Source organism: Niveispirillum sp., from assembly GCF_052437035.1.
GTDB lineage: Bacteria > Pseudomonadota > Alphaproteobacteria > Azospirillales > Azospirillaceae > Niveispirillum.
The window spans coordinates 114,203-171,873 of sequence record NZ_JBQVOH010000009.1 but is presented as its reverse complement, the minus strand read 5'-3'; the positions used below and the strand labels follow the sequence as shown (position 1 = coordinate 171,873).

At 64.3% G+C, this 57,671-nt stretch carries 46 protein-coding genes (2 of these 46 running past the window's edge); 21 read left to right on the top strand and 25 right to left on the bottom strand.

The window, feature by feature from the left end:
• The 9 genes from ACT6Q8_RS20400 to ACT6Q8_RS20360 form a co-directional block, all read right to left on the bottom strand.
• Window positions 1–528, bottom strand: partial view of a recombinase family protein gene (locus tag ACT6Q8_RS20400; RefSeq protein WP_444733973.1) — the 5' portion only. The gene continues 60 nt to the left of window position 1, outside the view; only the first 528 of its 588 coding nucleotides appear in the window; it begins with the start codon at window positions 526–528; its stop codon lies beyond the left edge, outside the window.
• 25 nt (window positions 529–553) lie between these two features.
• Window positions 554–2,143 (bottom strand): MGH1-like glycoside hydrolase domain-containing protein, encoded by a 1,590-nt coding sequence (locus ACT6Q8_RS20395; RefSeq protein ID WP_444733972.1) that lies wholly within the window; start codon window positions 2,141–2,143, stop codon window positions 554–556.
• Window positions 2,140–3,750 carry a glycoside hydrolase family 43 protein gene (locus ACT6Q8_RS20390; protein WP_444733971.1) on the bottom strand — a complete coding sequence of 537 codons (1,611 nt, stop codon included), beginning with the start codon at window positions 3,748–3,750 and terminating at the stop codon, window positions 2,140–2,142. Before ACT6Q8_RS20390 ends, ACT6Q8_RS20395 begins: the two co-directional genes overlap by 4 nt.
• A gap of 2 nt (window positions 3,751–3,752) precedes the next feature.
• A complete protein-coding gene (rhaT, locus tag ACT6Q8_RS20385) occupies window positions 3,753–4,817 on the bottom strand; it encodes an L-rhamnose/proton symporter RhaT (protein WP_444733970.1) in 1,065 nt (354 codons plus the stop codon).
• A gap of 145 nt (window positions 4,818–4,962) precedes the next feature.
• Window positions 4,963–5,706: an SDR family NAD(P)-dependent oxidoreductase gene (locus tag ACT6Q8_RS20380; protein ID WP_444733969.1), complete on the bottom strand. Its 744-nt coding sequence runs from the start codon at window positions 5,704–5,706 to the stop codon at window positions 4,963–4,965.
• Between the two features lie 17 nt (window positions 5,707–5,723).
• Window positions 5,724–7,310, bottom strand: coding sequence for a rhamnogalacturonidase (locus ACT6Q8_RS20375; RefSeq protein ID WP_444733968.1), 1,587 nt, complete (start codon window positions 7,308–7,310; stop codon window positions 5,724–5,726).
• A 59-nt stretch (window positions 7,311–7,369) separates the two neighbouring features.
• A complete protein-coding gene (locus ACT6Q8_RS20370) occupies window positions 7,370–10,435 on the bottom strand; it encodes a TonB-dependent receptor domain-containing protein (RefSeq protein WP_444733967.1) in 3,066 nt (1,021 codons plus the stop codon).
• 465 nt (window positions 10,436–10,900) lie between these two features.
• Window positions 10,901–11,683, bottom strand: a complete 783-nt coding sequence (locus ACT6Q8_RS20365; RefSeq protein WP_444733966.1) for an acid phosphatase — start codon at window positions 11,681–11,683, stop codon at window positions 10,901–10,903.
• A 35-nt stretch (window positions 11,684–11,718) separates the two neighbouring features.
• Window positions 11,719–14,172 (bottom strand): ATP-binding protein, encoded by a 2,454-nt coding sequence (locus ACT6Q8_RS20360; RefSeq protein ID WP_444733965.1) that lies wholly within the window; start codon window positions 14,170–14,172, stop codon window positions 11,719–11,721.
• A gap of 204 nt (window positions 14,173–14,376) precedes the next feature.
• Here ACT6Q8_RS20360 and ACT6Q8_RS20355 point away from each other — a divergent pair, with 204 nt between their 5' ends.
• From ACT6Q8_RS20355 to ACT6Q8_RS20345, 3 genes are read left to right on the top strand one after another with little or no spacing between them, the layout of a single operon-like run.
• Complete coding sequence (locus ACT6Q8_RS20355; protein ID WP_054169002.1) at window positions 14,377–15,204, top strand: alpha/beta fold hydrolase; 828 nt, start codon at window positions 14,377–14,379, stop codon at window positions 15,202–15,204.
• A 60-nt stretch (window positions 15,205–15,264) separates the two neighbouring features.
• A complete protein-coding gene (locus ACT6Q8_RS20350; RefSeq protein WP_444733964.1) occupies window positions 15,265–16,611 on the top strand; it encodes an ATP-binding protein in 1,347 nt (448 codons plus the stop codon).
• Window positions 16,608–18,122: a peptide ABC transporter substrate-binding protein gene (locus ACT6Q8_RS20345; RefSeq protein ID WP_444733963.1), complete on the top strand. Its 1,515-nt coding sequence runs from the start codon at window positions 16,608–16,610 to the stop codon at window positions 18,120–18,122. The genes ACT6Q8_RS20350 and ACT6Q8_RS20345 overlap by 4 nt, the downstream gene beginning before the upstream one ends.
• 165 nt (window positions 18,123–18,287) lie before the next feature.
• On the opposite strand, the gene ACT6Q8_RS20340 is transcribed toward ACT6Q8_RS20345, so the two are convergent.
• On the bottom strand, window positions 18,288–21,785 hold the full coding sequence (locus tag ACT6Q8_RS20340) for an indolepyruvate ferredoxin oxidoreductase family protein (protein WP_444733962.1): 3,498 nt from the start codon (window positions 21,783–21,785) through the stop codon (window positions 18,288–18,290).
• A gap of 358 nt (window positions 21,786–22,143) precedes the next feature.
• Between ACT6Q8_RS20340 and ACT6Q8_RS20335 the strand changes: the two genes are divergently transcribed.
• The 3 genes from ACT6Q8_RS20335 (at window position 22,144) to ACT6Q8_RS20325 (ending at window position 25,796) form a co-directional block, all read left to right on the top strand.
• Window positions 22,144–23,394, top strand: coding sequence for a pentapeptide repeat-containing protein (locus ACT6Q8_RS20335; RefSeq protein WP_444733961.1), 1,251 nt, complete (start codon window positions 22,144–22,146; stop codon window positions 23,392–23,394).
• Between the two features lie 80 nt (window positions 23,395–23,474).
• Complete coding sequence (locus tag ACT6Q8_RS20330) at window positions 23,475–23,963, top strand: RNA pyrophosphohydrolase (protein ID WP_444733960.1); 489 nt, start codon at window positions 23,475–23,477, stop codon at window positions 23,961–23,963.
• 9 nt (window positions 23,964–23,972) lie between these two features.
• On the top strand, window positions 23,973–25,796 hold the full coding sequence (locus ACT6Q8_RS20325) for a tetratricopeptide repeat protein (RefSeq protein ID WP_444733959.1): 1,824 nt from the start codon (window positions 23,973–23,975) through the stop codon (window positions 25,794–25,796).
• Window positions 25,797–25,801: 5 nt separating this feature from the next.
• Here ACT6Q8_RS20325 and ACT6Q8_RS20320 read toward each other — a convergent pair whose 3' ends face one another.
• The 3 genes from ACT6Q8_RS20320 to ACT6Q8_RS20310 all read right to left on the bottom strand — a co-directional run bounded on the left by ACT6Q8_RS20320 (window position 25,802) and on the right by ACT6Q8_RS20310 (window position 30,803).
• A complete protein-coding gene (locus ACT6Q8_RS20320) occupies window positions 25,802–26,107 on the bottom strand; it encodes a hypothetical protein (protein ID WP_444733958.1) in 306 nt (101 codons plus the stop codon).
• A 181-nt stretch (window positions 26,108–26,288) separates the two neighbouring features.
• Window positions 26,289–29,216: a TonB-dependent receptor domain-containing protein gene (locus ACT6Q8_RS20315; RefSeq protein WP_444733957.1), complete on the bottom strand. Its 2,928-nt coding sequence runs from the start codon at window positions 29,214–29,216 to the stop codon at window positions 26,289–26,291.
• Window positions 29,217–29,540: 324 nt separating this feature from the next.
• A complete protein-coding gene (locus ACT6Q8_RS20310; protein ID WP_054169011.1) occupies window positions 29,541–30,803 on the bottom strand; it encodes a YihY family inner membrane protein in 1,263 nt (420 codons plus the stop codon).
• Window positions 30,804–30,911: 108 nt separating this feature from the next.
• Between ACT6Q8_RS20310 and fabI the strand changes: the two genes are divergently transcribed.
• The 7 genes from fabI (at window position 30,912) to ACT6Q8_RS20275 (ending at window position 35,838) form a co-directional block, all read left to right on the top strand.
• On the top strand, window positions 30,912–31,766 hold the full coding sequence (fabI, locus tag ACT6Q8_RS20305; protein WP_444733956.1) for an enoyl-ACP reductase FabI: 855 nt from the start codon (window positions 30,912–30,914) through the stop codon (window positions 31,764–31,766).
• Between the two features lie 7 nt (window positions 31,767–31,773).
• Window positions 31,774–32,859 carry a chorismate synthase gene (gene aroC, locus ACT6Q8_RS20300; protein WP_054169012.1) on the top strand — a complete coding sequence of 362 codons (1,086 nt, stop codon included), beginning with the start codon at window positions 31,774–31,776 and terminating at the stop codon, window positions 32,857–32,859.
• 76 nt (window positions 32,860–32,935) lie between these two features.
• Window positions 32,936–33,364, top strand: a complete 429-nt coding sequence (locus ACT6Q8_RS20295) for a cupin domain-containing protein (RefSeq protein WP_054169013.1) — start codon at window positions 32,936–32,938, stop codon at window positions 33,362–33,364.
• 70 nt (window positions 33,365–33,434) lie between these two features.
• Entirely contained in the window at window positions 33,435–34,292 is an 858-nt protein-coding gene (locus ACT6Q8_RS20290) for a phytanoyl-CoA dioxygenase family protein (RefSeq protein ID WP_444733955.1), read from the top strand.
• Window positions 34,293–34,365: 73 nt separating this feature from the next.
• Window positions 34,366–34,713, top strand: coding sequence for an ArsR/SmtB family transcription factor (locus ACT6Q8_RS20285; RefSeq protein ID WP_054169015.1), 348 nt, complete (start codon window positions 34,366–34,368; stop codon window positions 34,711–34,713).
• A gap of 14 nt (window positions 34,714–34,727) precedes the next feature.
• Window positions 34,728–35,261, top strand: a complete 534-nt coding sequence (locus ACT6Q8_RS20280; RefSeq protein WP_054169016.1) for an SRPBCC domain-containing protein — start codon at window positions 34,728–34,730, stop codon at window positions 35,259–35,261.
• Window positions 35,262–35,295: 34 nt separating this feature from the next.
• Window positions 35,296–35,838: a hypothetical protein gene (locus tag ACT6Q8_RS20275; protein ID WP_444733954.1), complete on the top strand. Its 543-nt coding sequence runs from the start codon at window positions 35,296–35,298 to the stop codon at window positions 35,836–35,838.
• A gap of 7 nt (window positions 35,839–35,845) precedes the next feature.
• Here ACT6Q8_RS20275 and ACT6Q8_RS20270 read toward each other — a convergent pair whose 3' ends face one another.
• From ACT6Q8_RS20270 to ACT6Q8_RS20235, 8 genes are all read right to left on the bottom strand, one after another.
• Complete coding sequence (locus ACT6Q8_RS20270) at window positions 35,846–36,886, bottom strand: peptidoglycan -binding protein (protein WP_444733953.1); 1,041 nt, start codon at window positions 36,884–36,886, stop codon at window positions 35,846–35,848.
• Window positions 36,887–36,889: 3 nt separating this feature from the next.
• Window positions 36,890–38,074, bottom strand: coding sequence for a flagellar motor protein MotA (locus ACT6Q8_RS20265; protein ID WP_444733952.1), 1,185 nt, complete (start codon window positions 38,072–38,074; stop codon window positions 36,890–36,892).
• Window positions 38,071–38,679 carry a hypothetical protein gene (locus ACT6Q8_RS20260; RefSeq protein WP_444733951.1) on the bottom strand — a complete coding sequence of 203 codons (609 nt, stop codon included), beginning with the start codon at window positions 38,677–38,679 and terminating at the stop codon, window positions 38,071–38,073. Before ACT6Q8_RS20260 ends, ACT6Q8_RS20265 begins: the two co-directional genes overlap by 4 nt.
• A 104-nt stretch (window positions 38,680–38,783) precedes the next feature.
• Window positions 38,784–39,788 carry a hypothetical protein gene (locus tag ACT6Q8_RS20255; protein ID WP_444733950.1) on the bottom strand — a complete coding sequence of 335 codons (1,005 nt, stop codon included), beginning with the start codon at window positions 39,786–39,788 and terminating at the stop codon, window positions 38,784–38,786.
• Window positions 39,789–39,933: 145 nt separating this feature from the next.
• Entirely contained in the window at window positions 39,934–41,295 is a 1,362-nt protein-coding gene (locus ACT6Q8_RS20250) for a hypothetical protein (RefSeq protein WP_444733949.1), read from the bottom strand.
• 115 nt (window positions 41,296–41,410) lie between these two features.
• A complete protein-coding gene (locus ACT6Q8_RS20245; RefSeq protein ID WP_444733948.1) occupies window positions 41,411–41,656 on the bottom strand; it encodes a hypothetical protein in 246 nt (81 codons plus the stop codon).
• A 54-nt stretch (window positions 41,657–41,710) separates the two neighbouring features.
• Entirely contained in the window at window positions 41,711–42,571 is an 861-nt protein-coding gene (locus ACT6Q8_RS20240; RefSeq protein ID WP_444733947.1) for a prephenate dehydratase, read from the bottom strand.
• 45 nt (window positions 42,572–42,616) lie between these two features.
• Entirely contained in the window at window positions 42,617–43,399 is a 783-nt protein-coding gene (locus ACT6Q8_RS20235; RefSeq protein ID WP_444733946.1) for a 3-deoxy-manno-octulosonate cytidylyltransferase, read from the bottom strand.
• A gap of 168 nt (window positions 43,400–43,567) precedes the next feature.
• Between ACT6Q8_RS20235 and ACT6Q8_RS20230 the strand changes: the two genes are divergently transcribed.
• Both ACT6Q8_RS20230 and ACT6Q8_RS20225 read left to right on the top strand, forming a co-directional pair.
• A complete protein-coding gene (locus ACT6Q8_RS20230) occupies window positions 43,568–44,107 on the top strand; it encodes a c-type cytochrome (protein WP_054169024.1) in 540 nt (179 codons plus the stop codon).
• Window positions 44,108–44,203: 96 nt separating this feature from the next.
• Entirely contained in the window at window positions 44,204–44,971 is a 768-nt protein-coding gene (locus ACT6Q8_RS20225; RefSeq protein WP_444733945.1) for an inositol monophosphatase family protein, read from the top strand.
• 7 nt (window positions 44,972–44,978) lie between these two features.
• Here ACT6Q8_RS20225 and ACT6Q8_RS20220 read toward each other — a convergent pair whose 3' ends face one another.
• A complete protein-coding gene (locus ACT6Q8_RS20220; protein WP_444734009.1) occupies window positions 44,979–46,946 on the bottom strand; it encodes an ATP-binding protein in 1,968 nt (655 codons plus the stop codon).
• 419 nt (window positions 46,947–47,365) lie between these two features.
• Here ACT6Q8_RS20220 and ACT6Q8_RS20215 point away from each other — a divergent pair, with 419 nt between their 5' ends.
• From ACT6Q8_RS20215 to ACT6Q8_RS20200, 4 genes are all read left to right on the top strand, one after another.
• Window positions 47,366–48,787 carry a porin gene (locus ACT6Q8_RS20215; protein ID WP_444733944.1) on the top strand — a complete coding sequence of 474 codons (1,422 nt, stop codon included), beginning with the start codon at window positions 47,366–47,368 and terminating at the stop codon, window positions 48,785–48,787.
• A 391-nt stretch (window positions 48,788–49,178) separates the two neighbouring features.
• The gene (locus ACT6Q8_RS20210; protein WP_444733943.1) at window positions 49,179–49,676 is read left to right on the top strand and encodes a hypothetical protein; all 498 of its coding nucleotides are present in this window, start codon (window positions 49,179–49,181) and stop codon (window positions 49,674–49,676) included.
• A gap of 32 nt (window positions 49,677–49,708) precedes the next feature.
• On the top strand, window positions 49,709–51,700 hold the full coding sequence (locus ACT6Q8_RS20205) for a TonB-dependent receptor plug domain-containing protein (protein WP_444733942.1): 1,992 nt from the start codon (window positions 49,709–49,711) through the stop codon (window positions 51,698–51,700).
• Window positions 51,701–51,801: 101 nt separating this feature from the next.
• Window positions 51,802–53,502 (top strand): methyl-accepting chemotaxis protein, encoded by a 1,701-nt coding sequence (locus tag ACT6Q8_RS20200; RefSeq protein ID WP_444733941.1) that lies wholly within the window; start codon window positions 51,802–51,804, stop codon window positions 53,500–53,502.
• Window positions 53,503–53,571: 69 nt separating this feature from the next.
• Here the strand turns inward: ACT6Q8_RS20200 and ACT6Q8_RS20195 are convergent, their stop codons facing one another.
• The 3 genes from ACT6Q8_RS20195 to ACT6Q8_RS20185 form a co-directional block, all read right to left on the bottom strand.
• Window positions 53,572–54,426 (bottom strand): C40 family peptidase, encoded by an 855-nt coding sequence (locus ACT6Q8_RS20195; protein ID WP_444733940.1) that lies wholly within the window; start codon window positions 54,424–54,426, stop codon window positions 53,572–53,574.
• Window positions 54,423–54,869: a MarR family transcriptional regulator gene (locus ACT6Q8_RS20190; RefSeq protein ID WP_082372481.1), complete on the bottom strand. Its 447-nt coding sequence runs from the start codon at window positions 54,867–54,869 to the stop codon at window positions 54,423–54,425. Before ACT6Q8_RS20190 ends, ACT6Q8_RS20195 begins: the two co-directional genes overlap by 4 nt.
• A 116-nt stretch (window positions 54,870–54,985) precedes the next feature.
• The gene (locus ACT6Q8_RS20185; RefSeq protein WP_444733939.1) at window positions 54,986–56,371 is read right to left on the bottom strand and encodes a leucyl aminopeptidase family protein; all 1,386 of its coding nucleotides are present in this window, start codon (window positions 56,369–56,371) and stop codon (window positions 54,986–54,988) included.
• A gap of 138 nt (window positions 56,372–56,509) precedes the next feature.
• Here ACT6Q8_RS20185 and ACT6Q8_RS20180 point away from each other — a divergent pair, with 138 nt between their 5' ends.
• Window positions 56,510–57,178, top strand: coding sequence for a glutathione S-transferase family protein (locus ACT6Q8_RS20180; protein ID WP_444733938.1), 669 nt, complete (start codon window positions 56,510–56,512; stop codon window positions 57,176–57,178).
• 106 nt (window positions 57,179–57,284) lie between these two features.
• On the top strand, window positions 57,285–57,671 hold the start of the coding sequence (locus ACT6Q8_RS20175) for an ABC transporter substrate-binding protein (protein ID WP_444733937.1). It continues 1,215 nt past the right edge of the window; 387 of the gene's 1,602 nt are visible here — the first part of the coding sequence; it begins with the start codon at window positions 57,285–57,287; the stop codon falls past the right edge of the window.

Genomic DNA, 57,671 nt, shown 5'->3' with positions numbered 1-57,671 from the left:
GGTCGGCTGGCTGATGCCATGCTGGCGGGCCATTTCGGCGCCCGTGCGGTCACCGGACAGGATGCTTTCTGCAATCTCCCGCCGCTGCTTGGCATCCAGCTTGCGGCGGCGCCCGCCGATCCGGCCCGCCGCCCGCGCCTTGACAAGGCCGGCCCCCGTGCGCTCCAGCAGCATCACACGCTCAAACGCCGCGAAGGACCCGATCATCCGCATCAGCATATGGCCGGCGGGGCCCATGGTTTCGATCCCTTCCGCCAGACTGCGGAACCCGGCCCCGGCCCGCGCGATGCGGTCCAGAAGGTGCAACACCTCCTTGAACGACCGCGAGAGTTGATCCAGGCCCGTGACCACCACGACATCGCCCGGTGAAAGGCCGTCCAGAAGATGGTGCAGTTCAGGCCGGTCCCATCGGCCCGCCGACGCCGCCTCCATCACGATACGTTCGCACCCCGCCGACCGCAGGTCGTGCAGCCGGCGATCAATCCCCGTTTCATCGGGGCGGGAGATACGGGCATATCCGATCAGCATGTGCGCCTCCCTCCGCTTCGCCTCACTAAATTACAAGGCGTTGATTGGGTTTCAGGTTGAAATGCCGGACCGCCCGGCCGGGCAGGCGCATCGAGATGCGCTGTGCCTGGGGCGAAACGCTCAGCAATGCCTGTGGCGTCCCATCCTTGGCGGTGATCAGGCGGGCCGCCCCACCTTCCAGCCGTGCCAATGGCCTGCCCGACAGGGTCAGGTCCGCACCCTTGGTGTCATAGGCAACCGAAGCCGACCCACCGCCATCCAAGGGCAGCGAGAGGCGGGCCCCCTGCGCGGCCTTATGGCCGGGCCGGATGTTCCAAGACAAGCTGCCGGGTTCCTCGACCACACCGATCAGGCGCCAAGTGTAATCCACCATGACCAGGGCGGTGGGGGAGTAGTTGGGATGATCCTCCCCATGGGTGAAGATACCGGTATCGGGGTCCATCTGCTGACGGAAGGTCAGGTCGGTCTGGATCGCCTCGCACCAGCGGTCCATCATCTCGGTAAATTCCGCCGCACGCCCATAATGGTCCATCCAGCGGGGCGCGCGCAGCGCCGTCAGCCCCTGGCTGGCCCCGCCCCAGCTATTGGCCGGAATGGGCCGCACGAAAGCGGGATCATCCATGGCGATGGAGGACAGCGGATATTTGCCCCAGAAGGCCTTGGGATTATGCAGCTGCCGTGTCCACAGCGTATCGAACAGGGTTTGGTCCACCACATGCTCGCCACAGACCCGGCTGATCACATCCGACCGCACGCGGATGAACTTGCCTTCCGCATCCAGATCATAAAAGGCGGCATCGTCGGCCACATACAGCTTTGACAGGATCAGGCGGCGGATCACTTCCGCCTGCTCCGTCCAGCGGTCGGCCTCTGCGGTATGGCCCAGGGCGCGGGCCATCTCCGCCAGGGCGCGGCGGGCACCATAGATGGTGGCCGAAAGGTCCGGGCACAGGCGCGGCAGCGACGGCAGATCATGATGCCGCCGCGCATCCTTGTTGGGACACTGGTTGGGCATCCCGGCCCAGCGCGGGCTGTTATCATGGCCGGTATCGTAGGTGCAGAACCCTTCCACCAGACCGGTCCCGCGCGTGTTGCGATAGCGCATCAACCAGCCGTCCCAGGCACCACAGGCCCGGTAGGCCGCTTCCAGCAACTCCCCATCGCCGGTGTCGCGCGCCAGTTCCCAGGCGGTGGCCGCGATGGGCACCACCATCTGAATCTGGCCAAAGCCGGTTTCCGCCACTTTGTTATTGGCCGGCAACTGCCCATCGGCACGTTGCAGCTCAAAAAAGGTCAGGTGGCTGTTGCGCGCCACGTCGGGGCGGAATTTGCGATAGACCAGCGCCTCATGCGGGCCGCATTCCTGCCAGATGCCGCGATAAACGCTTCCCTCGATCAGAACCGGCTTGGTGACATAGGGCATGACCTGGACATTGCTGGCCAGCACCTCCAGCGCCTTGTCATAGGCTGTCTGCCAGGAACTGTTGCCGGTGCTGAAACGCGGGGCATCGGCCATCTGGGCATCCCCGGCCCACACGCCGCGCGGCAAGGAGAGGCTGGCCAGACCGGCGGCACCGGCGGACAGCAGCGCACGGCGGGAAAGTGTGTGGGTCATCGCGCATCCCCCTTGCTCAACGGCTCCAGCCGCATCCAATCCACATCCACCACGCCCCCCGGTTCCCCCTTCGTGAAGGTAAACAGGGCGGGGCGGGAGCCCTTCCACCAGGAGAAGCGGGCCAGTTGGATGGGCTCTCCAAACGGCTGGAAGCTTTTGCCGTCATCCAGGCTGTAGGCGTAGCGGACCTTCTGATCCTCCGTCACCTCGGCCCGTAATTGCACAGTTCTGGCTTTCAAAACCGGCCCCGGCGTTTCCACCCCGGCGGATGACAGGGTCAGGCGCTTTTGCTTCCCCTCCCCCACCACGCCGATCCAGCTGGGCCGAACGCCGAACAATGACAGGCCCGCCCGCTGCCCATCCTTCAGGCCGGTGATATCCAACCGCGCGGTAATGCGCCGGTCGGGGCCTTGCAGAATCTGGGTAAGGGTGTTGCGGGCCGTCGTGATCTGCTCCGCCTTTCCCGCTGTCAGGCGCAGGAAGCCGGGGCGTGCCGACAGGCTCCACGCCTTGTCATCCGGGTTATGGTTCCATGACCATTGCAGGCCCAGGGATTTGGCCGCGAATTCGTCGCTGTCCTGCAAACGGTCACGCGTCGGGGCCGTACCCGTATCGGGCATGGGATGAACGGACACCGGCTCCCCACCATAGGTATCGGCCAGCCGCTTGCCCATGACGGGCCAGTCATCGACCCATTCGACGGGTTGCAGATGCACGATGCGGCCAAAGGCACCCGTACTATTGAAATGCGCGAACCAGCCCTGGCCCGACGGGGTTTCCACCCAGCCGCCCTGGTGCGGGCCTTCCAGGGCCGTTGATCCCTGGCTCAGCACCACCTGCCATTCATAGGGACCGTGGATGGAGCGGGAGCGCAGGGCCACCTGCACCCCCTTCTCCACCCCGCCGATGGGCGCGAAGATGTAGTAGAAGCCGTTGCGCTTATAAAGCTTCGGCCCCTCCAGGATGGGCAGCTTCTCCTTGTCCTGGATGATGATCTTGCCTTCATCCAGCACGCTTTTGCCATCGGCGCTCATGCGGTGCAGGATGATAGGGCCGGCGCCCACCACGGAATGGACCAGCCAAGCGGTTCCGTCATCGTCCCAGAAAGGGCAAGGGTCTTCCAGCTTCGGCTTGGCGATCACCTGGACCGGCGCTGTCCAGGGACCTTCCGGCCTTTGCGCCGTAGACATGAACACGCCCTCATCCGGCGTCGCCCAATAGACATGGAACTGACCATTATGGTGTCGGATGGACGGCGCCCAGACGCCACTGGCATAGCGGGTGCCACCCACCGGTTTGGACTTGGTGTCGTCCAGTTGGAACGGACCCGGCATGTCATAGTCAGGCGCGAAGGGCAGCTTGGGCAGGACATGGCCCACGATTGTCCAATGCACCAGATCGCGGGATTTCAGCACGGGAATGCCGGGCGAGAAATGGAAGCTGGACGCCACCATCACATACTCATCCCCGACCCGGATCAGATCCGGGTCGGAATAGTCGGCATAAAGGATGGGGTTGGCATAGGTCGCCGGCTCCGCCGCCCGTACCGCCAGCGGCGACAACAGTGCGACAGACAAGGCGGTGGACAGCAGGAACCGGCGCATCATCCTCACCCCGCCATCTGATTGCCGTAACCGATGATGATGGTGGCCAGCACCAGCAGGCCGACCCCCGACCAGACCATCAGCCGCACGGAAGGCCGCGCATCCTTCCATTCCTTGAAGGCAAAGCCCCAGAGCGTGCCGAAAATGATGATGGAGGCCATGTGCAGGGTCCAGGAGGAGAAGCCATAGGCCCCCATCTGGCTTTCACCCATCGTGTAGAAGAAGAACTGGAAGTACCAGGCGGCACCGGCAATGGCGCAAAGCACGAAGTTGGCGGCCAGCGGCGGACGCTCGCCAGCGTCTTTGGTCCGGCCCAGCCATTCACCCGCGCTTTTGTTGCGGTTGATCAGGATGCCGCACCAGACGGCATTGGTGATCAGCCCGCCGAACATCACCAGACAGAGGATGGGAAGACCGGTCCAGAGCGGACCGGTACCCGCCGCCGCCGACAGCGCCTTCACCGGTTCCCCCGCCGCAAGCCCGAAGGCAAAGCAGGAGGACATGATGCCGGAGAAGGTGGCGACCGCGACGCCCTTCACAAAGTCGAACTCCGCCACCGCCGCTTTTTTCTGCTCCTCCGACAGGGCCGCATCCTTGCGCGCTCCCGCCAGGGCGACGACGACGATGCCGGCAAAGGTGACGGCCAGCCCCAGCAGGATGACATTGCCACCCGCCGTGTCGATCAGCTTGGCCTTGAAATCCCCCTGGAACAGCGGTGGGATCAGCGTGCCGAACACGGTACACAGGCCCAGCACCACGGCCATGCCCAGCGACAGGCCCAGATAGCGCATGGTCAGGCCATAGGTCAGGCCACCAAAGCCCCAGAGCATGCCGAAGATAACAGGCCAAACCAGGGTCGGGGTCGGCGTTGCCGACAGCACGCCCAGCAGATCATTGGTCTGCACCGACGCAAAGAACCACGGGGCCAGCAGCCAGGAAACGATGCCGCCGGTCAGCCAGTAAATCTCCCACGACCAGCGCCGGACCGCGCGGTAGGGGACATAAAAGCTGGCCGAGGCAAGACCGCCCAACCAGTGGAAAAGAACGCCCAGCAACGGATTGCCAACCATGCCTGATTATCCTCCCATTTCACCTTATCGGGCTGAACGCCTCTGTGGTGCCTTGGCATAAGGTACGCTGACGGCGTCCCGCCTGGTGATTTATACGGCAAATTTCTCACATTATGAATTTTGATCTTAGATTATGGTGAAAAAATTAGAATGTGGTTCTACCGCCCGAGGTGTCGAAGGTGGCGGCGGTGGTGAAGCTGCATTCCTGCGATGCCATGAAACACACCATGGCGGCGCTTTCCTCCACCATGCCCAGCCGGCCCATGGGGATGCGGGAGCGCATGTACTCCACCTGACTTGACGGCAGCTGATCCAGGATCGGGCTTTCAAAGGTGGCGGGCGTCAGGCTGTTGGCGATCACGCCCTTGGTCGCCAGTTCCTTGCCCAAGGATTTGGTAAAACCGATCACCCCGGCCTTTGATGCCGAATAGGCAGAGGCATTGGGATTGCCCTCCTTGCCGGCGACGGACGCGATATTGACGATGCGGCCATAACCACGCGTCAGCATGTGCGGCACCACGGCGCGGCAGCAATGGAAGACGCCATGCAGGTTGATGGCGATGGTGCGGTACCAGCTATCCAGCGGGAAATCCTGCACAGGCGCCGTGGCCCCGGTGATCCCGGCGGAGCAGATCAGGACATCGACATGGCCCAGCGCCGCCACACTGGAAAGCGTGGCGACGGCCACTTGTGCGGCATCGGCGACATCCACGGCCACAGTGTGGGCTGCATCCACATCGGCGGCGGCCAGGGCATCGGCATTCAGGTCCCAGAGGGTGACCTGCCCCCCTTCCGCCCGGATACGGCGGGCAACCGCCAGCCCAAGGCCGGACGCGCCCCCGGTAATGATCGCACTGCGCCCCGAAAAGCGCCCAGCAAAACTGCTCATCTCAAGAGACCTCGGGATTAGAAGGTACCGTTGATCGGGCCGTCATTGATCCGGTCGGGTAGCCAACGGGCACCCGTGCTGCGGAAATCGACGACATCCTTCAACGCGAAGGCAGGGGCGGCGCGTGGCACACGCAAGCGGAAGAAATCGGCGTCCTTCACATCCTCCAGCCGGATGGCCGGACGCGGGTCGGGCGCCTCCACCGCGATCTCGACATTGGTCATCTCCACCCGCCGCGCATGGCGGATGAAGAAGCCCGTGGCCGGCAGATCGCCGAACATGGTGGCCTCCGGATAGGCCATCTCGGCCTCCGGCGGATTGATCTGCGCCATGGAAGCCGGCGCGCCGCCGACATGATGGAAATAGCAATCGGCGATGCGCAGATCCTCGATGGGCTTTTCCGTCAGGCCCGCCACGACCGACGGCAGGATGGTGGCGCTGGAACTGACCACATTCTGGATCAGGATGCGCTTCAGGCTGCCCACGGGCACCCCCGCCGGCCCCCGCATGCGCTTACCCAGACGCAGGAAGATCGGCGCATCGACAATGCCGCGCATGGCGATGTTGCTGACGGTCACATCCTCGAACACCCCGCCATCCACCGTCTCGAACGCCAAACCGCGGCTATCCTCAAAGATGCAGTTGGTGATGGTGATGTTGCGGAAGCCGCCATTGGTTTCCGTGCCGAACTTGATACGCCCATGGATCAGGGGCGCAAAATCGGCAGGCATCTTTTTCCAGGTGCCGTCCAGGACGGACCCGACCTGATAATTGCCCGTCACCAGACAGTCGGAAATGGTCAGGTTCTCGGTCACCCGCGCCTCGCCCAGGCCGAAGCTGGATTTGGGGCAGATGGCGTCGTCATAGGGCGAATTGACGGTGCAGTTGGTGACCCGGACATTCTTGCAGCAATCGATATCGAACCCGTCGCGGTTGGTATCGACCAGCAGATTGTCGATGGTCATATTGTCCACACCCGTGGCAAGCAGGGCGAACCACCCGCCCTCCAGCACCTTGAAATCGCGCAGCAGGACGTTGCGGCACCATTTCAGCGCGATGGCCTTGTTGCCGGTGCCAGGACCAGATGGGTCCTTCAGCCAGTTATCCTTGCCATCGCCACGCCCCAGCCCCTTGCCCCAGATCAGGCCGGGCCCGATGATGGCGACATCATGCAGCCCCTCGCCCCAGATCAGGCTGTTGCGCCAGTGGCTGTGGCCGAAATCCTGATACTTGTTCCATTCCGGGATGGGTTCGGGATGGTCATAGCCCTGGTTTTCGCTGGGGGCTGCCGCCAGAATGGTGGCGCCCTGTTCCAGATAAAGCGTGATGCGGCTTTTCAGCCGGATCGTGTAGCAGGCATAGGTTCCGGGCGGAAAATAGACGGTCCCGCCGCCGCGTTCGGCCACATAATCGATGGCCTTGTTGATGGCGGGCGTGTCGATGGCGCTGCCGTCGCCCTTGGCCCCGAACTGGCGGATATCGGCCTGAAAGACCTGGAACGGCCCGCCCTGGGCCGGCTGGGTCTTGGCGGTGGCGGCCCCGGCAACCATGCCGGCACCGGCTATTGCCCCGGCACCCATGACAAGCGAACGGCGGTCGAACATCTTCACCCTCCCGATCATGCCCCCTCCCCCGCCCAAGGGCGGGAGAGGGGTTTCTTGACTTAGAACTTCACCGTAGCACCCAGGAAGAACTCAGGTCCCAGCACGTCATAGGTGGCGGAGAAGGTGTTGGCGTTCGGCCCCTGTGTGGTGATTGGCGGACGGTTGTTGAACGCATTGTTCACGCCGCCGAAGACCTGCAGGCTGTCGCTGAAATCATAGTTGAAGGAGACGTCGAAGTAGTTCTGCGCGGCCAGCGTCGGGTAGGCGATGCTGTCCAGGGCCGGTGTGGCGGCGGAACCCTGCCGCTTCGGCACGATGTAACGGTCGGTGGTCACCTTGCCGACATAGCGATGGCGAACCGAAAGCTGCAAGGCATCGACATTCCAGCTGACGCGCGTGCTGCCCCGCCAGACCGGCAGCGGCTGGCCGCAGGTCGGGCCGAATGAGCCCTCGCAATGGTTCTGGATGTTGGGGAACGCCGCCACGGGGGTGGAGGTGAAATCATCCAGGAAGGTGTAGCTGGTGGAGATGTCGAAGGACGACACATCCGACAGGCCGGGGAAGCCGAAATCAGCGGCGAAGGAATAGCGTGCCGCCAGATCGATGCCCGAGGTCTGCAAACGGCCCGTATTGGCGTTCAGGATCTTGGCCACATACGGATCGTTGATCTCGCCCGTGGTCGGGTTGCGCTTGATGGCCTGGCAGAACTCGCTGCCCGCGTCCTGAATGACATTGTAGCAAAGGTTCAGGGTGTTCTGCAGACCGCCGCCCAGGGCCGAGATGGCGCCGTCCAGCTTGATCTTGAAGTAATCGACCGACAGGTTCAGGCCGGGCACGAATTCCGGCGTCAGGATGGTGCCGAATGTGTAGGTGTCGGACCGTTCCTCACGCAGGTTCGGGTTGCCGCCGAAATCGGCACCGAAGATGGTGTTGGGCTGCACCGCCGCCGTGAAGATATTGGCGGTGGGAACGCCCGTCGCCGCACAGATGGCGCGCACCGCCGCCGTCTGCTGCGCCGCCGGGGCACGGGACGAACAGGGGTCGGTGGCGACGCTGACCACGCGGTTGATGCCGCCGAACAGCTCGTTCACGTTCGGCGCACGGATGGCGCGCTGATACTGCCCACGGAAGGCGATATCGCTGGTGGCGCGGTAATCCAGACCACCGGAATAGGTCCAGACCGAACCGATACCCGACAGGGAATAGTCAGAATAGCGGAAGGCACCATTGGCCTCCAGCGCATCCACCATCGGCAGATCGCGCAGCAGCGGAATGTTCAGCTCACCGAACACTTCCTTGACGCTGGTGCTGCCCCGGGTCGGCAGGCCGGGATTGAAGCCCGCCACGTCGCCCGACGCCAGGAAACTGTCGGGCGTGAAGGTGGCGCTGGTGTCACGCCATTCCACGCCGGTGGAGAAACCGACATCGCCCGCCGGCATCGGGAACAGCTTGCCCGTCACGCTGGCCTGGGCCGTCTGCTGTGTGGCGATGGTGGAGTTGGTGGCATTGATGGCGATGGCCGTGCGGCAGGCGGCGGAGATATTGGCGCCGAAGATGTTACAGACCGGCGGCGTGGTACCATTGGCCAGCAGCGAGGCCTGCAGCCGGGAGCGCGAAATGGCGTTCTGCAGTAGCAGCGTATTCTCGGTCCGGGCATAGGTGTAGTAGGTATTGAAGTTCAGATCGGAGAGGAAATCCTCCGAAGCACTTCCCAGATCCCAATCGAAGCCCCAGGCCCCGCGATAGGTGTTGCGGCGTTCCGTGGCGCGACGGGGACCAACCTCCACATAGCGGCGGCCAGCGGTGACCAGGGCCAGACCATCACCACGCGTGGTGGTGCGGGTGGCCGTACCGCTGGTCACCGTGGTCGTGCCCGTTTCCGCCAGGTCCAGCTGACGGAAGACTTCCTGCATGGAAGACGACAGGTAGGGGTTGTTCACATTGAACAGGGTCGGCGCGCCGACATTAGTGGGGGCCAGACGGGCGTCGACCACGTTGTTGGAATAATGCAGCTCCATGAAGCCACGGATCTTGTCCGTGAAATCATAATGGCCGAAGCTGTTCAGCATCACGCGGCGCTGCGGCTGGATCAGGTAATTGTCCGGACCCAGATTGAAATCATCCTGCGGCGTCACCGCCGGGCGGGCCGTCGTGCCGCCATCGTTGAAGGTAAACCCACGTGAGCCCAGCGCACCCAGACCGGCAGCGCTGTAGGCGGCGTTCAGGGCGGCATTGGACCCGCCAAAGGACGGAATGCCCGAGAAACGGCCATTCGGGATATCGCCCGACCCGCCACGGATGAAGCCCAACTCGCCACCACCGGCGACGCAGCCCTGGCCCGCCGGCGGGCTGAAGGGCGTGCCGGCGCCATTGGCGCTGCCCGAACCCTTGACCACGCAGCCATCGGAGAGGCTGTCATAGGCAAAGCTGCCCCGGTCGCCGCGCGTGATGGCACCACGGTCCAGGAAGTTGCCGGCCACCACGACATTGCCGCGGCCATTGGCGAAATTGCCGCCCGCCGTGATGTCGACGTTATAGGTCGGGGTGGTCGTCGGCTGGTCCAGATTGATCTGGGCGCGGGCTTCGACACCTTCGAAATCGTCGCGCATGATGAAGTTCACGACACCCGTGATGGCATCGGACCCATAGACCGCCGACGAACCGCCGGTGACGATTTCGGTGCGCGCAATCAGGGTGGACGGAATGGTGTTCAGGTCGGTCACCTGCTCCGGCCCATAGATGGCGAAGCGGCGGCCGTTGACAAGCACCAGATTGCGGGTGGCCCCGAAGCCACGCAGGTTCACATCAGCAAAGCCGCCGGGAACCGTGTTAGAGGTGGCGCTGCCCAACTGCGAGGCGACGGCCTGCGGCAACTGCGCCAGCATCTTCTCGATATTGACGTTACCGGACAGCTTCACCTCTTCAGCGCCCACCACATTTACGGGCGTGGGGGCGGAGAAGGCGCGCGGAATGCGCGAGCCGGTGACCACCACCTCTTCCAGCACGTCGTTCGAGGCGGGGGTGGACTGTGCCAACGCTGGCAACGCGACGCCGACAAAAGCGGCGGCAGCAATGGCGGTGCCGCTCAGCAGCCGTCCGCGACGGCTGACTACACACTTCTTCACGAGTGACCTCCCTACTTGGCTTTTCGATGATTTGCCAACGCGCCGGGGGACGGGGATCACCCTTTTGCCCCCAGCGCATATCCCATATTTTGAAAGGCACTATTATCTAATGAGAGCGGATCGTCAATCGAATTTGTTACCGCTCCCATAGTATATTTATATGATATAATGTATGTTCAGTTGCTCCATACAATCAGATTGAAGAGTTTGATGCCGCAGGATCGGTGCGGAAAGCCGCAGATCGCCTGGACTGCCGGCATGCGATCACGCTCAGGACCGCTGTCTAGCGCTGGCGCTGCAAAAATGCCACATCGCAGTGCGGTGATTCACGCTGCACTGCGATGTAGCCACCCTTTTAGACTTCGGTGAATGTCGACTCTCACGGGGTTTCAGGGCATCAATACCGCAGCTCCATGAAACTGGACTGACCTATCGCCCCTGAATACTACTATCGAGATAGGTCGATCACAGAACCGGCGTCGCCAGGGTCTGGGCGTCGGACTGACAGCGGGCGGCATCCGGCTGGGACCGGGACGCAAGGGCGGACAGTTCCGCCCTGGCTGCCGCAAAGTCCGCCTGGAAAGCGGGGGAGGAGCGCAGGCGGGTCATGGACAGGGTGGCGGACAGACGCCCCGCCTCCACCGCACTGGCATTGTGAACGCCACAGACGATCCGGCTTTCACCATAGGCACGACCGCGCGCCAGGATGGCGGACGCCCGCTCTGGCATCAGCTCGGCCAGGATCAGGGCCCAGGTCCAGCCATGGGTGGTGTGGCCCGACGGGTAATCAAAGCTCATCACCTCGATCCGCGACTGACAGATCGGGCCGTCATCGAACTTGAAGGGCCGCTGACGCTGGAATTTCTTCTTCACGGCGCGGTTGGCATCGGACGCGTCATCCGCCGCCGTTTCCAGAAGATGGGTCAGGGCCGGCGCCTGCTTTTCCGTCAGTTCCAAGCCCATGGCGCAGCTATAGGCGCTGTACATGTAATCCGGCTTCTCACTGACATCGCTGGTGGCAAGCTGCCAGCGCGGCGTGCCTTCCAGCTTCCGGGTCGCGCGGAAAATGGCGCGGTCGGCCTCGGCGCGGGGGTCACCTTCCTTAGGCGCGGCGGGCAGGATCGACAGAAGGTCGATATCCCCGTCCTTCATGTAGGAGGAAACACCCTCCAGTGCCAGCGCCGGCAGCGCTGTGGTCAGTGCGGTGACGGCCAGGACCGCCCTTACAAGTGCCTTACCCTTCATCATCCTGTTCCCGGACATCGTCAAAGCTTGCAAACCTATCACGTCATGGAAGACAGGGAGGATGGATGTTCGGCATAGAACGACGCCAGTGCCGCCAGCGCCTGCTCAACCGTCCAATCAACCGCATCGTCCGCCGCTGCAAAAGGTTCCAGTTCGGCCATCAGCATGGCGTGCAGCGCGCGCTCCGCCCCGCCCCGCTTGCGCGTATCGGCGCGAACCATCCTGTCACCCAGCGCCGCCAGGGGCCGTGCCAGATCGGGCCGACCAAGGCGAAGAGCCAGAAGCGCCCCCCGTTCCAATGTCCAGGAATAGGCGAAGCTGTATTGAACCCGCCGTGTGATGATCAGGGCGGCCTGCGCCTGTACCAACGCCTCCTCTACCTGTCCGTTCAGCAGCAGGTAGGATGACAGGTTGGCATGCAGCGTCTGTTGCAGGATGGGCATCGTCGGTTCGGACAGGGTCAGGGCCAGTCGCACCATCTCGATGGCTGCATCACGGTTGCCGGCGCTGAACTCCGCCTCCGCCAGACGCAACATGGGCAGTTTGCGAAACAGGCCTTGCTGTTCTGCGATGGATTGGGCCTTCGTAAATTCCTGGCGGGCACCTTCGGGATCGCCCGTCTCCGCGCGCAGCCAGCCGGCCAGCGACAATAGCCGCACCTGATCGGAATACATTTCCCGTTGGCCGGAATAGTCCACGCCCTCGGCCCAAAGTTCCAGACATGCCGCCGCATCGCCCGTGTACCACCGGATATACCCGGCGGACAGCAGACCATCGATGCAGAAGAAAGGGGGCACATCCGGTGCCCGCAGCGCCGCCACGGCCCAGGGCAATTCCGTACGGGCATAGGTTTCGCGATGGGCATGGAACGGCAGCCGAAGGGGCAACCCCTCGCCATGGATCAAAAGACCAAGGGTCGCCCGGATATGAGGTGGTGTCTGATCGTCACAAAGCGCCCAGGCGCGCACCACATGCTGAACCATGTCATTCATGGGGCCGACATAGTTCCACAGCCGGCATGCCGTGATGGCCAGTTCCTGGCCCTTCACAATATCCGCCCCCGCCAGCGCCCAGGCCAGCATGGACCGGATATCGGCTACGTCGAGACGCAGACGCTCGTCAGCATTCCTGACATGGCCCTTCGCCACCAGAACACGCCGTGTCTCGACTTGCAGCCAGTCGATCACACGCGGGCGCAGCCGGTCCCGGTCAATCAAGCCCGGTTCCAGGGCCAGCGCATATTGGCGGATCGTATCCAGCAGACGCAGGCCCGGCTCCCGCCGCTGTCCCGGCCCCACCACCAGCGAGCGGGAAACCAGCCCGGCCACCAGCCCCGGCACCTCATCGCGGCGCAAGGGGGCGGCGCCGCAGACTGCCGCCGCCGCTTCCACCGGCCAGGCCCCGGAAAAGACGGCCAGACGGCACAGCAGCAGCCGTTCGGGCGGCGACAGCGTCTCCACGCTCCAATCCAGCATGCGGGTCAGGCTGCCATGGCGGTATCCCACATCGTCCGGCAGGGGCAGGTCCTGAAACCGGCCCTCCAGGGCCTGCACCACCTCGTCCACCGGACAGTCGCGCAGCAATGCCGCAAGCAGCACAAGGCCCAGCGGCAACCCGTCCAGATGCCGGCACAGCCGGGCAAGGGCGGGCATGTCCGCATCACCCGGCGGGGGCCAGCCGGCGCGGGCATGGTTGCGCAGCACCAGCCGCACCGCTGGCGCTGCGCGGACCACATCCGGGTCGGTTTCATCCTCCGGCGGGCAGGCAAGCGGGCACAGATGCAGCAGCAGCTCGCCCGCCAGACCCAGCGGTTCCCGGCTGGTCAACAGCAGCCGCACATAGGGGCATGCGCCCAACAGCCCATCGGCAAACTCCGCCACCTCATCCAGGACATGCTCGGCATTGTCCAGCACCAGCAGTGTCGGTTCCGTTGAAAGATTTGTGCGGATCGCACCCAGCAGATCGCCACCGACAAACTTCATCGACAGGGCCGCCGCCGTTACAACCGGCACCAGTCCCGGTTGCCGCACGGGCGCCAGTTCGACATGCACCGTGCGGATTTCCGGCAGGGCGGCGGTGGCGGCGCGCGCAAGGCTGGTCTTACCCACCCCGCCCGGCCCGACGATGGTGACAAGGCGGGACCGGGACAGCATGCCACCCAGCCCCTCCATCTCCGCCTCACGCCCCACCAGCAGATCGACGGGTGACGGGTCCGGCACACCGGGTGCGGTCAGGGGCAGCGCCAAGCGATAGCCGACGCCGGGCACATTCTCGATGGCGTCATCGCCCAGGGCGCGGCGCAGGGCCCGCACCTGGACCCGAAGATTGCCGGCACTGACCGTCAATCCTGGCCAGACCTGGGCCGTCAGTTCGGCGGCGGTTACAGCCCGTCCTTCGGCAGCGCCAAGCGCCCGCAGCAGGTCGAATGCGCGGTCGCCAAGAACCACCGGCTGGCCATCACGCAGAAGCCGCCGGTGGACCTGATCCAACACATATGTTCCGCCCGCCCCGGCACCCATGTTCCATCCCGAAATGGTCAATTCGGCCAATAATTTATCGGGCGATACACGAAAACGGAAAAGGATTTTATTTATTTTAACAAGCCTTGGGGCCCATTCCGGCTGAATAGTTTCCTCCGGCGCCATTGCCAGAAACCGGCATGGCGCGTGCGGCATCCATACGAAACGGAGAAGGCCATGGGCACGATCATCACCGACGACGGTACGCAGCTCTATTACAAGGATTGGGGTGCAGGGCGGCCCGTGGTTTTCAGCCATGGCTGGCCGTTGAATTCGGACAGCTGGGAAAACCAGATGCTGCATCTGGCCAGCCATGGTTTCCGTGCCATCGCCCATGACCGCCGTGGCCATGGCCGGTCCAGCCAGCCCTGGCATGGTCACGACATGGATACCTATGCCGACGATCTGGCACAGTTGATGGAGACGCTGGACCTGCGCGATGCGGTGCTGGTCGGCTTCTCCACGGGCGGTGGGGAGGTGACGCGCTATGTCGCCCGCCATGGCCGCGCGCGGGTGGCAAAGATCGCCCTGGTCGGCGCGGTGCCGCCGCTGATGCTGAAGACCGATGCCAATCCCGGCGGCCTGCCGATGGAGGTGTTCGACGGCATCCGTGCCGCCAGCCTGGCCGACCGGTCACAGCTCTATAAGGACATCGCCTCTGGCCCGTTCTTCGGCTTCAACCTGCCCGGCGCCAAGCCGTCGCAGGGCATGATCGACAGTTTCTGGATGCAGGGCATGATGGCGGGCCACAAGGCCACCTATGACTGTATCAAGGCCTTCTCCGAAACCGACTTCACCGAAGACCTGAAGAAGTTCGGGGACCTGCCGACGCTGGTGATCCATGGCGACGCCGATCAGGTTGTGCCCATCGATGCCGCTGGACGCGCCGTAGCGCGGCTGTTGCCCCATGCGGAACTGAAGGTCTATGAAGGCGGCCCGCACGGTGTGACGGACACCCACAAGGACCGGCTGAACGCCGACCTTCTGGCCTTCGCCAGCGCTTAAGGTTAACATGCCGTCGCCCCCGCCCGGACGGTGGGGGCGACGGCAGCAGAGGGTGTGACGATGCGGCCAGACCCTGGACAGTTCGGACAGGACAGACTGACGGCGGAACTGGCTGTCGGGGCTTACCGGTTTCATCGGGAAACACGCCGGCTGACCAGCCGGGGTGGCACCCTTGTGCCGCTGGGCCGCCGGGCCACGGCGTTGCTGTCAATCCTGGCCGACCATGCCGGGCAGGATGTGTCGGCGGCCCAGCTGCTGGACCGTGTCTGGCCCGGACAGATCGTCGATCCCGCCAATGTTGCGGTGCAGATTTCGGGCCTGCGGGCAGCCATCGGCGACAGCGACGGCAGCGTCATCCTGACCGTGCATGGGCGCGGCTACCGGCTGGCCACCGCCAACCTGCCGATACGTGGCGCGACAGCAGGCAATATGCCCTTGCCCCTGGCCCCGCTTTCGGGCCGGGAGGTGGAACTGGCCAATACCATGCGCCGCCTGCGCCGGGATCGGCTGCTGGTCATTACCGGTCTGTCGGGGATCGGCAAGACCAGACTGGCCATGGCTGCCGCACACAGCATGACCGATGATTTTCCCGACGGGCGCTGGCTGATCTCCATGAACGGCCATCCGTTTCCCGATGCCACGACCCTGGCCACCCATATCCTGAATACACTCGGCGGGGCGGTGGGGGGTGATCCGGCAGCGGCCCTGCTGACACAGTTGCGCGACAGTCAGTCCCTGCTGCTGCTGGACAGTGCAGAGGGGCTGGAGGATTGCGCCCAGACCCTGGTGCAGCGCCTTGTGGATGAATGCCCCGGCCTGTGCCTGCTGATCACCAGCCATATCGCCCATTCGCGCCTGCGCAGCGCCTGTGTGCGCCTGTCGCCCCTGGCGGTGCCCGTCGACAGCGGCGCGACGGCAGCACCGGCCATGGAGCTTTTCCTGACAGCCGCCAATGCGGCGGGCCTTCATATCGACGCAGATGCGCAGCCATCCATCGCCCGCATCTGCTGCCGATTGGGTGGCGTGCCGCTGGGTGTGGAGATTGCGGCCCGTGCCGCCAGCCTTCTGGGTCTGTCCGCCACCGCCGATGCAAGCCGCGATCCGATGCGCGCCTTTCCCGTCGTGCGCCGTCCGGGGCCGGCGCGCCATCGGTCTGTCGGTGCGTCCATCGCCTGGGCCATGGGCATGCTGACCGAAACCGAGCAGATGGCCCTGCGCGTCCTCTCCACCCTGCCCGGAGAGTTCACACGGGCAGAGGCGGAAAATGTCCTGTCGCGTGCGGGCACCGATCAGCCGCGCCGCTGGCTGGCGCGCCTGGACAGCAAATCCATGCTGGAACATAGCGGCGATGGGCTCAGCCTCAATCCACTGGTCCGCGCCGGCACGGCGGCATCGGTGCTGGGATGATGCGGATTGTCGCTCTCCTGCTATCGGCCCTGCTGCTCACCTTGCCGTCCCTCGCCGCAGAACCGCTGCGTGTCGCCATCGGGCCAGAGCCGGAAACGCTGGACCCGCACAAGGGAACCGAGATTTCCGCTGCTCGTCTGCTGCTGGACCTGTGCGAGGGGCTGCTGACCCGCGATGCCGATGGCCGCACCGTGCCGGGCGTGGCGGAACGGGTCGACCATGCCGCCGACGGCCTGACCATGGTCTTCCATCTGCGTACCGACGCCCGCTGGTGGAATGGCGATGCGATAACGGCAGGAGATTTCGTGCGAGGTTGGCGCCGGGCCATTGATCCCGCCACACGATCAGGCATCGCTGATCTTCTGGACGGGGTGGAAAATGCAGTGGCCATCCGCCGGGGCCTGCTGCCGCCCGACCGGCTGGGCATCCAGGCGGCGGATGGGCGGACCCTGGTGGTCCGTCTGGAACGGCCCGTACCCGATTTCGACATGGTGCTGGCCCACCGCCTCACCCTGCCCGTCCATGGCCCCACCCTGGCGGCCCATGGTGATGGCTTTGCCAGGGCCGGCACCTTGATGTGCAACGGCCCCTATCGCCTGACGGATCACCGGCTGCAGGATCGCTACATCCTGGACCGCGCGGAACAATGGCATGGCGCCGCCACTGTGAAGATCGCCCGTGTGGAGGCGCTGGTGGCGGAAAAGGCAGAACTGGAGATGAACCTGTTCCGTGCCGGACAGCTGGACATCACCAGCACGGTGCCGGCCCCCATGCTGGACTGGGCCCGTACCAACCTGCCCGATGCGGTACAGGTCCATCCCTGGACCCTGCTCTCCCTATTGCTGGCCAACCCCGATGGCGCGGCGTGGCGCAATAACCCCGCCTTTCTGGAGGCGCTGGAACTGGCGCTGGACCGGGATCAACTGGTGGCTGATGCGCAGGGCCGGGCCATGCCCGCCTATGGGTTGATCCCGCCCGGCCTGTGGGGACAGGACAGACCACCCACGCCCAAGGTCCTGACGGGGGAGGCCCGCCGTCTGGCGGCCCGCGACGCCCTGGCCCGTGCCGGATATGGGGCCGGAACACCCCCGCCGCGCGTGGAAATCGTCTTTGCCGGCGTGGAGGCGATCCGCCGCCGGGTCATCGCCATCGCGGCGCAATGGAAACAGGTCTTAGGCGTGGAAACCGATCTGGTCGGGCTGGAATCCCGCATGGTCAGCACCCGGCAGCGCCAGAAGGATTTCCAGGGTTTCCTTTACAATAGCTGGATTTCCTACTCACCCTTCTACGCCCTGTCCCCCTTCCTGCCGCCGGATGCGGTGGTGACGGCGACGGACTGGGCCGGACAGGCGCAACAGATGCAGGCGCTGGAACGGTCCCTGCTGGAAAGCCGGCGGGTGATACCGGTAGCCTTCGGCAGCGCCATGCATCTGGTGTCGCCCCGCGTGGGCGGGTGGCGGGGCAACACCTATGACATCCACCCACTGCGGTATCTGACGCTGGAGCGGTAACAGCCGGCCCTCACCCTCCCAAACGCTGACGCGTTCGGGCCCCTCCCTCTCCCGCAAGCGGGCGAGGGATGTAATTTATACCCTCGCCCACGAAGGTGGGAGAGGGAGGGGCCCGTCGGCGTTAGTCGACGGGAGAGTGAGGGCAACCCGACCCCGCAGCCTCTCTCACTCCGCCGCTGCACTGACCGGCGATATCGGACGGCGCCAGCGGGACAGAAGCTCCGCTTCCTCCGCCTTTGCCTTGTGCAGATGTTCTTCCTTCACATGGCCAAAGCCGCGGATTTTCTCCGGGATGCTGGCGATATCGACGGCCAGATGCATGTTGGCGGGCGACAGGCCGGCCAGCAGTTCTTCCACCACCGCGATATAGTCGGTGATCAGCTGCCGCTCCATCACGCGTTCCGGGTTGCGACCGAAAATATCAAAGCTGCCACCGCGCAGGCCCTTCATCTTCGCCAGCATCTTGAAGCCCAGCATCATGGCCGGCCCGAATTCCTGCTTCTTCAGGTGGCCGGTGATGGGATCGCGGGCAGATGTTGCCGGCGGGGCCAGATGGAACTTCAGCTTGTAATCGCCCTCGAACTGGCTGGCGACCTGCGCCTGGAAACGGCCATCGCTGTAAAGGCGCGCCACCTCATACTCGTCCTTGTAGGACATCAGCTTGAACAGATACCGGGCCACCGCGCGAGAGAGGGCGTCGCGGCCCGGCGTGCGCTCGGCCTCCATGGCCTGCACCCTGTCCACCATGGCCTTGTACCGGCCGGCATAGGCAGCATCCTGATAGTCGGCCAAATAGGCGATGCGGCGTTCCACCATTTCCGCCAGCGTTTCCGACGCACGGCGATGGCCGAAGGCACTCGCCTTTTCCTGCTTGGGAATGGCGGCATCGATGACACGGGCCAGGTCGATGGCGGCGCGACGGCCCCAGCGGAAGGCGTCGGTATTCATCTTCACCGCCGCGCCGTTCAGCTCGATTGCCTTTTCAATGGCGCTGGCCGTCGTCGGGACCAGCCCCTGCTGATAGGCATAGCCCAGCATGAACATGTTGGTGGCGATGCTGTCACCACAGAGCGCGGTGGCGATCTTCTGCGCATCGATGGCCGACACGGCCTCCGCCCCGCCCACGCCGGACGCAATAGTGCGGGTCAGGCTGCCCGACGGCACCGTCGCATCGGCATTGGCAATGAAGGCCGCCGTCATCGTCTCCGCCGTATTCACGACCGCGCGGGTACGGCCCGGCGCCATCTTGGACAGGGCGTCGGCATTGGCCGCCACGACGATGTCGCAGGCCAGCACCAGATCGGCGCCACCGGCCACGATACGGTTGGCATGGATGTCACCGGGCCGCTCGGCGATGCGCAGATGGCTGGTCACCGACCCGCCCTTCTGCGCCAGACCGGCCATGTCCATGGCCGTGAAGCCACGGCCTTCCAGATGGGTGGCCATGCCCAGGATGGCGCCGATGGTGACCACGCCCGTCCCGCCGATGCCGGTGACTAGGATGTTCCAGGGCTTATCCAGCGTCGGGATCGCCGGTTCCGGCAGCACGCCCCAATCGTCGCCCTTGGCCGCCGCGGGCTTCGGCTTCTTCAAGCTGCCGCCCTCAACCGTCACGAAGCTGGGGCAGAAACCCTTCAGGCAGCTGAAATCCTTGTTACAGCTGGACTGGTCGATCTGACGCTTGCGCCCGAACTCCGTCTCCACCGGCACCACCGACAGGCAGGAGGATTTGGCCGAACAATCGCCGCAGCCTTCGCAGACCAGCTCATTGATCACCACGCGCTTGGCGGGATCGGGATACTTGTTGCGCTTACGGCGGCGACGCTTCTCGGCGGCACAGGTCTGTTCATAGATGATGACCGTGACGCCCTTCTCCTGGCGCAGGTCGCGCTGCACCTGATCCAGGTCGTCACGATGGAAAATCTTGGTGCCGTGCGGCAGGCCGCGGCCCAGGCCGTACTTCTCTGGCCCGTCGCTGACCACCACGATGCGCTTCACGCCTTCGGCGTCCAACTGCTGCGCGATGTCATAGACGGACAGCGTGCCGTCCACGGGCTGCCCGCCCGTCATGGCGACAGCGTCGTTATAGAGGATCTTGTAGGTGATGTTGACCTTGGCCGACACGGCGGCGCGCACGGCCAGGATACCGGAATGGAAATAGGTGCCGTCGCCCAGATTGGCGAACACATGCTCCTCGCCAGAGAATGGTGACTGCCCAATCCACTGCACCCCTTCGCCGCCCATCTGGCTGAACACTTCCGTGTTGCGGCCCATCCAGGTGACCATGTAGTGACAGCCGATCCCGGCCAGACCCCGGCTGCCATCAGGCAGGCGGGTGGAGGTATTGTGCGGGCAGCCGGAGCAGAAGAAGGGCGTGCGCACCGTGGTCGATGACGGCGTGTTCTGCCGCACCCGGTGCTCCATGCGGGCCAGCCGCTCCGACACATAATCATTGGGGCCGAAGGACAGGATACGCCCGGCCAGGACGCGGGCGATATCCACGGGGTTCAGCTCGGCCTTTTCCGTGAATAGCGGCTTGCCCGTATGATCGGTCTTGCCCAGCACGCGCGGGCGGCGGTCCCAGTGGAACAGCTGCTCCTTGATCTGGCTTTCCAGGACGGAGCGCTTTTCCTCCACCACCAGCAGTTCCTCGGTGGTCTGGGCAAAGGCGCGCATGCCTTGCGGTTCCAGCGGCCAGGCCATGGCCACCTTATAGATGCCCAGGCCCCATTCCCGCGCCATCTCCTCGCTGATTTCCAGCTCATCCAGGGCCTGACGCACATCCAGGTACGACTTGCCGATGGTGACCAGGCCCAGGCGCGGGGCGTCATGGCCGAACACCACCTTGTCCAGACGATTGGCGCGGGCGAACGCGCGGGCGGCGTCCAGCTTCCAATCGATCATGCGGGCTTCCTGAATCAGCGGCGTGTCATGCAGCCGGATGTTCAGCCCGCCGGGCGGCAGCTCAAAGTCGGTCGGTTCATTGATGATGATGCGCGACGGATCGATATCGACGATGGCCGTCGTATCGATGGTGTCGGCAATGCAAGTGAAGCCCACCCAGGCACCGGAGTAACGCGAGAGCGCAAAGCCGATCAGACCCAGATCCAGGAATTCCTGCACGCCGGCCGGGTTGATGGTCGGCATGAAGGCGTGGATGAAGGCCTGATCCGACTGGTGCGGCAGGGTGGAGGATTTGCAGCTATGGTCGTCACCGGCAAAGGCCAGAACGCCGCCATGCCGGCTGGTGCCGGCGAAGTTCGCATGCTTGATGGCATCGATGGACCGGTCCACGCCGGGGCCCTTGCCGTACCAGATGCCGAACACGCCATCGACCTTGGCGCCCTGCCACAGGTTCACCTGCTGGCTGCCCCAAACGGCGGTGGCGCCCAGTTCCTCGTTCACGCCGGGCTGAAAATGGATATCGCCCTTGGCCAGAAACTTCCGCGCCTGCCACAGCGCCTGATCATAGGCACCCAGCGGCGAGCCGCGATATCCCGAAATGAAGCCCGCCGTCTTCAGGCCCGCCACCTGATCCCGCTGCCGCTGCAGCATGGGCAGACGCACCAGCGCCTGGGTGCCGGTCATGAAGGCCCGGCCCTGCTGGAGGGTATATTTGTCGTCGAGCGCGACGGTCGCAAGCGTGCGGGCGGCGTTGGCCATTTCTTAATACCCTCCCCTATCGGACCGCTATGTTAGGTCCGATTATTGACCCTGTCCTGCACAGACCGTAACCAGGAAAATAGGTCAATGCTACTGACTTATTTTCGATCCAAAACTGATCCTGTGACGCGTGGTTTCGTGCATGGATTTCCAGGGTTTCAGGTGCATTATTACTGCTGCAATGCGGTATCGCACCGCGTCAGGCATTGACCGATTCGCGCGCCGCCCCGGACCGGGTCACGGGCGGCTCGATCTATGCTTTCGGGCAGGGGAATCGGGTGGGCCTGTTAACCCTCTTTCGTGGTAATCAGGTTTCCAGAAGAGCATAAATCGGCAACATTGCAGAGAAAGGACGGCGGTGGCGGATTTCGACCTTCAGCAGTCACTGACCCTGCATCAGCGCTTTCTGGAAGGGCGTCCGGGCGGCAAGCGGCTGGAACTGAAATCACAGGATCTGCGCGGCGCCAACCTGCCCAACGCCGACATGCGCAATGCATTGTTGAGCGGCGTGAACCTGGAAGATGCCGTCCTGCGTGTCGTCAATCTGGACGGGACGGACCTGTTCGGGGCCAATCTGGCGCGTGCCGACATGGTGGGGGCCAGTCTGGTCAGCGCCGATCTGCGCGGCATCAATCTGGCCGGCGCCAACCTGCGCGGCGCCTGTTTCGACCGGGCCGATCTGCGCCAGGGCCAGTTGGTCATCTGGGTCGGCAAGGTGAAGCAGCAGGTGGTGCAGACGGCCAATCTGGCCGGCGCCGACATGTCCAACGCCTCGCTGGCTGGGGCCGACCTGTCCGGTGCGGACCTGCGCAATGTCAATCTGGCCGGCGCCAACCTGTCAGGGGCGCATCTTTTCGCCGCCAACCTGTCGGGGGCCGACCTGCGCGGCACCAGCTTTGCCGACGCCAAGATGAAGGCAGCAATCCTGGATAATGCCCAGGTGACCGGCGCCGACTTTGCCCGTGCCGACCTGCGCGATGCACGGCTGCGCAACGTCCCGCCCGACGCCGCCAATTTCAAGGCCGCCTACACCGATGGCGCCGTCTTCAGCGCCGACCATGGCAAACTGGCGCCTGAGGTCCGCGAAGCCATCGCACAGCATCAGCGCTGGATCATCAGCAATGGCCGCGAAGGGCTGCGTATGGTGCTGATGAAGCCCGACTTGACCGGGGCCGATCTGACCGGCTGCGATCTGTCGGGATCGGAAATCACCTATGGTCGCTTCGACAAGGCCAATCTGCGCGGCTCCATGTGGCGGATGGCCAAGCTGACAGGGTCCAGCTTCCGGGGTGCGGAACTGCGCGATGCCGTCTTTGACGGCGCCAATCTGGCCCGCACCGACCTGCGGGAAGCAAGCCTGCTTGATACACAGTTCGGGCCTGTGCCCTTGCGCGGGGCCGATGGCCAATCGATGGGCCGCGACTGGCCCGCCGACATGCGGGAAGCCAATCTGGCCGGCGCCGATGCGCGCGGGGCCAATCTGCGCGGCGCCCGGCTGGAAGGGGCGAAATTCAGCGATGGCAACTTCGCCGCCACCGACCTGCGCGGTGCCAGCCTGGATCCCGGTGCCACCAGCGCCCCCGAACTGCGCCGCGCCCGTTGGCAATGATGCATCGCGGCAGGTGACGCCGGCCCTGTCCCTGGGATACGGTGCATGCCAGCATGCGACAGCAATCCAAAGAATGACAAATGGCGAAGCACAAGCCCGATCCCAGCACCCTTCCCTACCGTCCCTGTGTCGGCATCATGCTGATCAACCAGGAAGGCCACATCTTTGTGGCCAAGCGTACCGACACGCCCGATGCCTGGCAGATGCCGCAAGGTGGCATTGATGATGGCGAAAGCCCCGCCCAGGCCGCCCTGCGCGAGTTGGAGGAAGAGATCGGCACCGCCAAGGCCGTGATCCTGGCCGAAAGCGGACAGTGGCTGTCCTATGATCTGCCGACCCATCTGGTGGGCAAGGTCTGGGGTGGCCGGTACCGGGGCCAGACCCAGAAATGGGTGGCCTGCCGTTTCAAGGGCACGGATGCCGACATCAATATTGAAACCGAACATCCGGAATTCGATGCCTGGCAATGGGTGCCGATGCATAAGCTGACCAGCCTGATCGTGCCCTTCAAGCGCGCGACCTATGAGCAGGTGGTGGCCGAGCTGGGCCATCTGGCCGTTCCGGACTGAGGCAGTGCCATGGCGGGGCTGACGGGACCGGCGGCGCAACGCATCGGGCAATTGCTGCAGGCGGGCCTCGCCGCGCAGAAGGCGGGACGCGCGGCACAGGCCGAACAGGCCTATCGGCAGGTGCTGACCATCGATCCGCGCAATCCCGACGCCTGGCAGCTTCTGGGCCTGCTGGCGAAAAATGCGGGCCGGCCCGACCTTGCCGTGGATTACATGCGCCGCTCGCTCGACGCCAATCCACGACAGCCGGGGGTGTGGAGCAATCTGGGCAATCTGCATCTGGGCGAGCAGCGGGCCGCCGATGCCCTGACCTGTTACGACCGGGCCATCTCCCTCATGCCGGGAAATGCGGAGTTCCAGTATCATCGGGCCAAGGCACTGCATGCGATGCGGCGCCTGGACGAGGCGCAGAAGGTCTGTGCCGCCGCCCTGAAACTCTCGCCCCAGCATCTGCCCAGCTTATTGATGCTGGGCCTTATCCATGGCGATGCAGAGCAGCTGGCAGAGGCGGAAGCGGCGCTGATCCGGGCCCGCACACTGGCGCCCGATCATCCCCTGGTTCTGATCAACCTTGCCTCCATCCTGCGCCGGCAACATCGCTATGCCGATGCGGAGCCGCTTGTGCGGCGGGCTGTGGCGGTCGCCCCGCAATCAAAGGATGCCTGGCTGCTGCTGGGCAATCTGATGGGCGATTTGAGCCGGCATGAGGAAAGCATCCAGGCCTTCCAGACCGCGATCCAGCATGACCCGCTGGACCGGGATGCTCACCGCAACCTTGCCCGCCGCCTCTGGACCCTGGGGCGGCTGGATAATGTGTTCGACGCGATCTATGCCGTCATGCGGGCCCAGCCTAAATCGGCCCGCGCCCTGGATATCGCCGCGGAACTGCAGGCCGAGTTCGGCTTCGTCGATGCCGCGATGCAGAATTGTGCCCTGGCCCTGTCGCTGGCCCCAACCGATCCGTCGGTGCTGCGCCGTCAGTCCAGCCTGCTGCTGCGGGCCGACCGGCCCTCAGAAGCCATCCCGCTGCTGCGGCAGTTGCTGGGGGCGCATCCCGACAATCTGTCCCTGCATAATGACCTTGCCCTGGCCCTGTTGCGGTCCGGCGACCGGTCGGGTGCGCGCGACGCGGCGCGGCGCACGCTGACGGCCTTTCCCTATGACCAGTATAGCTTGGCCCTGCTCGGCACGCTCGGGCGGCTGGATGGCGATAGCGATGATGACGAGATCGATTACTGTGTCGCCGTGTTCGACTTGCCCGCCCCCCAGGGTTGGGCCGATCTGGACAGGTTTGTGGCCGAAACACTGACGCTGCTGGACCGGCTGCACGATACGGTCAACGAGCCGATCCATCTAACCCTGCGCAAGGGTACGCAGACCAGCGCCAATCTGTTCGCGCAACGCGACGACGCACCCATCGTGGCCCTGCGTGAACAGATTCTGGCTACTGTGCGCGCCTATGTCGACGCGATGCCGGACAGCCCGGAGCACAGCTATTTCGGGCGACGGGGCAAGGGGCTGGCCTTTGCCGGCTCCTGGTCGTCACGCCTGCGCGATGGTGGTTTCCATACCCACCATATCCATCCCGAAGGCTGGATCAGCGGCGTCTATTACCTGCAGGTGCCGCCAGCTGCCGACGCGGGTGACCAGTCGGGGTGGCTGACCTTTGGCGTTCCCAATCTGGGACCGGAGGTCAGCCTGCCCGCCCTGCACGCCGTACAGCCAAAGCCGGGCCGGCTGGTGCTGTTCCCATCCTATTTCTGGCACGGGACCGTACCGTTTCAAGATGAGATACCGCGCATCACCATCGCCTTTGATCTGGTCCCGGCCTGAACATCTCAGCGCCGGCGCCCGATCTCAACATCCAGAACCAGCGACGGGCCACGGCCATAGTCGCGGTAGATGATGGTGGCCGGCGGACGCGGCGGCGGTGCGTAGTAATGGTAATATACCGGCGGCGGGGGCGGCCGGTGATAATGGTGGTGGTGATGTCGACCACCCCGATGATCATACCCGCGATCATAATAATGATGATGGTGGTGCTGCCGGTCACGGTCGTGACGGCCACCTGCCAGCGCGTCCCCAGCCGGGGTCAGGGACATCAGGGCTGCCGCCAGGGCGGCCAGGGAAAGCATGCGTTTCATCTTCATATCCTATCCACTGCCATGGACATGAAGACACGCTGACGCCCGTTCACGGCTGGAATAGGGCGGCGGGGCGGCAGGAAAGCGCCAAACCCTGTGACCATTTCAGGCCGAAACCCCAAATGAAAATGGCGGGGCCGAAGCCCCGCCATTCCCATACTCACATTCAGAGACGATCAGATCAGAACTTGACCTGGGCGCCCATGAACACGTAACGGCCCATCGAGTCGTACACGCCCGGATAGGTGTTGCCGTTGCCGAACACGGCAGCCAGCACGCCCGAGAGCGGCGGGTCCTTGTCGAACACGTTGTTCACGCCGGCCGAGAAGGACAGGTTTTCGATCGGGCTGTAGGTAGCGGCCAGATCGAAGTAGTTGTACGCATCGAACTTGCGGTTCAGCGCGGCAACGTTGCCGGACAGCAGCGGGTTGGACGAAGTGCCTTCGGCCATGACCGAGTCGACATAACGCCAAGACACGGAGATGTTGGCATCCCACGGGGTCGCCCACGTGGTACGCAGACGATGACGCCATTCCGGCGTCGGAACGCCGCAGTTCGCGCCGTGCAAACCGACGCAGTCGTAGGTGCCTTCGCCGGGCAGCGGCTCGCTGGAAGCCGTATCCATCCAGGTACCAACGAAGCTGAACGCCACCGAGCCCATGTCGTTCACGCCGACATCGTCCAGGTCAAAACGGTAACCCAGGTCAACGTCGATGCCCGAGGTGGACAGCGAAGCAATGTTGACATTGGTCGCCAGCACGTTGGCCGTCGTCCCCAGCCACAGCGAACCGGTGACCGGGTCGCGGGTGATCAGGGAGCAGAAGGCTGCGTTGCCGGTGGTACCGCAACGGTTGACGGCCAGAGCCGACGGCACCGTCGAGATAACGTCCTTGATCTTGATCTTGAAGTAATCGACGGTCAGCGTCAGACCTTCGATGGCCTCCGGCGTGGCCACGAAACCGATCGAGTAGGTGTCGGAGGTTTCGGGCTGCAGGTTCGGGTTACCACCGTCCAGCGAGTTATACTGACCAGCGGTGTTGTCGATGATGCGACCATACTGAGCGGCGGAGACGCCCATGTTGGCGCACTGAGCGGCCGTGAAGGTCGGCGTAGCGCCGGCGCAGGGATCCTCGTCCATGTTGAACAGGCCCAGGCCCTGCGGCGTGAACAGTTCTTGCACGTTCGGAGCGCGAACAGCGCGGTTGTAGCTGCCGCGGATACGCAGATCGTCGATCGGTGCCCAGTCACCAGCCACCTTATAGGTGTCGGTGCCACCGAAGTTCGAGTAATCCGAATAACGGTAGCCCAGGTCCAGGGTCAACTGCTTGACGAACGGAGCGTCCTCAATCAGCGGAACGCGCATTTCGCCGAACAGTTCCGTGACGTCAAAGCCACCGGCAACACCCAGCGTCGGACCGCCCTGACCAGCCAGGTCGCCCGTCGCGAAGGCGGTATCGACCGTACGCTGCAGGAACTCTTCACGATATTCCGCACCAACGGCGATGGCGATGCCCGTGGATGCCGTCGGCAGGGTCAGGCCGTAATCGCCGAGGTCCTTGGACACGGAGCCAGAGGCCATCTTCTGCTCGGTGAAACCGCGCTGGAAGCCGGGGGTCTGCAGGAAGGCCAGAGCCTCATCCGTCACGCCACCGGGCGTGAAGATGTTGTACGGAGCGCAGCCGTTCGACTGATCGCGGCAAACGATGTTGCCTGCGGCATCACGAACAGCATCCAGAGCCTGGGTGCCGCGGCTGATGGAGAAGTCGTTATAGTAGGTCTGGGCAAAGTTGACGCGAGCATACTGAGCCGAAACGTCATAGTCCCAACCAGCGACATCGCCCTTGAAGCCGCCAACCATGCGCCAAGAAGTGTGCTGCAGGTCGGACTGACGACCACCACCTTCGACGTTACGACGGAGCAGGGTCATGTCAACCGTGCTGGAGGTGCCGGCCAGCGAGCCGCAATACTGCGTGCGCTGGGTGGCGGTCAGCATGGGGTTGTCGCAGCGGATGGTCGCGCCGACGCCGAACAGACCCGACGGCGCGATCTGAGCAACCGTCTGGTTGTCCATGAACATCAGCTGCGTGTAGGCGGTGACGTTCTCGTTGATCTCGTACTTGCCGAACGCACCCAGCGTGTAGCGCTCGTCCGGACGCTGGTAGTAGTTCAGCGGACCGAAATTGTAGGCGCCGGTTGCACCGGAATAGGCCGAGACGCTGCCGTCAGCACGCACCTGGGCATCGCCCGGAGCGGTACCGCCGCCGATGGCGGTGGCGAGGATACGGGTCGGGAAGGTCGTGCCGGACCCGGAGCAAGCCCAGGCGGCGCCAGCAGCGGCGACCGTACAAGCGGAATAGTCACGCTCGGACTGCAGGATGGCATCAATCTTACGGTAGCCAGCATACAGGGTCACGTTGCCCTTGCCGTCTTCCGTGGAGGCACCCATCACGACGGTGGCGTCGCGGGTGAAGCCGTCGGTGACGCTATCGTCGGGCAGCGGGAAATTACGTGCGCGAACGGTGTTCTGCACGAAATCATTGTTGTTGTTATGCTGGTAGAAGGAGAACTGATAGTCGAAGGCGACGCCTTCGAAATCGTCCTTCATGATGAAGTTCACAACGCCGGCGACGGCGTCGGAGCCGTACACGGCGGAGGCACCGCCGGTGGCCACTTCAACACGCTCGATCAGAGCGCCAGGGATCTGGTTGATGTCGGGGGCCGAACCGCCCGAACCCGGAGAGCCCGGCGGCAGACGGCGACCGTCGACCAGAACCAGCGTACGGGTCGGACCCAGGTTACGCAGGTCGATGGTGGCGGTACCGGTCGAGCCGTTCGAAACCTGGCTGGTCTGGCTGGCGAAAGCCTGCGGCAGGCTGTTGACCAGGTCTTCGACGCGGGTCGTGCCCTGGTACTTGATTTCGTCCTGACCGACCACGGTGATCGGCGACGTCGAGACCAGGTTCGGCGACGCGATGCGCGAACCGGTCACAACGATCTCTTCAATCTCCTGGGCCATGGCCGGAGCGGCGGTCATGGCGACGGCGCTCACAGCGGCGCCGGCCATCAGAAGGCCGCGGATCGACCGCGCGGAATATACGGACTGCTTCATCTATCTCTTTCCCTTTTCCAGGTGCCCGTTGGTGGACACCGATTGGGTTGCCCCAGACTCCAGACCCCCGTTCAGGGCCGGAACCACCCACCGTTTCCATCAGGTCTGGAGACCAAGGTCGCGATGAGCCGCATAGCTGCTGCCCGCAAATAACAATCTATTCTCTCGCGCTTGCAATAGGTGTTTCACATTGGTGACTCAACATTGCGGAGGACCGTTGCATCTTTGCACTTGTATAGGCCGAAAGGCAGAGATTCCGCGCCTCGGCGGCGCCGACCAGTGTGACAGCAGGGTACCGCCTTGTAACAGGCGGGTTTCAAGGGTTCAGGCCGCTTCCGGCGGGCCCTTCCGGTCATTTTGCGACGCAAAAATCGTTGCCAGCGAAACGTTCAGCATTTCGCGACCCGCTTGCTCGGCATTTGTGATCAATCCGGCCGTGTCGGCCGCCCAACCCGTATCCAGACGCTCCACCATGACATTCTCGCCACGAATCGCGAGGTCAAGTGCGAGGCGGAGATCGGCCAAACTGGCCCGGTTCAGATCACGCGAAACCATCCAGGCGCCGCGTCCCGACCGCTCCACCCAGTGGGATTTTCGCAAGGATTCCAGCATGTCATCGATCACGGCCCCACCCACCGGAACCCGCCGCGACAGCGCCTCGCGCTTCAATCCCACCCCGTGCCGGCTGGCCTGATACAGGGCATCCAGCACGGCCAGCGCCACCATCAGGCGCTGCCCCGTGGCAAGCCCCCCTTCCTCCCCGTTCAGCCGCCCCGCCCGCCATTCCGGCAGCGACGCCGCAAGTTCGGCACCGAACAGCACCACGGACCAGAGCAGGTAGAGCCACAGCAGGAAGGTCGGCACCACCGACAGGGCGCCATAGATCGCCTCATATGTCGGAAACAGGGTCAGGTAGAAGGAGAAGCCGGTCTTTGCAAGCTCTGTCGCCAGCCCGGCCACAGCCCCGCCGGCCAGCGCATCCTTCCAGGCCACCTCCCGGTTGGGGATGGCCACATACATCAAGGTGAAAGCCGCCGTTTCAAACAGGAACGGCACCAGGGACAGGGCAAAGGCCAGTCCCGGATCGCCATCCGCCTTCATCCGGGCCAGGGCGCCCAGACCCAGCGACAGGCTGGCCCCCAGCAGCAGCGGCGCCATGGTCAGCACGGCCCAGAAGGACAGAAGCCGTGTCAGCAGCGGGCGCGGTTCCGCGGCCCGCCAAATGGAATTCAGCGCCCCTTCGATGGAGAAGAACAGCAGGATGGCCGTGATGGTCAGACCGACCACGCCCAGGCCCGTCAGGGCGCCCGCCTTGGCCACGAACGTGCCGGCATAGGATTGGATCTGATCGCCCACCTGCGGCACCAGATTCTGGAACAGCAGGGTTTCCGCCTGCTGCCGCAGCCGCCGATAGGCGGGAAAGGCCGTGAAGATGGCGAACACCACCGTCAGCAGCGGCACCAGGGCCAGCAGCGTCGTATAGGTCAGGGCGGACGCCGACACGAAGCCCTTGTCGCGCGCAAAGCGGCGGGCAGCATGGGCCAGGATGGTGTGCCCGTCACGCAGCAGCCGCAACAGGTTGCGCATCTTTGTCCCTGAAAACCCTGACCCGCCTGCCATGCGTTTGACCCTCGACTTCGTTCGTGTAGGATGCGCCCCGATTTATGGCCGACCGGCCATGGCGGAGAGAAGAGAATGACGAATAACGCCACCACCCAGATCAGCAGCGGCCTGATGGCCGGCAAGCGCGGCCTCATCATGGGTGTCGCCAATGACCGTTCCATCGCCTGGGGCATCGCCCAGGTTGCCGCCCAGCACGGGGCCCAACTGGCCTTCACCTATCAGGGCGACGCCCTTCTGAAGCGCGTGAAGCCGCTGGCCGATCAGGTTGGTTCCGATATCCTGCTGCCCTGTGACGTGACGGATGAAGCCAGCATTGACGCGGCCTTCGAAACGATCAAGGAAAAGTGGGGCGGCCTGGATTTCGTGGTGCATGCCATCGCCTTTTCCGACAAGAACGAGTTGGACGGGCTGTACCTCAATACCACGCGCGGCAACTTCCTGAAGAGCCTGGATATTTCCTGCTACTCCTTCACCGCCGTGGCCCAGCGCGCGGTGCCGCTGATGAAGGAAGGCGGCAGCCTGCTGACCCTGTCCTATTACGGGGCGGAAAAGGTGATGCCGCATTATAATGTGATGGGCGTGGCCAAGGCGGCGCTGGAAACCAGCGTCAAGTATCTGGCCAACGACCTGGGCCCGCAGGGCATCCGCGTCAATTCCATCTCCGCAGGCCCAATCAAGACGCTGGCCGCCAGCGGCATCGGTGATTTCCGCTATATCCTGAAGTGGAACGAGCTGAATTCGCCGTTGCGCCGCAACGTCACCATCACGGAGGTCGGCAATGCCGGCCTGTTCCTGCTGTCCGATCTGGGCAGCGGCGTGACGGGTGAAAACCTGCATGTCGACAGCGGCTATCACACCGTGGGCATGGTGCAGGTCGACGCCGCCGTGGAGACGGGCAAGCTGCTGGCCGGCATGGGCGAGGGCTGATTTCAAAATGGCGGGCAACAGCTTCGGTACCCTGTTCCGGTTCACCACCTTCGGCGAAAGCCATGGCCCGGCCATCGGCTGCATCGTGGATGGGGTGCCGTCGCGCCTGCCCCTGGATGAGGCGTTCATCCAGACCTTTCTGGACAAGCGCAAGCCCGGCCAGAGCAAATATGTCACGCAGCGGCGCGAGCCGGACAGCGTGCAAATCAAATCTGGCGTGTTCGAGGGAATGACCACGGGCACGCCCATCATGCTGTTCATCGAGAACGAGGATCAGCGGTCCAAGGATTACGGGGACATCAAGGACAAGTTCCGCCCCGGCCATGCCGACTTCACCTATGATGCCAAATACGGCATCCGGGATTATCGCGGCGGCGGCCGTTCATCCGCCCGCGAAACGGCCAGCCGCGTAGCCGCCGGCGCCGTTGCCCGCCGCGTGCTGGAAACCGCGCCCGGTGGCGGCATCAGTATCCGCGCCGCTATGGTGCGGATGGGACCGCTGAAGATTGACCGGTCGCGCTGGGACTGGACACAAGTGGACCAGAACCCGTTCTTCTGCCCCGATCCCGTGATGGCCGAACAATGGGCCGAGTATCTGGACGGCATCCGCAAGGCCGGGTCCTCGGTCGGTGCGGTGATCGAGGTCGTGGCCAGCGGCGTCCCCGCCGGCTGGGGCGAGCCGATCTATGACAAGCTGGACAGCGATCTGGCCCAGGCCATGATGACCATCAATGCCGTCAAGGGCGTGGAAATCGGCGCCGGGTTCGACGCCGCGTCCCTGACCGGCGAGGAAAACGCCGATCAGATGCGGGTCGGCCCGGACGGCAAGCCGCATTTCCTGTCCAACCATGCCGGCGGCATTCTGGGCGGCATCTCCACGGGCCAGGATATCGTGGTTCGTTTCGCTGTCAAACCGACGTCCTCCATTCTGACACCTCGTCAGACGGTGGATCGTTTCGGTAACGAAGCGGATATCCTGACCAAGGGCCGCCACGATCCCTGCGTCGGTATCCGCGCGGTACCGGTGGGTGAGGCCATGATGGCGACCGTCCTGGCCGACCATTTCCTGCGCGCCCGCGCTTTGGGGCAGTAACCTCTTCCAGACAGGGCGCGTGCGGCCACCGGTTTCCTGTATCATCCCTGCACAATAAACGACGGGGATGATGATAATGCGTGCTGCCGCCCTTCTGCTGACCGGATTGCTGCTTTCGCCGGCCACCGCACTCGCCGATGCCACCGGCCTGACGGCGCAGACATTGCTGGACACTGTCACCACCGGTGACGGCAAGCCTTTGAAATACCCAGACGGGCAGGCCCGTATCTCCGCCCTGCTGGTGGAACTGGCGCCTGGCGGGGAGACGGGCTTGCACCGCCACCCCATGCCCGTCGTCGGCTATATCGTATCCGGGGAGGTGACAGTGTCGGCGCAGGGGCTGCCGGACCGTGTGTTCAAGGCGGGGGATGCCTTTGTGGAAACCATCGTCTGGCACAATGGCCGCAACCTGGGGAAGAACCCGGTGAAAATCCTGGCCATCTATCTGGGGGCCGACGGTCAGATGCGGGTGGAAAAGCCGCAGAACAGCGATGGGCATTATTGAGGATTGCCGGTACCGGGTGACCATGCGCTAGGATGCGGCAACCGTTCCAACCACCACCGATGACCCCGCCATGCCGCACCTGACCCAAGACCAGATCGACGCCTATCACCGGGACGGGTTCCTGGTGCTGCCGGGCTTTGCCAGCGATGCCGCCTGTGACACGCTGATGGCGCAGGCAGGACGGCTGGTCGAGGGGTTCGACGCCGACGCGCATGCCTCCATCTTCTCCACCGTGAACCAGCAGAAGACGTCCGACGATTATTTCATGTCATCGGGCAACCAGATCCGCTTCTTCTTTGAGGAAGAGGCGTTTGATGCGGCGGGCCGTCTGCGTCAGGAAAAACATCTGTCGATCAACAAGATCGGCCATGCCATGCATGACCGTGACCCCGTCTTCGACGGCTTTTCCCGCGATGCCCGCCTGGGCGCGATTGCCGGCGATATCGGCATGGAAAGGCCTCTGCTGATGCAGTCCATGTATATCTTCAAGCAACCGCATATCGGCGGCGAGGTGGTCTGCCATCAGGACAGCACCTTCCTTTACACCGAACCGATGAGCGTGGTCGGCTTCTGGTTCGCGGTGCAGGATGCGTCCCTGGATAATGGCTGCATGTGGGCCCTGCCCGGCGGGCACAAGGCTGGGCTGAAGAAGCGCTTCAACCGTGCCGCCGATGGCGGGGTGTCGATGGAGGTGCTGGATGACAGCCCCTGGCCCGACTGCACACCCGAAAACGGCTATGTCCCGCTGCCGGCCACACGCGGAACCCTGATCCTGCTGCACGGCCTGCTGCCGCATTTGTCCGGGCCGAACCGGTCCGACCGGTCACGCCATGCCTATACGATCCATGTGGTGGATGGCGCCTGCGACTACCCGGCCAGCAACTGGCTGCAACGCCCCGCCCACGACCCGGCGCGCGGCTTCGCCTGATCCTTCCCGCTTTTGACAGGGGGCGACACAGCCCCCTTGACTCGCATCCAAATATGTAACCTACTGGTTACCTATGAGGGATGATCTGTACCAGCTTGATGAGGCGGCGACCGATGCGGTGTTCCAGGCTTTGGCCAGTCGGGAACGGCGGCGGTTGCTTGACCTGATCCGGGGCAACCCCGGCTGCATCGTCGCCGACCTTCTGTCCGCGTTCGAGATGAGCCGGATTGGCGTGCTGAAGCATCTGCGCGTTCTGGAAGAGGCGGATCTGGTCGTATCGGAAAAGGCGGGGCGGGAGCGGCGGCTTTACGTCAACACCCTGCCGCTGCGCGCCATCCACCGTCGCTGGTCGGATGAGTTTGATGATTTCTGGGCCGGCAAGCTGCTGGACCTGAAGGACAAGATCGAAACGGGTTCATGACAGGGGGAGATATCATGGGGGATGAGAACAAGAAGGTATTCCGTACCAAAATCAAAGGCTCGGTAGAGGCCATCTGGCGGGAACTGACCAAGACCGACAGTCCGCAGCAGGCGGTGTTCAACGCCCTGATGGTCAATACCGGCTTTCACACCGGTGCGGCGGTACAGATGCGCACCGCCGACCGCCGCCGCACCCTGGTGGTGGGGGAGGTGTTGGAATATGACCCGCCCCGCCGCTTTGCCCACACGTTCCGCTTCACACAGTTCGACGATGCCCCCTGTACCGTCATCTATGAACTGTTCCCGCAAGGAGACGGCGTCGTGGAGGTCACCCTGACCGTGGAGAACATTCCCCACGGCACCCGTACGGCCAAGGAAATGGACCAGGGTGGCACCAACATCCTGGCCAACCTGAAATCCGTGGTGGAAACGGGCACCGTGCCCTTCGGCACGCGGGTGATGTACGCGATGTTCGGCGTGATGGGCTTCGTCCTGCCCAAGCGCACCCTGGCGGAAAACTGGCCCTTGCAGGACCGTGACGCCGGCTGAAACCCCAATAACAACCAAAGACAGGGAGAAAGACATGACCATGCGCAACTGGCTGGCCGCCTTCGGCCTGATCCTCGCCATGCTGCTGGGCCACGCCCCGGCACAGGCGGCGGATGCCGATCCTTTCGCCGATATTGCCGGCATCGTCGGCAAAAGCTGGCGGGGCGAAGGCACCGGCCCCGATGGCAAGCCGATGGTGGATCAGTCGCGCTGGGAATGGGCGCTGGGCGGCAAGGCGGTGCGCATCACCCACATTCTGGGCGACCTTTCCTATGGCGGGGAAACCCTGGTTTTCTGGGACAAGGGCGCCAAGACCATGATCTATCACTATTTCACGACCGCCGGTTTCCACACCCAGGGCGTGATGCGCGCCGACGGGCCAGGCAAGCTGGTGGCCGAGGAGGATGTGGCCGGCCATCCCAAGATCAGCAAGGTACGCTCCACCCTGACCCTGAAGGATGGCGTCCTGACCAATCAGGCGGAGTTCCTGTCCGACGGAAAATGGACGCCGGGCCACACCATCACCTATCGCGAGGCGGCGACGGCGGACTTGCCGCCCTTCCCCAAGGCCCGGTAACGGGCGGTCACCGGCTGTCGAGCTTCAACTCGATCCGCCGGTTGAGCGCCAGGGAGGCCGGGCTGTTGCCCGGCTCCAGCGGCTGGAACTCGCCAAAGCCCGTGGCGGCCAGCCTTTCCGGTGGCACCCCCATCTCGACCAGGAAGTTCACGACGGAGATGGCGCGCGCCGTCGACAGTTCCCAATTGCTGGCCCAGCGTCCGGACTTGACCGGCACGATATCGGTGTGTCCATCGACGCGCAGGATCCAGTTGATCTCCGCCGGCATCTGGCCCGCCAGCTCCAGCAGGGTCTTGGCCAGCCGGCCCAATTGCACCTGCCCCGCCTCGCCCAACTCTGCGGAGCCGCTATCGAACAGCACTTCCGACTGGAATACGAACCGGTCGCCCACGATGCGCACATCATCGCGGTTGCCCAGGATCTCGCGCAGCCGGCCAAAGAATTCAGACCGGAACCGCGCCAGTTCCGCCACCTTGCCGGCCAGGGCGGCGTTCAGGCGCTTGCCCAGTTCGGCAATCTGCACCTCCTGCTCTTTGGCTTTCGCTTCCGATGCATCCAGGCTGGTCACCAGCTGTTGCAACTGCGCACGCAGGGCGGCGATCTGCTGGTTCAGCAGCGCCACCTCGTTGCGGGCCGCCGCACTGATCTTGCGTTCTTCCTCCAGGTCCCTGGTCAGGCCGGCAACGCGTTCATCCGCGGTGGCCGCCGCATCCGCCGTCCCGCCCATGGCATCAAGACGGACCTGCAGCGCCTCCTTCTCAGCCAGGGTTGCGCGCAACCGGTCGGTCAACTGCCCGAAATCGGCCTGCATGCGGGCGTTGCTGTCGCGCTCAAGGGCCAGGGCGTCGGCCAGCTGTGCCACCCGGCTTTGCAGATCGGCCAATTGCCTGTCGCGGCCCTGCAAGGCGCTGGTCAGATAGAACTGACCCAGCACGAACACCATCAGCAGGAAAATCACCACCATGGTCAGGCTGGACAGCGCGTCCACCCAGCCGGGCCAGATGTCCACCTGTTCCCCGCGTGACCCGCGTCGCCGGACATAGGCCATGGATCAGCGCTCCGTATCGCCCAATGCCGCCACCGTCCGGGCGAGGATCTTGATCTCGCTGCGCAATTCCTGGGTGGACTGGATGCGCCCCTGTGTCGTCTCCTCCAGCAGGCGAGCGGTGTAAAGTTCCAGATTGCGGATATGGGCGCGCGTCGCCTCGTCAAGACCCAGGCCGCCGCCATTGGACAGGCTTTCAGCCAGCCGCAGCATCACCTGCTGCTCGGTCCGCATCTGGTCGGTCAGGGCGGCGATGCGCTCCGTCAGTTGCACCAGTTGCTGATTCTGGAGCTTCCGCCCCTCCTCCGCCCCGGCCATGGTGAATTGCAGCCGTTCGATATTCTCCGCCGTCTGTTCCAGAAGGGCCTGAATATAGACGGGAACCGACGCAGCCCCACCGGACCCGCCACCCGCTTCCACATCGCCCAGCGCCCCGCTGGACAGCCGCGTAATGCCGGCCAGCCAATCCTCCAGCTCCGTGTAGAACCGGTTCTGCGCCTGCCCCGCCTGCAATTCCAGGAACCCCAGCACCAGCGAGCCTGCCAGCCCGAACAGGGAGGAGGAGAAGGCCATGCCCATCCCCGACAGCGGGGCCGACAGGCCCGCCTGCAAATTGCCGAACACACCCGCCACGTCGGCATTGTCGAAACTCAGGCCGGAAATGACGGTGCCGATGGAGGAGACGGTCTGCAAAAGGCCCCAGAAGGTGCCCAGCAATCCTAAGAAGATCAGCAGCCCGATCAGGTATTTGGAAATCTCCCGCCCTTCATCCAGTCGCGTGCCGACCCCGTCCAGCAGGGACCGGCTGGCCACCGTCGACAGGGTGAAGCGTCCGCCCTGGCGTTCACCCAGCATGCGGGCCATGGGGGCCAGCAGCCGGGGCTGCGTATCCGGCGCGCGGTTGGCCGTAAACGCCTCCAGCCACGCTACCTCTGGCCCCAGCATCGTGACCTGCCGGAAGATGAACCAGATCCCCAGCAGCAGCGTGAACAGGATCAGACCATTCAGGGCCGGGTTGGCCAGAAACGCCTGGATCAAGGAAGGCAGCAGGACCGCCGCGATCAGTGCCACGGCCAGGGTGAACAGCGCCATGCGCGTCAGGAACCGGCGTGGCCGGCTGGCCGGCGGTTCCATGGCGGGCGGACGGTCGGGCGGGGCGGCAGGCGTGCGACGGTCAGCGGAAAGCGTCATGGGCGGATCACCAGATCGACACGATCAGGGGCCGTTGCCGGGGCGGCCGTACCCGCCGCCGCTATCGATACAGCCTCGGCGAAAACCAGCAGGCGCAGCGGATCAAGGCCAAGCTGCACCAACCGGTCCCGCAGGGCGCGGGCGCGCAGCAGGGCGATGCGCCGTGCCTCCGTGGGGCGAGCCGTCTGGCTGCTGGCATAGGCGCGCAGCTCAAGCCGTTCTGCCGGATGGGCCTTCAGCCGCGCCACGATATCGGCCAGCACGGCATCGGTCCCCGATGGCAGGATTTCCGCCCCCGGCGGGTAAAGCAGGGTGCTGCGCTCCGCCGGCATGCGCGCGGGCTCAGGTCCCGTGGCGGCACCGGGGAAGCGGGATGGCGGCAGTTCCGAAACCGGTGCTGTGGGGATGTCGCCCTGATCCGGCACGCCGGGCGTCGGCGGCAGCGTCAGGTCGGGGGTCGCCGGCACCGTGATGGGGGCACGCGCAGCGGCGGGCGGCGGGTTGGCCGGCAATGGCCCGATACTGTTCTGCGCTATGGCGCCGGACAGGGGTACCAGCGCCAGAAGCAGCGACAGGGTCGAAAGGGGGGGAATGCGCGTCATCATGCCGGCCAGGAAAGCGGAGGATTATGGCTGCGCCATGTCACAGGCACCACAGCAACCGGCAGAACGATAGCGGACGAAAGCGGCCCCGGCCACCCTTGATAAGGTCATTCGCCTCTGGATGGCGACGCAGGCGGGGGCGGCGGTAATGCGGCAGGGGTGGGCGCCACCTGCTTCACCAACCCGCCGGCCAGGTCCATCAACCGGTCGGCGGGCGCGCCATCCTTGATGGCCTGCTGCAGGGCCACAAGGTCCCCCGCCATGGACAGCCTATGCTGTTCCACACGCTGGTCGGCCCTGGCACGGGCAATGGCCTCATTGGCAGCGGCGGTATCGGCGGCACCGCCCTTGAACATGGCCTGCACGGTTTCCACCAGCCTTTGCAGCACGGAATTTACCATGTTTGCTGAGTAGCCACCCAGCAGGGCCAGGAGCGGCTTGCCCAGGGTGGCGGTGCTGCCGCCCATGGGATTACCCTGGGCGTCCAGCGTTTCCGGCCCACCCAGCGGCACCAGCTGCGAGATCAGCAGGCCCGCGATGATGCCCAGCACGATGCGAATCCAATAGGAACTGTCCAGTCTGGGGTCATAGGTCCCCGCCTGGATGAACCAGTACGCCGTGGACAGGGCATTGAAACACGCCCCCAGCCCCGCCGCACTCATCAGGAAGATCAACACATGCAGCAGATGTTCGGAATCAATCGTGTAGATATCCTGCCGTATGGTGGTGGCGTTGATATGCTCCGATAGGCTGGCCATGATGAAACAGGCCAGGAAGAAAATGGCCGCCAGCAGCAACCGCCGGATATTCGGCAGGGGACCGAAGCTGGACCAGAATCGCCCCGCAAACGGGTCATCGGCCAACAGGTGGATGGTACGCGGACTGGCCGGCGCCACCAGCGACGCCAGCTGATTATGCAGTTTCGCCAGATCGGCCAGCGGCGGCGGTGCGTCCCCATCCAGAATCGACAGCCGGGCGATCACATCCGCCGGCATCGACGTTCCATTCCCCAGGATATAGCGGACCATCGCATCCACTTCCCGGCGCAATGACACCCCGATATCCGTCGCCGAGGCGCCTGCCGAACCAGCCATATCCTCGCCACTCATCATTACCCCCATCCAGTGATAGGGTAATTTATCTGTTTAGTTGAATATCTGGAAGATGCGGGTACGGCACTCGACCTATGAGCGCAGCAAAAAGGGCGATGGAAGGCCTCCATCGCCCTTTCTCAGCTCTTAAAACGAACCCCGACTATCAGGGGATCTGCGTTTCAACACCGGTCTGGTTGCGCGGTGGCTGGGGGGCTTCCCGCTCACGCCGTGCTTCCTCCTGTGCCTGACGACGCTGCTCCTGCATACGGCGGGCATTCTCCTCGGCAGCTTGGCGGCGATCATCGTCGGCCTGACGGCGGGCATCATCCTCCGCCTGACGGCGGCCTTCGCTCTCGGCCTGACGGCGCTGATCTTCCATCCGACGTGCATTTTCTTCGGCAGCCTGACGGCGGGCATCTTCCGCCTGACGACGTGCATCGCTCTCGGCCTGACGCCGCTGTTCCTCCATTTGGCGCGCACCCTCCTCGGCGGCCCGACGGCGATCATCATCCGCCTGACGGCGTGCGTCGCCTTCAGCCTGACGCCGCTGTTCCTCTGCCCGGCGGCGTTGTTCTTCCAGACGGCGACCTGCATCCTCGGCCTCGCGGCGGCGGTCGTCGTCGCGGCCACGCACTTCTTCCTGTGCCCGGCGGCGCTGATCTTCCAGGCGGCGGGCGGCCTCTTCGGCATCCCGGCGACGGCGCATGTCGTCATCGGACGGACGCGGCGGCGGCTGCACGATGGGCGGACGTTCGTAGCGGCGGCGTTCATCCTCAGCCCGGCGGCGTTCCTCTTCCGCACGACGGCGGGCATCCTCCGCCCGGCGACGATCCTGTTCGGCGCGGGCCCGATCCCGGTCGCGGTCCCGTTCCCAGCGCGCCCGGTCACGCTCCCATTCGCGGCGGCGACGCTCATGTTCCCAATAAAGTTCGCGGCGGCGCTGTTCCCACAGATAGGCATCCCACCGGGCCCGGTCGCGCTCCAGCTCCCAGATCATCCGGTCATAGTCGGGATCGCGGTAGGTTTCCTCATAATAGCCCCCGCCGGAGCCGCCAGCACCGCTATCGCTCCAGATGATGGCACCCGCCGATCCGCCCCCGCTGCCGCGCACCGCCGGAAGGGTAGCAGGTGTGCTGACCATCAAGGACAGCAGTTCCTTGCGCTCGTCAGGGGTCAGGGCGCGGGCCGGGGTGTTGGTGGCCGGGTCACCGGCGCAGATGCGGCGGAATTCCTCCACACGCGGGCTGGACAGCGGAACATTGGGCCAGATGTCCGGGGCCAGGGACGACAGTTCCAGAACCAGCCGCAGCTGTTCCGCCGCCTCATCCGCCGTCAGGGCGCGGCCCGGAATCCCGGCATCGGGATTGCCCATGCAGACCAGGCGCAGTTCCGATAGGCGCCAGGAACCGGCGGCGATCTGGCGGTTGCGCATCTCCCCTTCCTTGATGGCGGGATCGGCGGCACAGGCCCCAAGCCCCAGCAACAGGGCAGCGGCGAATGAAACGGGCAGAAAACGGCTTCGCATGATTATTGGCCCCGGAAGGCAGTCACCGGCGCCATCCGCCGGCTACCCCATTTGGCGTGCCACGAATGGCGGAATTGAGACAGAACAGCAGCGTTTCCGGGACGGCACCGAGAAATCACGGATTGAGCCAGTAAAGCCCCAGATATACAGCTTCCATCAGCAGCAGGACGGCCCCCACAATCCGCAAAATCTGCGGGTTGCACTGCCATGGATAGGCCCGGTAGGAGCGCTGTTCATCCAGGTAACGGTCATCCCCTGCCCGCATGCGGCGTTCGATATGCCGGGCCTGCCATTGCGGTGCAAACAGCAAGACAAGGGCCGTCATCGTCGGCGCGATCAGCAGAATCAGGTGGGTGTCCATAATCTCTCCCCGGCTGGTACCAACAGGTTAAGGCACCAGCCGTCATTCCCGCAATCAGATACCGCCGCCCATCTGCTGCTGTTCACGGCGGAACGGATGGGCCGGATAGACGCCCAGGAACTTCACCTCACTGGCGAAGAAGCCCAGCTCCTCCATGGCCAGCCGCAGGGAGCGTTCCTCCGGATGGCCTTCAACGTCGATATAGAACTGCGCCGCCGTGAAACGGCCATCCACCAGATAGCTTTCCAGCTTGGTGATGTTCACGCCATTGGTCGCAAACCCGCCCAGCGCCTTATAGAGGGCTGCCGGACGTGACCGGACGCGGAAGACAAAGGTGGTGACGCTGTCGGTGCCGCGTTCCGGCACGCTGGGCTCCCGCGCCAGGATCAGGAAGCGGGTGGTGTTGTGGGTCGCATCCTCGATCCCCTTGGCCAGCACCTGCAAACCATAGATCTCGGCGGCCAGATCAGACGAGATGGCCCCCTTGGTCGGGTCGTTCCAGCGGGCCACATCGGCAGCCGCACCCGCCGTATCGGCGTTATTCACGGGCTTCAGGCCACGTTCGCGCAGGTAATTGCGGCACTGGGACAGGGCCTGGATATGGGAGTGAACTTCGGTCAGCCCATCCATCGTCGCGCCCTGCGGTGCGACCAGGCAGTGGACCACGCGCTGGTAATGCTCACCAATGATATGCAGCCCGCCATGTGGCAGCAGGTGGTGGATATCGGCGACGCGGCCCGCGACCGAATTCTCCACCGGGATCATGGCCAGCTTGGCCTTACCCTCATGCACCGCGGCAAACGCATCCTCAAACGAGGCGCAGGGCAGCGTGACCATGTCGGGAAATACGCTGCGGCAGGCCAGGTCGGAATTGGCACCGGGTGCGCCCTGATAAGCGATGGTGGAGGCGGGCATGAGGGGCTCTGTCTGTCGATGAGGCGATGGGCGGGATGCCGTGGATCACGGCGTGGGCGATGGGGCCAGCATATGGCGGGCGCGGTCAAGGTCTTCGATGGTATCCACCCCCAGCGGCACGATGTCCACCCGCGCCAGCGCAATGGTCATGCCATTGGCCAGCGCGCGCAGCTGCTCCAGCTTTTCGCGCTGCTCCAGCTGTGCCGGGGCCAAGGAGACGAACCGTTCCAGCGCGGCGCGGCGATAGGCGTACAGTCCGATATGGTGGAACAATGGCCCATCGCCCCAGGGGGCGGTGGCGCGGGTGAAATACAGCGCGCGTCCCGTATCGGCACCCGGCGGCATTTCCACCACCGCCTTCACCACATTGGGATTCGTGCGCTCCGCCGCCTCGGTAATCACGGCACCCAGCGTGGCGATATCCACGCCGGGGTCGGACAGGGGGCCGAACACGGCGCGGATGGCGGCAGGGTCAATGGTGGGCAGGTCACCCTGCACATTGACGATGGCGTCGTACCGCCCCTCGGGATCGATGCGCCGCACCGCCTCCCACACCCGGTCAGAGCCTGACGGATGGTCCGGGTCGGTCAGGACAGCGGTGCCGCCGGCCTGGATCACGGCATCGACGATGGCCTGTTCCGCCGCCGCGACAATCACGGGGCCGATTCCCGCCTCCATGGCGCGGCGCCAGACATGTACGATCATCGGCGCACCGTGAATGTCGGCCAGCGGCTTGTCTGGCAGGCGCGTGGAGCCAAGCCGGGCGGGTATTACCACCAGCGGATGGGCGACGGGAGCGGCGGTCGGGGGACGGTTCGGATCGGTCATGGTTTTCCCGTGCGACATTTGGTCCGCTGGGTCAAGGCGGAAAGCCATGTGCGTTCTTGCATCCTTACGCTAAGTATCGCGCATGGATTCACGTCAAGGCGGGCATGGACGTGCCCGCTTCTTGGCGTTATTGTGCCCGCGCTTGGCGAACCCAAGGGATTAGGACTGATGGCGAGCAGCACCTTCAATAAGATTTTCATGGCGATCCTGACGGCGACGCTGATCGCTCTCCTGGCGGGTTTCGTCTCCAAGAAGCTGGTTCACCCGAACTTCCCGGCCGAACGCGCCTATAAGGTGGAAGTGCCGGAGACTGAGACCGCCGCCACCGACGCGCCCGCCGCTCCGGCAGAGCCGGATCCGGTGACGCCGCTGATGGCCGCCGCCGATCCGGCGGCCGGTCAGAAGCTGGTCAAGGCCTGCGCGGCCTGCCACAGCTTCGAGAAGGGCGGCGCCAACAAGGTGGGGCCGAACCTGTGGGGTATCGTGGGCAACAAGCATGCCCATGCCGAAGGCTTTGCCTATTCCGACGCCATGAAGGCGCAGGAAGGCCCCTGGGACTACGAGCACCTGAACAAGTTCCTGGCGAACCCCAAGGCGACCATTCCAGGCACGAAGATGAACTTCGCTGGCATGAAGAAGGTCGAAGATCGCGCCGCGCTGATCGCTTATCTGCGCACGCTGGCCGATAGCCCGGTGCCGCTGCCGTAATCGGCACGTCACCCGGAATATGGTATAAAGGGGCGGCAGCGGTGCCGCCCCTTTTCCTTTTCAGGGGCAAAACCGCATATTCCGGAGTCGTCTGATATGTCTGCCGTTCCCGATTTCCTGGTCGATCTTGCCCTGCGTTGCGCCGATGCGGCGGGTGTCGTTGCCCGTCGCCATTACCGCACGCGGGTGGATGTCGATGTGAAGGCCGACGCCTCGCCCGTCACCATCGCCGACCGCGAGGTGGAAAGCGCCATCCGCGCCATCCTGACCGTGGAGCGGCCCGATGACGGCATACTGGGAGAAGAACATGGCAGCCAGGATCTGAATGCCGAATATGTCTGGGTCATCGACCCGATCGACGGCACCAAATCCTTCATCACGGGCCGCCCGCTTTTCACGACCCTGATCGCCCTGCTGCATCGGGGTGTGCCCGTTCTGGGCATCATCGACCAGCCGGTGATCGGCGACCGCTGGCTGGGCATTGCCGGTCGTCCCACCACATTGAATGGCGCGCCCATCACGACGCGGCCCTGCGCCGATATCGCCATGGCGACGCAGGCGGCCACCATGCCGTTCCATCAGGTCGAATTCGCCATGACCCAGGCGTCGAGCCGCTACATGGTCTGGGGCGGCGATGCCTATGCGTTCGGTCTGCTGGCCGGCGGTTTCATCGACCTGATGGTGGAGGCGGGGCTGCAACCCTATGACTGGGCAGCCCTGGTCGCCGTGATCGAGGGGGCCGGTGGTCTGATCACCGACTGGGAAGGGCAGCCGTTGCGCCTGGGCTGCAACGGCAATGTGGTCGCCGCCGGCGATCCGGCCCTGCATGCCCAGGTCCTGGCCATGTTCCGGGACCGTCTGTAAGCCCGAATCAGCCCTCAATGGGGGCCAACGCCACCCGGCTGGCGGGCAGGCGCACGGTAACGGTGGTGCCGACCGCCGGGGTGCTTTGCATGGTCAGCGAACCGCCATGCGCCTCGGCATAGCCGCGGGCCAGCGGCAGGCCCAGCCCGGCCCCCGGCTGGCGCCGGTTATGCCCGCCTTCCACCTGGGAGAAGGGTTCCAGGGCGATACGCATGGCATCCACATTCATGCCGATGCCATGATCGGCAACCTCGATCAGCACATCGCCCGTGGGCCCATCCAACCGTACAATGACGGCAACGGGCTGGCCGGCTTCGGAGAATCGGACGGCGTTACCCAGCAGATTGACCACGATCTGCTTCAGCCGCACCTCGTCGGCCAGCACGCGCAGCCCCTGCGGTGACACATCCAGCTTGACCGGCACGCCCCGTTCCGCCGCCTTCTGCCGTAGCAGGCGCTCGCACCGGTCGATCAACGGGGCAATATCGACCCAGCCTTCACGCAATTCCAATGTCCCTGCATCCATGCGCGCAATATCCAGTAGGTCATTGACCAGCCGCAGCAGATGCAGCCCGCCCTCATGGATATCGACTGCATATTCCTTGTATTGCGGCACGCCCAGGCTACCCAGCAGCTCATCCCGCAATATTTCCGAAAAGCCGATGATGGCGTTCAGCGGGGTGCGCAGCTCATGGCTGATATTGGCCAGGAACTGGCCCTTGGCGCGGTCGGCCACGGCGGCCCGCGTCTCCGCCGCACGCAAGGTTTCGCGGCGCGCCAGTTCGGGCCGCCGGTCGCGGGCCACCAGCGTCATCTCGCCCAGCGGCTCCCCCGTTACGGGTAGCACCGCCAGTTCGATGGGCACGATGGTCCCATCCGCCGCCTGGATCCGCAGCGTCGCCCATTCGATCCCGCCCCTTCCCCGCATCTGCATCACGCGGTGAAAGATCAGACGGTCGGCATCCACGACCAGATCAAGGTAGGGGCGCCCCACCACCCGTCCGGCATCAGCCGGCGATATACCCAGCATCGACAGGCCCGCCGCATTGATCAGCGATACGCGACCGTCGGCCAGCAGGCAGACCATATCCGGCAAGGCATCGATCAGGGCGCGATACCGCTCGGATAATTGCCGCAGGGCATCGTTCATTTCGGCTTCCCGCCGGGCCGCCCGCTGCACCCGGGTCAGGACCTGGGCCGTCAGCGCGAACAGGGCCAGCAGCACACCCCCCAGGACCCAATAGACGCTGGACAGGAAATCCAGGGCCGGGCGCGGGACACGCCATGTCAGCCAACCTGCCGGCGGACTGTCAGGTGCGGCACCAAATTCCACCAGGGGCAGCAACCCGACATCAAGCGGCAATTGCCGGGCGGAGATGTCGACATTTTCCAGCAGCAGGGGGTCCAGCAGGCGGGCCACGGCCACGCGATCCAGCCTTTGCAGGAACGCCAGGGACATGCCATCCGGTCGGGCAGCACCCCCCTGGCTGGGCCGGATATCGGCCACGGAGGCCAGAAAAAGCTGGTCACCCCAACGCACCACCCCCGCAACAGCTTCGGTTGTGCCGGGCAGGGCGGCAATGGATTTCTCCATCATACGGCCCAGGGCCGGCGGCGGCTGGATTTCGCGCATCCGGTTGTCGGTCAGGCGTTTGCCATCCTCCATCCCATAGATGACGCGGCCCTGCCGATCGATCACCAGACTCATCGACAGGCGATAGCCGCCGCTGAGATAGATGCCGATATTCTCGTCCGCCCAGGGCAGGTCAAACCGATCCACAACGTGCGTGACGGCAGCATCCCAGCCCGCGTAATCGCGCATGACAACGGCCAGGGAATTTTCCGCACCCGCCATCAGGCGGGCGACGCGCTGCTCAGAGCGCTGTGCCTCGCCGGCATCGAAATGCCGTGCCGTGGTGAACAGAATGGCCGCCACCGCCAGTACCGCGAAGGCCAGCAGCAGCAGTACGGGCACCGTTGCCAATGGCAAAGGATGCCGGCCCGCGCCGGCGGGCTGTATCAGGTCTGGGGCTGGTTGCGGGTCGTGCATCGCGTAGGCGGTGGCGCTCCGTCGGATTGGGAACCCATCCTCTACCCGAATGGGGTAGGTTGCAACCTTGTTCGCGTGGGGCCATCTCAGCGTCTGGTCGGCATCGGCACAGAAGTTTCATGACAATATCATGACAAAATGCAGTGAAATTGACGTTGCGATTGCCGTGCCCATAATGCAACAGGTCTGGCCTGTCATGAATACGTAATAAAACCGCATCAAATCGGCAATACCCCTCTGTTAGCCCTCCGCCGGGGCCTGAGGCACTGTCGAGACATACCCGGTGATGGGGATCGGCACGCTGACAGGCTTTGTCGCCCGCGAGATCCCACCGGAGAACAACAATGAGCCTCAAGTCCACCCTGCTGGTCGGCGCCGCCGTCGCCGTTCTGGCCGCCGGCCCGGCCGTGGCCCAGTCCGCCGCCCCGTCCCAGACCCAGATCGACGCCCTGGCCGCCCAGATCCAGGCCCTGCAGGGCCAGCTGACCTCACTGAAGGACTCGGTCGCCAAGGAAAACGCCGCGACCAAGAAGGCGATGGACGCTATGCCGAAGGTGAGCGCCGATGGTGGCCGCATCCGCGTCCAGACCGCCGACAAGGCCTTTGACGCCGCCATCCGCGCCCGCGTGCACATGGATTACGGTTTCGGCAACGGTGGCAAGAACTTCACCGCCGACGGCACCGACGGCTTCGGCATCCGCCGCGCCTTCCTGGGCGTGGCCGGCAAGGTCTACACCGACTGGACCTATGAAGTGACCGCCAACTTCGCCGGCAACCGTGGCGGCGGGGCGCAGATCCAGGCCGCGAATATCGGCTATACCGGCATCCCCGGCTGGACCCTCGTGGCCGGCGTGATGCAGCCGAAATTCACGCTGGATGACAGCACGTCCTCCAACGACATCGCCTTCATGGAACGCGCGCCCATCGGCAACATCGTCGTCGGCATCGGCGGTTCCGACAGCCGCACTGCCATCGGCGTGACCAACAAGGGCACCAGCCACTTCGTGGCCGCCTATGTGACCGGCAATTCCACCAACACCACCGGCAGCTTCGACGATCAGGTCAACCTGCTGGGCCGCGCCGCCTATGCCTTCTGGCAGGCCAATGAAGGCTCCGCCGGTATCGGTGTGTCGGGCGTTCTGCAGACCACCCCGCAGGCGACCGCCCGCCCGGTGGCCGCCGGCACCGCCACCACCAGCATCGGCTTCGGCGACCGTCCGGGTCTGCGCATCGGTGGCACCGACACGTCCTACCGCCTGACCAACGTCACGGTGAACCAGATCGACAGCGCCTACGCCTATGGCGCCGACCTGGGCGTGAACTTCAAGAGCTTCTGGGCCGCCGCCGAATATTACAATTTCGGCGCTGAATATGCCGACCGCACCGCCTCGGGCGCCGTGCAGACGCTGGCCGATCCGGAATTCAGCGGTTACTACGTGTCCGCTGGTTACATCCTGACGGGTGAGCGCCGTAACTACAATATCGGTGAATGGACCACCGTGAAGCCCTCCTGGCCCGTCGGCCAGAACGGCATGGGCGCCTGGGAAATCGCCGCTCGTTACAGTCAGGTCGACCTGATCGACCGCGCCGCCGGCATCAGCACCGGCACGGCCGGCAAGGAAACCAACTGGACGCTGGGCCTGAACTGGTACATCAACCCGGCCATCCGCCTGATGCTGAACCATGTCATCAGCAAGACCGAACGCGCCAACGGCCAGGAAGTCGAACTCGACCTGACCGGCATGCGCATGCAGTTCCAGTTCTGATCCAGGCTCCGGTTCCACCCTGTTCCAGTTGGGGTGGAACCAGCTTCAGGCTCAGGCAGCTGCAGCTACCAACCCACCGGCTCCCACAAGGGCCGGTGGGTTTCCTTTTGTGCCCAACAATTAATCGCACGCGCATAAATACAGCGCTGGCTAACACAGAAATCAAATTTGTTTAGAAAGTACTAATAAGGTAATTCGGACACAGAACCTATCCTTAGGTATATTTATGGTTACGATAATATGTTGCCCTAATATCACATGCCCCAAAAGTCGTGGTTTTTATTTGGAAACCTAACCAGACGGATTATATCAGACATAGTGACGCTCTTATTCTTTGGTCGTACGCATTGCTGAAGGAGTCATTCCTTCCTCCTGCCACACCGGAGACATAATGCGCGATCTGCGTTCACCGGCACGGCGCGGCCTGATGGCCGGGCTGCTGATGCCAATACTCGTCTACACCGCTCCTGCCATGGCAGCGGTCGATGGCCCCACCGCCACGGTCGCCGTTAAGGCCCTGAATTTCATTCAGCCCAAGCCGGCCAAGCCGACGCCCGTTACCATTGTGACGGCCAGCGGCCAGGCAGCCGCGGGCGATGCCGTCAAATCCGCCCTCGGCGCCGATGTTACGGCTAAGGTGGTTGACAGCGCTGGCGACCTGTCCGGCGCCGTCGCGATCATCGTGGTCGGTGGCGCGGACGTTTCCGGCAAGGCTGCTGCCGGCCAGCTGGTGATCGGCGATATGGCCTGCATGGAAGCGGGAAAATGCGCACTCGCCGTCGAACGGCAAGCCTCGGGCGCCGCCAAATATCATGTCAACACCGCAGCCCTGGCCAAGGCCGGCGTCAGTTTCGACAAGAATTTTCAAATGCTCGTGACCGCGCACTAAGCCGTCGCCAAGACCACCAGGAGTCCTCGTAAATGAAGAAATCTATTCTGCTCGGCGCGACCGCCCTTTTTGCCGTTGGCGCACAGGCCCAGACCATCAACTATACCGCCCTTCAGGACGCTTTCGGCCAGCCGGTCACCACCAGCGCCACAGGCAAGCCGCAGGTGGCCTCTGATGCGCCGGCTGCGTTACGCATCATCACTGCGGCCGAGATCAAGGCGAGCGGCCTGGACAACCTTCCCGATGTCTTGAACCGCTATAGCGGCATGGACCTTTTGCGCTGGGGCAGCGGCAGCGCCGATGTGGCCGTCAGGGGCTACAACCAGGGCAGCTACCCGCGTCTGCTGGTCCTGGTCAATGGACGTCAGGTCTATAATGACCATTTTGCCATGGTCGTTTGGAACACCATTCCGGTGCAGCTGCCGGAGATCAAGCAGATCGAGATCGTCAAGGGTCCGGTCGGCGCGATCTATGGCTTCAATGCCGTTGCCGGCGTGGTCAATATCATCACCGTAAACCCGCTTTATGACGAGACAGGGACGGCGACGGTACGCGGCGGTACGGATGGCAAGCGCGAAGCCAACATGGTCAAGACGCTGAAGCTGGGCGACCGTGTCGGCGTAAAGCTGTCTGCCGGTTACAAGGAGCAGGATGAGTTCGACAAGGGTAATCTGACCGCTGTCGAGCGCACGCGCCTGACCGGCCCCGAGGCGAACTATGTCTCACTGTCGGGTCTGGCGCAGGTCAGCGACAACATCCAGTGGGGTGTGGAACTGTCGCGAAGCTATTCCTTCCAGACCAATTACAACACCACCAACAGCTATCTTGCCATTAAGTATGTGGCCGAGTCTGCGAAGACCGATCTGACCATTGACGCGGGTTCCATCGGTTTGGTGAACCTCATGGCATACCGCAACAAGATGGATTTCAACTATCTTGCCTTCGGTGCGTCTGATGTGACCACGACCGTTGTTCAGCTGTCCGATCTTCTTCAGGTCGGGTCCGATCACACCTTGAAGTTCACGGGTGAATATCGGCGTGCCGAAATGGGGCGCTGGCCGACGCCTGGGGCTACGATCGGGTATGATGTTTTCGCCGGCTCCACCATGTGGGACTGGAAAGTCTCCGATACGGTGTCTTTCACCAATGCCGTTCGCCTGGACATGTTCAGCCTTGATTATTCCGGTGGCCTTTCATCGCCCTGGACGCTGGCTGACTACGACCGCGACATGACCAAGATCAGCTACAATAGCGGCCTGGTCTTCAAGCCCGATGCCGTCAATACCCTGCGCGCCACCTTCGGGATGGCCAATCAGCTGCCCAGCCTGCTGGAGCTGGGGGGATATTACGTCGCCGGTGCCATCCCCACCGTCGGCAACCCGGGTATCGATCCGTCCCGGATCACCAGCTTCGAGCTGGGCTATGACCGCGCCATTGAGGCCATCAATGGCCGCTTCGGCATCACCGCCTATCGTCAGCACACGAAGGACCTGAAGACCTTCACGGGTGGTGTGGCCGACCGGGTCACCATCAACAGGGTTCTGACCCAGACGATGGTGAACGCCGGCAGTTCGTCATCCTGGGGCCTGGAGGCGGACGTGAATGGCGCCCTGGTCGGTGGCTTGACCTACTCCGCCTCTTACACCTGGACGCAGATTGATGATGATCTGACCGTGAACCGGGGCGCAAATGCGACCCGCCCGATCAAGTTCGAAGACGCGACGCCCGAGCACAAGCTGCGTGGCGGCCTCGGCTGGTCTAAGGACGGCTTCTCGGCTGACCTGGGCCTGACCTGGCAGTCTGATCGCTATCTGCTGCGCCCGGGCACGGGCACCCTGACTGGTTTCCAGGTACCGACGAAGGTCGACTCCTTCGTCACCGGCACGGCGACCGTCGCCTATACCTTCTCCACAGGGACCGAGCTGCGCGCGACCGCATCCGACTTCCTTCGGTCCAGCACCGCTGCAACGGCGGCGCTGGAGACCGAACGCCGCCTCTACGTGTCATTGTCGCAGTCGTTCTAACAGCTTGTCAGGCTGGATTTCCTGGGTCACCGGGAAGTCCAGCCTGAGATTGGTTGGCCGTAAATACGTTCGTATGAACCGATCCAGAAGGAACTGGCTGAATGTTATCTGAGATATTCTCCCGGTTGGACCGGTTGTCACTGCTGGCAAAGCTGATGACCGGCCCCGTGGTCGCCGCACTTGCCATGCTGGTGCTGGGCGGCATCTCCATTGTCGAACTTCGTTCTCAGGCGGCGGAAACCCGCGTGCTGGTGGATGAGAAACTGGCGCGTGCCGCGGAAATGCAGAGTTTGGTCACGGAGCTGAAAGGCAGCCTGGGCTCGGCCTATTTTGCTGTCCTGTCTGTGGCGGGTGGCAATCCGGCGGCCGGGGCTATCAAGGAACTTGAGAGCGTTAAGGCCGCTATCGCGAAAGAGGCAAAGCGGCTGGAGTCCATTTCTGCGAACATCGTCGACCCAGCCTTGAAGGCAGCGGTCAAAAGCTCGGCGACGGAGTTGGAGGGATTTAGCGGCGCCGTCGATGTTGTGTCGACCATGCTTGAGGTCGATCTGGCCACAGCGGCCGGCGCGGTCCTGCCCTTCAATGAGAAGGTTCAAACCATCGTGCTGGCGCTGGACAAGGCAGCAGGCCAGATCCAGGCCGATGCCCGTGCCAGTGTTGAGCGCCAGGCTCAAAGTGCTGTGACGGCCTCATGGCTTCTGGTTGTCGGCCTCTTGATTGCCCTGGCAATCGTGTCGCTGCTGGTGTTCTTCATCACCCGTCTGGTCCGCAATGGGATTGATGGGATCGCACAGGTGATGGGCAGGCTTGCCGCCAACGACCTGACCGTCGATCCTGCGCCGCTGGTCCGAGAAGACGAGTTGAACAGCCTTGTCGATGGCCTGTTCTCGTTCAAGAACGCTCTGCAGGAGGCCTCACGCCTTTCGGCTGAACGGATCGAGGCGGACAACCGCGCCCGGCAGGCGCTTCTGGCGCTGGCGGACAGTTTCGAAGCTACGGTGCTGGGTTCCGTCCGCACGGTGGGTGACACGGCGGGTACGGTGTTGAGCGAGGCGGAACGTCTGGGCTTGGTGGCAGAGGACGGACGGACCGCCGCCAGCCACGTCTCCCGCGCCGCCGAAAGTTCGGATCAGGGCGTGCAGTCGGTCGCCAGCGCTGCGGAAGAACTGGCCGTCAGCTTCAACGATGTCGCCCGTCAGGTGGAAGGCGTCACAGGCAGCACGCGCCAGGCCTCTGCGGCGGTTGAACGGTCCGACGGCCTTGTCCGCAATCTCAGCAGCGAGGCCGAGGGCATCAAGAATGTCGTCGACCTGATCTCCGCCATCGCCAGCCAGACCAATCTGCTGGCGCTGAACGCGACCATTGAGGCAGCTCGCGCCGGTGAGGCCGGCAAAGGTTTCGCCGTCGTGGCATCGGAGGTCAAGCAGCTGGCCGGTCAGACCGCGAAGGCAACCGAAGAGATTGAGCGTCGGATCAGTGCCGTTCGCCACGCCGCCAACGCCGTCGTCGGCGCCCTGACCGAAATCACCGACCGGATCGGCGACGTGTCCAGCGTTAGCACGACGGTGGCGGCGGCGGTGGAACAGCAACGGATGGCGACCCAGGAAATCGCACGCTCGGTGCAGTCCGCCTCGACCGCCAGCCGCGAGGCGGCGAGCGAGGTGCAGTCCCTGGCCCAGGTTGCCGCCGGTACCGGTGATGCCGCCCGGGGCCTGCGCGAGGCGGCAACAGGGCTGACCAACGGAGCTGCCCGCCTGCGTCAAGAGGTGGATGGCTTCCTGCAGCGGGTCCGCGCCGGCTGATCGGGGGCCAAACGGCCAACAAAAAAGGGCGCTCCCAGTGGGGCGCCCTTTTCGCTTCTGTGCTGCCGGTCAACCGGGCCGCTTGACGGCATTGATGCCCCTGGCGCCCGCCCGCGCCACCACATCGGCCAGCGGTTCGGCCACTACCGCCATGTGGAAGGCGTTGGCATGCAACAGGGTGGTGGCGTCCTTCATGATGCCGACATGGCCGGGGAAGAACACAAGATCGCCCCGGCGATACTCCACGCCCACCCCATCGGCGGAGATCAGGGCACCGACCGAAGCCGCCTGCTGATCGCTGTCGCGCGGGCAATCGACCCCGGCAGCCAGCAGGGCCAGTTGCACCAGTCCGGAACAATCGATGCCAATGCTGGTGCGTCCGCCCCAGAGATAGGGCGTGCCCACAAACCGTTCCGCCACGGCCACAAAGTCCGATGCATAATCATCCACGGGCGCCAGATGGCGTGCATGCACCCAGCCACCGCTCTCGACCTGGCACCAGTCACCCTGGTTGCCCGTCACGACGACGCAGGCACCCATCGGCAACAGGTCCAGAAATGGCAGCTTCAGGTCAGCCTCGGGCTGCAAAAAGGTCCGAAGGGCCGTAACCTTGTGCGTGGCCTCTGTCAGCCCGGCTTCCAGCGCCTCAACCCGTAGCCAGCCGACATAGCCATCGGTTTCATTCTGGCCCCAGGCCCAGCCATCATGCTCGTCCAGCACGGTGAAGCCTTCACCCAGCAGCAACTCGGTGGATTGCCGCGCCTCGAAGGACGGCTTCTCCTTCAGGGCGGTGAAGCCGCTGTTTATCTGGCAGGGCACACCATCGATGAAACGGGCGGCGGTCACACGGCCACGCAGATAGCTGGCGGCAAGGTCATCCCGGAAGGGATGGATACGGGGGTCGAGCTTTTCTTGGTCGGTCATGCCGAAGGGGCCAGGGCTTCCGTACGGGCGCCATCCACCATCACGGGTGGGACGACACCACTGATATCCAGGGCGGGATCGGCAACGATCCCGCCTTCCTCACCGACCGGGGGCGCCTTTTCCGCATCGATCACCATCTGGCCGAATTCAGCCAGGAAGACGGAACCTTTGACAGTCCGCTGGACCAGCACGTTACGGCGATCCTCCTGATCGCGCTTGCGCTTGATGTAGCCCAGCCGGCCCAGCCGGTCCAGCGCGCGCGTGATAGCGGGCTTTGACACGTTCAGGGTCGCGGCCAGCCCGCGCACCGTGTGCGGCGGCGGCGTCAGAAACACGGTGAGCAACAGCGCCAGCTGCCGTGCGGACAGGTCAGGCCCATCCTTGCGCACGCTGGCGACCAATGCGCGTCGCCACAGTTGCAGCGCCTCTAGGTTACGTGACATGCCCCGCCCCCCGAACCCGCGTCCCATACCCGGCACCATGCGACATCCGCAGCCGGGCACGGGAAGCGAGTGTGCCGAAGATCAGGCCCTTCGGCAAGCCGGGACAGCAAGGATTGTTACTGTTTCGAACCAAAACGGTTAGCGATCACCGCGAACATGGCGCGCAAGGTCATGGCCTCACCCCCTTCCGGGCGGCCCGGACGGTTGGACTGGTTCCAGGAAAACAGGTCGACATGGGCCCAAACCGTGTCCTTTGACACGAACTGTTCCAGATACAGCGCCGCCGTAATGGCGCCCGCCATGCCGCCGCCCGGCGCATTGTTCAAATCGGCGATCTTGCTGTCCAACTGCGCGCGGTAGCCCTGCCACAGCGGCAGGCGCCACAGCGGATCATCCTTGGCCGTTCCGGCGGCCAGGATTTCCGACGCCAGCGCGTCATTGTTGGAGAAAAGCGCCGGCAGGTCGGGCCCCAGCGCCACCCGCGCCGCACCCGTCAGGGTCGCGAAATCCAGCAGCAGGGCCGGCTTCTCGCTGTCGGCCTCGGCCAGGGCATCGCACAGGATCAGGCGGCCCTCGGCGTCGGTATTGCCGATCTCCACCGTCAGGCCCTTGCGGGTGGGGATGATGTCCATGGGGCGGAAGGCGTTGCCGGCAATGGAATTCTCCACCGCCGGGACCAGCACGCGCAGCCGCACCGGCAGCTTTGCCTCCATGATCAGCCGCGCCAGACCCAGCGCATGCGCGGCCCCACCCATATCCTTCTTCATCAACAGCATGCCGGTGGACGGCTTGATATCCAGACCGCCGGTATCAAAGCACACGCCCTTGCCGACCAGCGTCACCAGCGGGTGCGCCGCGTCACCCCAGCGCAATTCGATCAGGCGCGGCGGGCGCGCGGCGGCGCGGCCCACGGCATGGATCATGGGATAATTCTGGGTCAGCAGATCATCACCGACGATGGCGCTGAAGGTGGCACCAAACTCCGCCGCCAGTTTCTGCGCGGCCTCGGCCAGTTGCGGCGGCCCCATATCCTCGCACGGCGTGTTCACCAGATCACGGACCAGGAAGGCCGCCTTGGCAAACCGTTCCACCGCCGCGGCATCGGCCTTGGCCGGCAGGACAAGGCTGGCAAATTCCTTGGAGGACTTCTTGTAGCGGGTGAACTGATACGTCGCCAGGACCCAGCCCGTGGCCACCGCCGTGGCCGTGTCGGCGTCCAGATCGGCCTCAATCGCGTAGGAGCCGGCGGGCAGGCTGCCCGGCAGACCGGCCAGCGACCAGATATCGATCCGGTCGGCCACCCCGGCCAGCACCCGCGCAATCTGTCCATCGGCGCCCGGCAAGATGGCCGTGGCGCCGGGGGCGGCCTTGAAGCCCAGACGCTTCACCCAGGCGGCATCCGCCGGGGACGCGGCGGCCAGCCAGGCATCCAGCCCGGCCTTGGTCACCAGCGTCAGGGGAACGGTATCGGCAGCGGCGGCGGTCAAGAGATGGTCGATCACGAAATCTCGTCCTTGGGCTGTAGCGGTCGTGCATGGGTGCCGCGATTGTCCCCGTGCCAAGTTGGGGCTTTGCGGTCATTCGCCAACAGCCCTACTCTCCCGTCCTCCTCTCCGCAACGGTGAAGCAGAGCCAACGCGATGTCCGACAGAAACTCCGCCCCCCTTACGCTGGTCATGGGTAACAAGGCCTATTCATCCTGGTCGCTGCGCCCCTGGTTGGCCCTGCGCCATGCCGGCGCCGACTTCGCGGAGGTGGTGGTGCCGCTGCGCCAGCCTGAAACCAAGGCCACGCTGCTGTCCTTTGCCCCCAGCGGCAAGGCGCCGTCACTGCGCCACGGCGATCTGGTGGTCTGGGACAGCCTGGCCATCTGCGAATATGTGAATGAGCTGTTCCCGGCGGCACAGCTCTGGCCTGCCGACGCATCGGTGCGGGCCGTGGCCCGCGCGGTGTCGGCGGAGATGCATTCGGGGTTCCCGGACCTGCGGAAGAACCTGTTCATGGATGTGCGCAGCCGCTTTGACCGGCCCGACCGCGTGGCGGCGGCCCAGGCCGATATCGACCGGGTCCAGGCCATCTGGACCGACTGCCGCGCCCGATTCGGCGCGGCTGGCCCGTTCCTGTTCGGCGCCTTCAGCATTGCCGACGCTATGTTCGCGCCTGTTGCCACCCGGTTGCGCAGCTGGAACGTACCGCTGGACCCTGTATCTGCTGCCTATGTTGAAACCATCCACACCATGCCCGCCATGGTGGACTGGGTCGATGCGGCGAAGACGGAACCCTGGGTGGTGCAGTTCGAAGGGATGTGACATTGCCAGGCCCACCCCGTTCGGCCTATTGCTTTGGTCTGTAAGTTGCCGGACAGTGCACGGCCTGCTTCGGAGCATGGTTTCTTCAGTCTGAACGGGGTCTGGTTTGGCGGGACCGGGTTTTCTGAACACCGTGCGGGGGCTGCTGCTGGCGGCGCTGGTCGCATCGGTACCGGTCACGGCCATTGCCGCCGACCTGCGTCTGGGCGTCATGAACCTTGCGCAAAGCACCGATCCGCATGTCGGTGCCAACCGCAACGAATATATGCTGCATGATCAGGTCTATGAGGGGCTGGCGCAGGCCGACGCACGGTTCCAGCCCTCGCCCCGGCTGGCCGAAAGCTGGGAGATGCAGTCCGATGGGTCCTGGCTGTTCCGCCTGCGCCGGGATGTGCGGTTCCAGAATGGCCGACCGCTGACCCCACGTGACGTGATCTACAGTTTCTGCCGCACGGGCAAGGTCGGACCGGAACCGCGTCCCTTCGCGGCACGG

Bases quoted from the DNA above. Each gene is read 5' to 3' on its own strand.
- ACT6Q8_RS20395 (WP_444733972.1), bottom strand. From the start codon at position 2,143: ATGACCCACACACTTTCCCGCCGTGCGCTGCTGTCCGCCGGTGCCGCC.
- ACT6Q8_RS20390 (WP_444733971.1), bottom strand. From the start codon at position 3,750: ATGATGCGCCGGTTCCTGCTGTCCACCGCCTTGTCTGTCGCACTGTTG.
- rhaT (WP_444733970.1), bottom strand. From the start codon at position 4,817: ATGGTTGGCAATCCGTTGCTGGGCGTTCTTTTCCACTGGTTGGGCGGT.
- ACT6Q8_RS20380 (WP_444733969.1), bottom strand. From the start codon at position 5,706: ATGAGCAGTTTTGCTGGGCGCTTTTCGGGGCGCAGTGCGATCATTACC.
- ACT6Q8_RS20375 (WP_444733968.1), bottom strand. From the start codon at position 7,310: ATGTTCGACCGCCGTTCGCTTGTCATGGGTGCCGGGGCAATAGCCGGT.
- ACT6Q8_RS20365 (WP_444733966.1), bottom strand. From the start codon at position 11,683: ATGATGAAGGGTAAGGCACTTGTAAGGGCGGTCCTGGCCGTCACCGCA.
- ACT6Q8_RS20355 (WP_054169002.1), top strand. From the start codon at position 14,377: ATGGGCACGATCATCACCGACGACGGTACGCAGCTCTATTACAAGGAT.
- ACT6Q8_RS20350 (WP_444733964.1), top strand. From the start codon at position 15,265: ATGCGGCCAGACCCTGGACAGTTCGGACAGGACAGACTGACGGCGGAA.
- ACT6Q8_RS20345 (WP_444733963.1), top strand. From the start codon at position 16,608: ATGATGCGGATTGTCGCTCTCCTGCTATCGGCCCTGCTGCTCACCTTG.
- ACT6Q8_RS20340 (WP_444733962.1), bottom strand. From the start codon at position 21,785: ATGGCCAACGCCGCCCGCACGCTTGCGACCGTCGCGCTCGACGACAAA.
- ACT6Q8_RS20330 (WP_444733960.1), top strand. From the start codon at position 23,475: ATGGCGAAGCACAAGCCCGATCCCAGCACCCTTCCCTACCGTCCCTGT.
- ACT6Q8_RS20325 (WP_444733959.1), top strand. From the start codon at position 23,973: ATGGCGGGGCTGACGGGACCGGCGGCGCAACGCATCGGGCAATTGCTG.
- ACT6Q8_RS20320 (WP_444733958.1), bottom strand. From the start codon at position 26,107: ATGAAACGCATGCTTTCCCTGGCCGCCCTGGCGGCAGCCCTGATGTCC.
- ACT6Q8_RS20315 (WP_444733957.1), bottom strand. From the start codon at position 29,216: ATGAAGCAGTCCGTATATTCCGCGCGGTCGATCCGCGGCCTTCTGATG.
- ACT6Q8_RS20310 (WP_054169011.1), bottom strand. From the start codon at position 30,803: ATGCGCAACCTGTTGCGGCTGCTGCGTGACGGGCACACCATCCTGGCC.
- fabI (WP_444733956.1), top strand. From the start codon at position 30,912: ATGACGAATAACGCCACCACCCAGATCAGCAGCGGCCTGATGGCCGGC.
- aroC (WP_054169012.1), top strand. From the start codon at position 31,774: ATGGCGGGCAACAGCTTCGGTACCCTGTTCCGGTTCACCACCTTCGGC.
- ACT6Q8_RS20295 (WP_054169013.1), top strand. From the start codon at position 32,936: ATGCGTGCTGCCGCCCTTCTGCTGACCGGATTGCTGCTTTCGCCGGCC.
- ACT6Q8_RS20290 (WP_444733955.1), top strand. From the start codon at position 33,435: ATGCCGCACCTGACCCAAGACCAGATCGACGCCTATCACCGGGACGGG.
- ACT6Q8_RS20285 (WP_054169015.1), top strand. From the start codon at position 34,366: ATGAGGGATGATCTGTACCAGCTTGATGAGGCGGCGACCGATGCGGTG.
- ACT6Q8_RS20280 (WP_054169016.1), top strand. From the start codon at position 34,728: ATGGGGGATGAGAACAAGAAGGTATTCCGTACCAAAATCAAAGGCTCG.
- ACT6Q8_RS20275 (WP_444733954.1), top strand. From the start codon at position 35,296: ATGACCATGCGCAACTGGCTGGCCGCCTTCGGCCTGATCCTCGCCATG.
- ACT6Q8_RS20270 (WP_444733953.1), bottom strand. From the start codon at position 36,886: ATGGCCTATGTCCGGCGACGCGGGTCACGCGGGGAACAGGTGGACATC.
- ACT6Q8_RS20265 (WP_444733952.1), bottom strand. From the start codon at position 38,074: ATGACGCTTTCCGCTGACCGTCGCACGCCTGCCGCCCCGCCCGACCGT.
- ACT6Q8_RS20260 (WP_444733951.1), bottom strand. From the start codon at position 38,679: ATGATGACGCGCATTCCCCCCCTTTCGACCCTGTCGCTGCTTCTGGCG.
- ACT6Q8_RS20255 (WP_444733950.1), bottom strand. From the start codon at position 39,788: ATGATGAGTGGCGAGGATATGGCTGGTTCGGCAGGCGCCTCGGCGACG.
- ACT6Q8_RS20250 (WP_444733949.1), bottom strand. From the start codon at position 41,295: ATGCGAAGCCGTTTTCTGCCCGTTTCATTCGCCGCTGCCCTGTTGCTG.
- ACT6Q8_RS20245 (WP_444733948.1), bottom strand. From the start codon at position 41,656: ATGGACACCCACCTGATTCTGCTGATCGCGCCGACGATGACGGCCCTT.
- ACT6Q8_RS20240 (WP_444733947.1), bottom strand. From the start codon at position 42,571: ATGCCCGCCTCCACCATCGCTTATCAGGGCGCACCCGGTGCCAATTCC.
- ACT6Q8_RS20235 (WP_444733946.1), bottom strand. From the start codon at position 43,399: ATGACCGATCCGAACCGTCCCCCGACCGCCGCTCCCGTCGCCCATCCG.
- ACT6Q8_RS20230 (WP_054169024.1), top strand. From the start codon at position 43,568: ATGGCGAGCAGCACCTTCAATAAGATTTTCATGGCGATCCTGACGGCG.
- ACT6Q8_RS20225 (WP_444733945.1), top strand. From the start codon at position 44,204: ATGTCTGCCGTTCCCGATTTCCTGGTCGATCTTGCCCTGCGTTGCGCC.
- ACT6Q8_RS20215 (WP_444733944.1), top strand. From the start codon at position 47,366: ATGAGCCTCAAGTCCACCCTGCTGGTCGGCGCCGCCGTCGCCGTTCTG.
- ACT6Q8_RS20210 (WP_444733943.1), top strand. From the start codon at position 49,179: ATGCGCGATCTGCGTTCACCGGCACGGCGCGGCCTGATGGCCGGGCTG.
- ACT6Q8_RS20205 (WP_444733942.1), top strand. From the start codon at position 49,709: ATGAAGAAATCTATTCTGCTCGGCGCGACCGCCCTTTTTGCCGTTGGC.
- ACT6Q8_RS20200 (WP_444733941.1), top strand. From the start codon at position 51,802: ATGTTATCTGAGATATTCTCCCGGTTGGACCGGTTGTCACTGCTGGCA.
- ACT6Q8_RS20195 (WP_444733940.1), bottom strand. From the start codon at position 54,426: ATGACCGACCAAGAAAAGCTCGACCCCCGTATCCATCCCTTCCGGGAT.
- ACT6Q8_RS20190 (WP_082372481.1), bottom strand. From the start codon at position 54,869: ATGTCACGTAACCTAGAGGCGCTGCAACTGTGGCGACGCGCATTGGTC.
- ACT6Q8_RS20180 (WP_444733938.1), top strand. From the start codon at position 56,510: ATGTCCGACAGAAACTCCGCCCCCCTTACGCTGGTCATGGGTAACAAG.